This is a genomic window from Paenibacillus sp. DCT19 (genome assembly GCF_003268635.1).
GTDB lineage: Bacteria > Bacillota > Bacilli > Paenibacillales > Paenibacillaceae > Paenibacillus.
Map to the genome: position 1 here is coordinate 2,374,626 of NZ_CP029639.1, position 57,671 is coordinate 2,432,296.

Below are 57,671 nucleotides of genomic sequence, written 5' to 3' on the forward strand. Positions count from 1 at the left end.
AGATGCATCCGCATCAATCGCGAAATAGGAGAAGATTTTGCCGTTGCTATCCTTGATTGGATAAGCGATGGTTGTCCATGTTCCAAAGTCATCTTTATAAAATGTAGTAAAGGTTGGACGATCTGTATTTAACATTTCTTTCAATGCATTTGCTACAACAACCGGTTGCTCATACATATCGCCAATGTTTACGTTATCGCTTTGAAAGGCTTCTCTAAGATTGGTGGGCATTGCGACTAGGGATGTATTGCGCTGATTCTCCCATCGAGTTCAACACCGAAAATATAGGCTTGGGCAATGTTAGGATAATACTCTTGCATTTCATCAAAGTAAGCTCGTAATTTAGCTTGTACGGTTCCGTCATAGCTGCCTTCCGCAATGGCTGCCTCAACATCGGATGCATTGATTCCCTCAGCCCATTTTTGCGTGATTACTGCAACTTGCCCATGCAATTGATCAACGAGCACTGTCTTTTGGAAATAATAGCTACTGGCAATTAATGCCACTCCAATAATGACGATGTTGGTGAATGAAAGTAATAGATTTTTCGAGAAAAAAGACATGCTTTTCCAACTTAATGATTTCACAAAACTCCACTCCTGATCTCTGTTTAGTTAACAACGCTTGGTTTCTTGCATGATTCCAGCCGCCTAGGCCATTTGTCGATCCCCTCCAAAGTTATGTATGCGACCATGGTCTTGGGTTTTTGGTCGTAAAGACGAATTTTTGGTACCCATGATCCATAGTGTCTAATTATTAAAACACATCCACCTATAATATGTCGTATAAAATGTCGTTAAATTGAATAGTTTTGTTAAAACTTTTTTAATATTCTACATATTTATGGACATGACAATAAATACATAGGTATAAAGAACTAAAACTTCGGAAAAATTCCCATTTTTTAGTTTCATTATGTATTCTATAACAATAAGAGATAAAAAACATCATGTAAGTGTGAAAAACATACTAAAAAATCAAGGATGGAGTTAGTCCGTTCTGCATGGATCAGACGAATGGACGTGCTTCGTGCATTTTTGCATTGCTTACAAGGATGGATATACATCGGAAGCGGTTTTATCTATAATAAATACAGTATGCATTTCTCAAATTCATAAACAGGCGGGGTTTATTCTAGATGAATCTGAAACAAATTGCAGCAGAGCGGGCGGCTGAATACATCCAAGATGGAATGAAGGTGGGGCTAGGGACAGGCTCTACAGCTTACTTTGCGATTTGCAAGTTAGGTGAGCGTGTACGTGATGGCCTGCAAATTAAAGCTGTAGCTACGTCTGAAGCATCGGACAAGCTTGCTAGAGAATGGGGCATTCCGATCATTCCATTCGATCAAATTGGACGACTGGATATTACGATTGATGGAGCTGATGAGGTTGATCCGGAATTTAATCTCATTAAAGGGGGCGGCGGTGCTCTCTTGCGTGAGAAAATCGTTGCAGCGAATAGTGATCAACTTATTATTGTTGCCGATGGAAGTAAAGCCGTAGACAAGCTAGGTCGATTCCCATTGCCGGTAGAGGTTGTTCCTTTTGCTTCCGAGTGGACGTTCAAGGCGTTGGAAAGTATGGGCTGTTCTCCAGAGTGGCGCATGAATGGTGACGAGCGTTATCTGACAGACAATGGGAATCTGATTGCTGATTGTCGTATGGAAGCGATTGAGCGGGCTCCCGAATTAAACATTCAATTAAATATGCTTCCAGGTGTAGTGGACAACGGCTTATTTATTGATATGGCGAATATCGTCATATTGGCGAAGGAAGATGGAAGCATTGATGAACTCCATCGTTCCAAATAAGGAATGAGGGGGGAGTTCATATGAAGGAAAATGCGATCGTTGAAGGTGACCTAGCACTTCGGTGCATAGAAGAGGCGGATCTACTAGAGCTATATCAACTTATATATAGTGAAGAGGTTCCAGAATGGAAGCAATGGGATGCTCCGTATTTTCCACTTGAGCATGAGAGATATACTCAGTACAGTCAGAATATGATGAAGTGGATGGAGACATCAAAGTCAAGTTCTGAACCAATCTCGATGAGAATTGTTGAGGTCAATGGTCAGATTATTGGCACGATAACTTATTACTGGGAGCATCAACAATCGTTATGGCTTGAAATGGGGATTGTTCTTTATTGTTCTACAACGTGGAGTAAGGGTGTTGGCACCCGTGCACTTAAGCTTTGGTCAAGCCATTTGTTTAACCACTTGCCGATTGCAAGAGTTGGATTAACGACGTGGTCAGGTAATGAACGAATGATGCGAGCAGCGGCCAAAGCTGGACTTCAGATCGAAGGTAGAATGCGCAAATGCCGTATTGTGGAGGGGAAGCACTACGATTCCATCCGTATGGGAATGCTGCGTGAGGAATGGGAACAGCTATCTTCTCCAGATGTATAGCAATAGAACGAAATGTAATGTAAACAATTGATGGAGGATTATAGAAATGCCGAACATAGAGGACAATCGGGAACTTTCTTTACAATTATTTGTAGTTCTCGTCCGAGCATACAATTCCGTTACATCTAAATCCAATCGTGATATTCAGAGTCATGGGCTAAATACAACCGAATTCGGTGTACTTGATCTGTTATATCACAAAGGTCCTCAGGCTCTGCAGAAGATTGGGGAGAAGGTTCTGATGTCTAGCGGAAATATCACATACGTTGTCGATAAATTGCAGAATAAAAACCTTCTGGTTCGTAGAGCATCCAAGGAGGATCGACGTGTAATTTATGCGGAATTGACAGAAGAGGGACGACAACTCTTCACACAAATTTTTCCTCAGCATCACCAGGTCATTATTGATACAGTTGACGGATTGGAACCTTCCGAGAAAGCGGAAGCGATTCGACTGTTGAAGAAGCTGGGGCTTGCTGCAGAAGGTAAAACCGACTTGCGTTCATAAACGCAAGTCGGTTTTTTTATGAGCGATATAACGGGCACTCACTAGCTAAATGACTTGCAGTATGATTCATAATATAGGAAAATTGTCACCAAGTGACGATCTAAAACTAATTATTATCTATTGAATTCATGTACAATAGAGAACGTTCCCAATCAAGGGCTGATCGATATCAAACCAATCATAGAGTTGTGTTCTAGCTTCATATGTTCTTAGTATGAATAACCCGATGTTTGGAACACATCCTCTTAGGCTGTTGTTTTAGCAAGTAGATTGGGATGAAATCGCAGCAAGAAGGGGGATTAAGCCATATGACACATCAAGAGGCTGGTGAACGACTGTTACAGGCAGCGGGAGAACTAGCTGATAAAATTACAGAAAAGCAATACTTGCTGCAGCCGGATCTGATTCAACGTTTTGGTGAAAATGGGCGTATACGCACAAAACAGGATTCACAATATAGCTTAAATTATCTGGCAGAGAGTGTGCTCGTTAAAAGCCCCAATCTGTTTACCCATTACATCTCGTGGTTAAAAACGCTGTTAGCAGGATATAACGTCTCCACCGAGGATTTGGCTGTGAATCTGAGGCTGATTCGAGAAACGTTGGAGGAAGAGTTCGACAATTCGTCCAAGAATGTTGTCCTTGAATATTTGGAAATGGGTGTGCATCAGATTCATCAGCGCGAATCAGTACAGGGGTACGTTTACGATTCTCTCCCGTACGGTAAGGCTGCGCAGACCTATTTAAGTGCTTTACTTAATGGCAAGCGCAAAGAAGCTTTCCACATTGTTGAAACGGAGCTTGCGAACGGAGCAAGCATACGTGATATATATCAATATATTTTTCAACCAGTCCAGTATGAGATCGGACGATTGTGGCAATTAAGCCAGATCACTGTGGCTCAAGAACATTTCTGTACGGCTGCAACCCAAGCATGTATATCGTTACTCTATCCACGTTGGTTAGTTGAGGCAGCTGGTGGGAAGAAGTTAGTAGCTGCATGTGTAGGTAGTGAGCAGCACGAGATTGGCTTACGCATGCTTACTGATGTTTTTGAAATGGAAGGCTGGGATACGTATTATCTCGGAGCGAATGTTCCGAATGGTAGTTTAGTAGAGGCGATTCAGCGACACCAGGGTGACGTGGTTGCTATTTCAGTTACAATGACGTTTCATCTCCATCTTGCTAAAGAGTTAATTCAAATGATTCGTAGGAACCCTGCTACTGCACATGTGAAGATTTTGGTAGGAGGATATCCATTCAATATCGATCAAGAGCTGTGGAGAACGATTGGAGCCGACGGATATGCTCAAGGAGCAGATGAGGCTGTTGCGGTTGCAGAGACTCTACTAAAGAACGGGACGATTACGGATCATATAGAAATCATGAATGATTAAGAGAGGGGTGATGTGATGTCCCATGAAAATGATACGAATGAAAAGCTGCGGAGAACGATTGAACAATTATCGGATCAGATCATTCGTAGCAAGGAAGATGAAGAGCGTGTACTGGGCGAATTCTCACAAATGAACAATGAACTGGTTACGTTGCAGCGCAAGCTTGCGAAGAATAACGTCAGTTTGGAAGCAGCACGCGAAGAGGCTGTTGCAGCGGGAGAATCCAAGAGTTCATTTATTGCCGTAATAAGTCACGATTTCCGAACCCCCTTAAATGGAATACTTGGCATGGCTGAGTTATTGCAACTATCCTCTTTGTCCGAAGAACAGCGCAACTCGGTGGATGTCATTCAGGAGGCCGCCAAACTTCTGCTTAAGCTAATTCAAGACCTGCTGGATATGTCCAAGTTAGAAGCCAAACAATTGAAGCTTGAAATCGGAGAAGTAGAGCTGCAATCCATTCTTAAATATATCGTTCGTTTACTCGAACCGAAGATTCAGAAAAATGGAAACGAGTTAATCATTGATTGTGATCCAAGGATTTCTTCCAGTCTGCAAGGTGATTCGACGCGAATTACGCAGGTGCTTATCAATTTAATTCAGAATGCTAACAAGTTCACAATGCAGGGTTCAGTACGTATCCGAGTGAAGCTGGTAAATGACAGTGAGCATACTCAGCAGATTCGATTCGAGGTGGAGGACACAGGGATCGGTATCGCCAAGGAAGATTTGCAGAAACTGTTTAAACCCTACGCTCAGACAGAACGAGGACGTGCAAAGGAATACGAAGGCACAGGTCTGGGGCTATCTATCTGTAAGTCTTTAGTGTTGCTGATGGATGGTGATATCGGTGTGCAAAGTATAGAAGGGAAGGGGTCTACCTTTTGGTTTGAACTATTGTTGGACAAGTCAGCTTCCAATCAAGCAGACACCTCCTCCGATATTGCACCATCCGATAATCAATCTCTAGAAGCTGTCCCTGAGCCTTCGCTCCCTATTCTGTTAGCAGATGATAATGCCATTAACCGGCAAGTCGTGTTGATGCAGCTCAAAAAGCTGGGGATCACAGAGGTTGATTCTGCCACCAATGGCGAAGAAGCTGTTGCTGCCTATCTTAGCAAGAAATATAGTTTAATTCTGATGGATAATATGATGCCGATCATGGATGGCCTTGAAGCAACGCGCAAAATCCGAGCTATGGAACAGGATGAAATGCGACATGCAGTTCCGATCATTGCAATGACAGGCAATGTGATGGACGGAGAAAAGGATAAATGCCTTGCTGCTGGAATGAATGACTTTATTGGTAAACCATTTACCCTTGAAGCATTAAGCAATATAATTCAGAAATGGCAGAACACATCGGAGCATCGTGAAATACTAAATATGAGTATTGTTAATGAAATCGCAGAATTAAACAGTGAAGGCGATCAGACGTTGCTGGAGATGTTACTTGAGATGTATCGTTCGGAGACACCGGGCAAAATTGAGGTGCTGCGGAGACATATTGTTTCGGGTGATCATCTTGCTGCGGCGGAGGTGGCTCATGATCTCAAATCTGGAAGTTTGAGCTTAGGGATTGAATATTGTTCAGCCCTCTTTGCACGAATTGAGCAATTAGCGAAGCAAGGCGAGACGATCAAGGCAGAACCATTGCTTGATCAATTAATGCCAGCATATAAAGAGGCGTGTTCTGCATTAGAAAAAGTCATCTAGAGGGTTTGTAGTCTTGACGAAAGTCGGGACTGCAAACCTGTTTTTGCGCCTAGCTTCGTGTATGTAAGGTAAGGTGTAGATTGTTACGATGAAGAGAAGGAGAGACCATGTTAACTCTATATTTTGGAATCGCTATTTTTATTCTAATTCTGCTCGTGCTCATTGCAACCTGGATAGGAGGACTATACTTCTTCAAAACAGCAATTCGGCGTACACCCAAATCATTTCTGGTGGATAACCCGAATTTAATGCCTGAACCTGACAATGAACTGATCAGTAGTGCGTCTGATCTAACGTGGTTGGATCAACAGCATGGGGTGAAGGTACGTATCCAGTCTCATGATGGACTTCAATTACATGGGATGTGGCTACCTTCAGCTACCGGATCACACCAAACGGTAATATTGGCTCATGGGTATTCAGGTAGAGGGAGAGAGATGGCAGGCTTTGCTCGTTTTTACGCGGAGCAGCGAGGGTATAACATACTTATGCCTGATGATCGAGCACATGGTGAGAGTGAAGGGAATATGATTGGTTTTGGCTGGTTGGATCGGTTGGATTACATACAATGGATTGATTGGGTTATCACGAAGATTGGAAGCGAAGCAGAAATTATACTTCATGGCATCTCGATGGGTGGAGCCACTGTGCTCATGACGGGGGAGAGAAGCTCCCAGCACAAGTGAAAGCCATTGTATCGGACTGTGCCTACACTTCGGTTCAAGAAGAGCTTACCTTTCAGCTTAAGCAACTTTACAAACTGCCCCATTCCCCTTTATTCCCGTGACCAGTCTCATATCGAAGTGGAAGGCAGGTTATTCCTTCTCTGAAGCGTCTGCTCTGAAACAACTTGCTCAAGTAAAGGTGCCGGTGTTATTTATTCATGGAGAAGCAGATACGTTTGTGCCTACAGAGATGGTGTATAGACTTCATGCTGCATGTCCAACGGAGAAGCAACTCCTGACGATTCCGGGTGCAGGACACGGAACAGCCTTTCAGGTGGATCGTTCCAGCTATGTAACAGCTCTTCATGCTTTCCTAGATCAAACGACTACAGGCTCCGTTCCAGAAGGCAAGTAAACACATTGAAAGGAGGTGCGCTACATGGCACGTACCAGTAGAGTTTGTTCCTATTGTGAGAAACCAATGGGGCAGATGAATTCAAGTGTAAATCCTGCGGTAATCTGGTTACTACCAAAACAACACAGCCTGAGCGATCACATATGACGGAGGATTACAACCCGATACTGGATCGATATTCTATCGTGCTGCTTGTCATCATTACGATTTTCTTTCCTCCAATCGCTATAATTATAGGTGGGGTTATGTTGTTCAGTGATCATCCATATAAGAAGGACACAGGCAAACTACTCGTTACGAGTGCAATTGTTTTTATGATCGTTTTTATATTTATTTTTATTGGAACCGGAACACTGACCATCAGCTTATAACTTGAACTTTGCCTGGGTAACGACTACAATACGATAACGGAACAAGCAAGATACAGGAGGAATGAACGTTGTTAATTAATCTGAAATCACGAATTCAGGAGCCTGAGGTACAAGAATTGTTGGCCTATTCGGTCTTTCCTGAACCTGAGCATCTGAACCAAGCCATTCAACAATATACGGAGAGCGATGAATTGCAGCTTGAAGGGTACGAAGGTGAGGGCCAACTCATCGGCTTACTCGGTTATATTCACACAGGAGCAGATGAAATAACGATTAAACATATTGCTGTGCTGCCCGAAAATCGCTTCAAAAATTATGGTCGTGGCATGATTGCACAGCTTCTGGAGAAGCATAATCCGGATCGTTTGATTGCAGAAACGGATCAGGAGGCTGTTGAATTCTATCGGAATTGCGGATTTATCGTGTATAGCTTGGGTGAGTTATATCCTGGTGTTGAGCGATTCCGCTGTGTGTTGGAGAAGGATGAAGACGCGGAAGAGTAATCGCTCAAGAATGTAGCCGTATGAAATAGAATAATGAGTCGTGAAGCAGGACGCTTGGATTTAGTGAGAACTAAGTCGGACGTCCTGCTTTTTTTATTTATTTTGTAGAGGGTAGGAAAAAAGTATTGCTTTGTCATATAGTTTCATTATAGAATAGTTTCGTAAATGAATAGTTTCATAAGTGAACTACTTTTCGAGAGAGGTGAATAATACAATATGAAATCACTAGACGCTAAAAGTTTGGTTAACCGATATTTGGATGCCTCATTTTTGGTGACCAAACGTTTCGATAATCAAATTCGTGAACGTGTGGGTCAGACGATGACGACGGATCAATTTATTGCACTACGTCTGATTAATGAGAAGGAGAAATGCACCCCTTCAGACCTGGCAGAGCTGCTATGTGTGGGCAAGAGCAGTATTACCGCTCTGGTCAATAAGCTGGTAGATCGAGATCTGGTAGATCGTGCTGGGGATGAGCGTGATCGTAGAGTTGTCTACCTGACGTTAACGGATCACGGGCGGAAGGCGTACCGGGAGACGGAGCAAGAGATACAACAACTTCTTGAGCCTTATTTGGTTCATTTCAAGCCAGAGGATGTTCATAATTTTATTGAATCGTTTGAGAAGCTTGCAGCTTTGTTAACACATGAGGGAGGACCCGATCAGAAATGAGAACGATTTTGAAAGCAAGATGGTGGTTGATGGGGCTGTGGATCGTAATTGCTGCAGTATTAATGCTAACCGCTCCGAATATGGGGGAATTAATCCGAGAAAAGGGTCAATTTTCCGTACCAGAAGGATATTCTTCAACGAATGCTGCCGCCATCCTAGATGAAGCTGCTGCGCAAAAAGGCGAGCAGCAGGGTAGTCAGATTGCTCTTGTGTTTTATAATCCTGATGGTCTGGGCGACTCGGGAAAGCAAGAGGCAGAGAAGGCTATCGAGCAATTGAAGACCAAGAAGGAGCAACTGGGGATTCTGTCTATCCTGGAGCCTTTCTCAGAGCCTGAATTAGCTGAACAAATGATCTCGGAAGATGGCAAGACGATTTTGACGTCTCTTTCCATTGACCAGGGAGAACGTACCACGAAAGAGATGCGTGACGATCTGAATGCAGCCTTAGATTCGGTCAACGTAGAGCACTACATAACCGGTAAAGGTTTGATTGATGAAGATACGATTGAAAGCTCACAGGAGGGACTTAAGAAATCGGAATACATCACGGTTGTATTTATATTGCTAATTTTGTTCCTTGTATTCCGTTCATTTGTAGCACCCTTCGTTCCACTGCTTACCGTAGGTGTTAGTTATATTGTATCGCAGCAAATCGTTGCCTTCCTCGTGGACGCCGTGGATTTCCCAATCTCTACGTTTACACAGATCTTTATGGTGGCAGTGATGTTCGGTATTGGTACAGATTATTGTATCCTGCTGATTAGCCGCTTCAAGGAAGAGCTGGCACATCATGAAAATACATGGGATGCAATTATCGCAACGTATCGCACAGCAGGAAAAACGGTATTTTTCTCAGCTTTAGCCGTATTGGTTGGTTTCATTGCCATTGGTTTTGCGCAGTTTATGCTGTATCGCTCCGCTGTAGCAGTCGCAGTTGGTATCGCTGTGATGATGCTCGCCCTGGTAACGATTGTTCCATTCTTCATGGCTGTACTTGGCAAAAAGCTATTCTGGCCTTCTAAAGGTTCATTAGAGCATGCTGAGAGCAAAATCTATGGGGTGGCAGGTCGTTTCTCTCTGAAACGTCCGTGGGCAGCGCTGTTAATTGTAGCAGCCGTTTGTGTACCGTTACTAAGCACGTACGATGGCAAATTATCGTTTAATAGTTTAGATGAGATTGGTGACAAATACGATTCAGTCAAAGCGTTCAATATTATATCCGACAGCTTTGGTCCAGGAGAATCTTTACCAGGGCAGGTCGTTATTCAGAACGATGAGCCTATGGACAATGCCAAATATATGGCTGTTGCCGAGAAAATTAGCCGTGAGGTAGAGAAGGTTCCGGGCATCTCAGGCGTCCGAAGCATGACACGGCCAACAGGTGAAGAGATCAAAGACTTTGAAGTGACCCAGCAAGTAGGAACTCTCTCCGATGGATTGGGTGAAGGCAAGACAGGCTTGGACAAAATCCGGGATGGCTTGAGTGAAGCCAGCAGCCAGTTAAGTCAAAACGAACCACAGTTAAAAGAAGCGGCTGATGGTGCGGGAGAACTGACCAAAGGTACTACCCAGCTACAGTCGGGAATTACGCAATTAACCGAAGGACTTCGTCAAATTGAAAAGGGAATTCGCGATGGATCGGCAGGAGCAGGAGATCTGAAGGCAGGGCTTCAGCAAGCGAAGTCAAGTGCTGATCAACTCGCACAGGCGAATAATCAGTTACTACAGGCATACCGCCAAGCAGGAGCAGGAGTCTCGGCGCTTGGTGAAGGTGTTGGTGAAATTGCACAGCAGCTCACTGGCGTTTCAACTGCACTGACCCAATTGAATGAATCCTTCGCCGCATTGGAAGAGCGCTACCCTGAACTGCAAACCGATGCAGATTATCAACGGGTGAAGGGAACCCTTGGGGAAACTGGAACAGGTACTGCACAATTAGCACAGGGTCTGGGACAAATTCAGACGAATCTGGGTGAAGCGGCCGCAGGTATTAACCAGGCGAATGAAGGTTTTGCAGCGGCGGCATCCGGACAAAAAGCACTTGCAGATGGACTTAGTCAGATTATAACGGGCATTGGTCAACTGGAAACTGGTTTGACGCAGGCTGCTAACGGGCAAGGCAAAGTCATTAGTGAAATTCCGGCTATACAAAATGGTCTTGGACAGCTTCAGGGTGGACAGGAAAAAATCCAAAAGGGATTTACCGATCTTAGCGGTCAGTTGACGCAATTAACCGATGGACTTAATCAGAGTGTGGATGGTATCAATCAAGTATCCGGTGGTCTGGATTCAGCACAGGACTATCTGACACAGTTGCAAAATTCACCTGATTCGGATCTTGCCGGGTGGTATGTACCTGATGAAGCATTGAACAGTAAGGAATTCAAGCAGGTATTTGATACGTATCTGTCCACGGATCGGAAAACGATGACCATCGATGTCATTTTCGCTGAAAATCCATATGGAACGGAAGCGATTGATCGTGTACCAGATATTGAAGCAGCGGTGCATCGTGCCGTGCAGGGAAGTGCGCTTGAAAAGGCAGATATTGCTGTAGGTGGGGTAACAAGCACCTTTGCTGACTTGCAGGAAATATCCAATAACGATTATAAACGCACCGTTACGCTGATGCTTGTAGGTACTTTTATTATTCTTGTTCTGTTACTACGTTCTGTCATTATGCCATTATATTTGATCGTATCATTACTTCTGGCTTACTTCACGTCGATGGCGATCACAGAAACTGTATTTGTTAACATCCTTGGATTCTCAGGCATTAGCTGGGTAACGCCGTTCTTTGGCTTTGTAATGCTCATTGCCCTCGGCGTGGATTACAGCATATTCCTGATGGATCGCTTCAATGAGAATAAGGGTATGAAGGTTCAGGATGCGATGCTCTATGCGATGAAAAACATGGGAACCGTTATTCTGTCTGCCGCGGTCATTCTGAGCGGAACCTTTGCTGCAATGTACCCATCAGGAGTACTGTCCATGATGCAGATTGCTACTGTAGTACTCAGTGGACTTGTGTTGTACTCCTTGTTATTCTTACCATTCTTTGTACCGGTAATGGTGAAGATGTTTGGTCGTGCCAATTGGTGGCCATTCCCGAACAAAGAGCAGGCGAAATCCGTTGATTCGGATCGTACCCTTGGCATGTAAGTGAGGAAAAATATGCCGAGTAAATAACGAGTAAGTAACGAGTAAATAGCGAATAAGCATTGCAATAACGCTGCCAGAGATTTCTGACGGCGTTTTTTGCGTCTTAGGACAATATTTTCTTCTATAATAAATGCAAAAAAATAGGGATAACAGTGAGCAGGAAATTGTTCTGTCCTCGGATTAGCAGTGTAAATATTTGGTCGTTCAATTGATATACAAAAAATAAAGGTTAATGCCCAAGGACACTGTCCCGCGCTATGTGTGTCGATTCCTCATACATTATAGCAATGAGTGAATTATGAGCATGTAGAGAGGAGCGATGGTGATGGTTTATCGATATGCAGCGGTCGGGGATTCGTTAACAGTAGGTACAGGAGCTCTACTCGGCACGGGATTTGTTCCTTTGTATCGCAGAATGGCAGAGATTAACGTCCGAACGTTTGTATCGATGGATAACATGGGGTGAACGGGCTAACCTCAGGAGAATTATTGCAGATGGTATCCTCGCATAGCAGGGTGCGTCAATCCCTTCGAGAAGCAGACATCATCACGATATCCATTGGAGGCAATGATCTTATTCGAACGTTCAGAGCAAGTAATGGAGTGCCAGGTACAAGCAAGATGACCCAGGTGCTGGGAGAGACACGCAATCATGTTTCACAGATTATGAAGCAGATCCGGCAGTTGAAGGGCAATAGTGTCTATATGGTGCGAACGATCGGATTGTACAACCCGTTCCCACAAGCGCCTGAGGCAGCCTATTGGGTGCAGCAGTACAATTCCTTCTTGGACGGTGCGGGATCAAGGTACTATGCCTGCGCTCAGGTGTATGACAGGTTCCTGGGACATGAACGTGAACTATTATTCTGGGATCGGGTACATCCGAATGCCAGAGGTTATCGTGTCATTGCCGATCAGTTAAACCGAACGGGTTATACTCCATTTTCCTAAGAAGGGTTCACGACTGGGATGATGGCGAAGTCTTTCAATCACTAGACCTGCTTACCTGCTTCCGTTAAGATGACAATATGGAAGTAAGTGTTCTCTGCCTTGTGAGAAGTAGCTTGAGCTTGAACAGGTCAGTTGATAATGAAAGAAAAAGGAGTTTTTTTGGTGCATAGTATTCATTTACGTCCTTCACATGATCCAGAACAACAGCTAATTCAGCGTGTGCTGTCCACATATGCAACGGAGCCAAGTTGGGAAGCAGAGCGTGGAAGTGGGGAATGAACAATTCAACGTATATCGTAAAAATGAATGGCGAGTCTTATGTACTTCGGCAATATGAAACGCATAACGATGAGACCAAAATTAGGTTTGAGCATGAGGTGCTGCTAGCCTTGGGACGTTCCAATTTTGCCATCAAGGTGCCATCTCCTGTAGAAATAACTGTTGATGGGGGCACAAAAACCTATTTGCCTATTCAGGACTCGACTGGCAAGCTCAAGATCGCAGCTTTATTTCGATATTGTACTGGAAGTAACCCGGTGTGGAATACCCCTGAGCAACTATTCGAACTGGGTAGTGCTGCTGGGGCATTATCTTCGGCGATGTCGAAACTGGATATCGTACTCCAGCCTGCTTATCCGCCGTATTACCAGATTCAAGATGCCTACCCACTGTGCACTCCGAATAAATTGCTGCAACTATGTCAGACACCGCCGCCTGAACTTTTTGCTTGTGAGCAAGACATGCGAGATTTAGCCAAGGTACTACCGGGTCTATTTGAAGCGTTGAATGGAATGGAGCAATTGCCGCATCAACTGGTTCATGGTGATCTGAATGCATCCAATGTACTTACTAATGAGCAGGGACGGATCTGTGCCATACTTGATTTTGAGTTTGCTACATGGGATTTGCGGGTGATGGAGCTCGCTGTTCCAATGTCAGACCTTTTGACACAGGATCAGGATGAGAAATGGATGTGGCTTGCACTGGAGGCGATGATCCAAGGTTTCCGTGATAACGTTACTATACAGTCTAATGAACGTGAAGCTATACCGCAGCTTATATTACTACGAAGTCTTGATGTTGTGATGCATTTTCTAAGTCGAATGTTCGAAGGTACGGATGAACCTGCTGTAGCCGTGCAACAGATTCAGAAGTTTAAAGAACGTGTAGATTGGATGGCTCTCCATGAAGGACGTCTACGTGAACTGTTAGTGCAGGCGATATAATGTCCTGGTGGTGAGATATGTCTGTTTTTTTGTATGAATTTGGGTTGGAATAGAAAGAAGTGCACGGTACGATGCCACTGGCAAAGCTCCGTGCACTTCTTTCTATAGACATTTATTCGCTGTAGACACTACATCAGGCTTAGATCAAGGTAGACTACAGTCCGCGTTTGCGGAACCAGCTTCGCACAGCCCAGCGGCGTTCCTGACGTTTCTTATACTTAGGGAGCGAACGGTATACATTCAAGGATTGTTCATAAGCTTGCTTTGCATCGGCATTTCTTCCAAGGGAGCGATATACAGAGCCAAGCAAGTAATAAGCTTCGCTTGATGATGAATGGATCTCTTGGAACTGATTCACGTAATGCAAAGATTTGCTCTGATCTTGATCCTTGAAGCTGCTTGCGAGCGTAAGATAGGGACGACCATACTTCACCCTTGGATTAATATCCAATGCCTTCAATATGTGTTGTTCTCCTTCTTCGATCTTCCCAAGATGCAGTTCGGTTGTGCCTAGTGCTTCCCAGTATTCAGCTGAATGTTCATAAGGTCGCTCAATCTCCAGTAATATGGCATGGGCTTCCTCATAACGTTTGCGTTCAATTAATAGGCGAGCCAGATCCAGCTTGGAGGAAACCTCATTAGGATTCATGGCGATCTGCTGGCGTAACCGTGAAATACTACGCAGCCGCTTGAGTGGCTTCATGAAGCTAGGAAATAACCCGACGTAACGACGATCCAAGAAATACAGAATAAGAAGAAGGATGAGGATCGCTACGATGGGATTACCTACAATCTGCCAGAGTAAGCCAAAAATTAAAAATTTGATCAACACGATAAGGTCAACTCCGTTTGTCATGTAATGGCGTATATACGCATAAGGCTGAGTTCCAAACGTCTGGCGAACGCAATGGAGTACCTTTCTAAGCAATCTTTGAATAGATCCAAAGATTGACGTCTACCCCTTATCATACCATACGAAGTGTATGGAAGAATATGTTACACTCCAAAAAAGTGAGTCGCTCCTAAAAGGATGCAGAAACAGGTTTTGGAACCATCTGCTAACTACTCATAGTTCTTCGATAGGCTGCCGGAGTGGTTCCCGTCAGCTTCTTAAACTGACGATAAAAATGGGGCAGGCTCTCGAAGCCGCAGGCATCAGCAATAGAGGCCATTGTTGCATCACTTTTGAGTAGATGCTCCTTGGCCATAATTACCCGACGTGCGAGTGCATAGTCGGTTAGTGTCATGCCCGTGTATCTTTTGAAAGCTCGACTGAAATGAGCAGGTGAAACGGCAGCTTGCTGGGCGAGCTCTGGTAGAGATAAGCCGTTGCGAAGTTTGTCGTCGATACTGCTTAGGATCGTAGATAACCAGCTTGGGCCAGGTACAGGGCGAGGGGAATTCTCTGGATCCGTGGCATCAAGCCTTTCTAGAAAGATCAATAATAGTTGTAATCTGAGCAGTGCGGCGTGTGCACTAAGGTGATTGTTTAGCTGAAACTCATGTTGGATATCTTCAATTAATACAGCGACTGTGGAACGTTCGGCTGGGGGAGCTGACGTTTATACACTCGGCGTTTACGACAACGTTCAAATAGAGCCAATAGTGCGGATGAGCTGACACCAGCCGCAGACGCTAATAAACCTGGGCTGAAGAATAGTGCAGAAGAGGTGACGGGTTCTTTTCATCAGGTAAGGCTCGATGCACCGTGTTCCCCGGAATAATGAAGAGATCCCCTTCAGTCATATCCTCAAGACCCATGTCGATAAAAATAGTTCCTTGACCACGATATACATAGATCAGCTCATGCCAATCGTGAAGATGGTCGGGCAATTCGTTCTGGGGTGATTTCGTATCTGCATACACCAATCGAAACGGGATGCCTGATTCTGCCTGAATGGTCGTACGAACAGGTGAGCGATTCATGCGGTCTCCTTTCCATTCCTTAGTCAGCAATACAGAGGAAGAATATGATCATGAAAGAGTATATTTACGGCATTATAAGCAATTTAATTTCCTTTTATTGATGATACAATGAATTTAAAGCGTTTTCAACGGATGTTATAGAACGTGATCAGCATCCGCTGAAGATAAATAAATAATGAGGTGAGTGCTCATGTCGGCTAGCACCAAACGTCCAAGATTAAAGTTGAATTTGCTAGGTAATGATGGACAACGGAAATGCAAGGAGATCATTGAACGCCCTGTCAAAGTCCTGCAAATTGGTGAAGGTAACTTCCTTAGAGGGTTCGCTGACTGGATGCTTCACGAGAGTGCGAGACAAGGTAAATTCCATGGCAGTGTTGTAGTGACCCAGCCTCGCCCGGGAGGGAAAGCGAAGTTAGAACAGATCAGAGAACAGGATGGATTATACACGATGATTACTCGGGGGCTGTCCGATGGTAAACCTGTGGAGCGTACAGAGATGATCTCGATCTTTTCGCGTTGTATGAATCCTTATGAAGAGTGGCAGGATTTTTTAGAGCTAGCGGAGCTTCCATCGCTTGAGTTTGTTATCTCCAATACGACCGAGTCAGGTCTGAAATATATATCTTCGGAATATGTAGAAGGGGAGCCGGTTCAATCTTTCCCAGGCAAACTGACAGTGTTTCTTCACAGACGATTTGAACGTTTTGCAGGAGATCCAACGAGAGGTTTAATCCATCTTCCTTGTGAACTTCTTGAAGGCAATGGAGATGTGTTACGTAGCTGCGTCCTCCGTCACAGTGAGGATTTTGGTTATTCAGATGCTTTCCGCACTTGGATTACAGAGCATAACTTGTTCCTAAATAACCTGGTAGACCGGATTGTTACAGGTTCTCCAACACAGGACGAAGCTGATGCATTGACGAATCGGTGGGGATATGAAGATCAGCTGATCAATACAGCAGAGCCTTATCATTTTTGGGCGATCCAGGGTGATGAAGCGTTGGACAAGAAGCTGCCTTTGAAGCAGGCTGGATTAAATGTACATTGGGTGAAGGATCTGAAGCCGTTTCAGCTTCGTAAAGTACGTATTCTAAACGGTGCACATACGCTTATGTCTTCCCTCGGTATTCTTCATGGCAAGCAACATGTGCGGGAAACGATGGAAGATCCACAATTCGGAGCATTTATAAGGGAAGCTGTGCATAAGGAGATTATACCTGCATTGAACATGCCAGATCTCAATTTAGGATTGTATGCAGAAGAAATATTTGAACGATTCCTCAATCCATACATTGATCATAAATTGCAGGATATTGCGTTAAACACCGTTGGTAAGTTCAAGGTTCGTGTTCTGCCAACGCTCCTCTCTTACGAACAACATGAAGGCAACTGGCCGTCCCGCTTGTTGCGTGGATTTGCTGGGCTGTTATATTTGTACCGTCCAGTGAGTACGCCGGATGGATATCAGACACAACGCTTGAACGGAGAGTCACTTATCTTACGAGATGACCCTCAGGTGCTATCCCTCTTAGCTGGGTACTGGGAAGACTACGATACGTTGAATAGCAATGAGCAACAATTAGATCGTATTATTGGTTCCGTATTATCCGATGTATCCATCTGGGGCGAAAACTTGGATGAACGTGAAGGGCTGCGAGAAGCGCTTGTACACGAAATTTCGCTGCTGAAAGGAGAGAGTCTATGAATACAACAAGTACAGTTCAGGACTGGATTGCAATCCATCCTCAGGATGATGTTATTATAACGCTACGCGAATACACAAAAGGCGAAACGATTGTATTGCCTGATGATGTTTCTTTTGCTCTGCTAGATGATGTGCCTAAAGGTCATAAGATTGCGGTACATCATATCGAAGCTGGCGAAGATGTAATGAAATATGGATTCTCTATTGGTGTAGCAAAGGAACAGATTGCGCAGGGGAGCTGGATTCACAGCCATAACCTAAAAACAGGTTTGCACGGATTGCTCGAATATGAATATAATCCAGGACTTGCATCCAAGACAGAGATGCCTCCAGAACATCTACGTTCGTTCGATGGTTATCTTCGTCCTAATGGCGAAGCGGGCATACGTAATGAAATCTGGATCGTTAATACAGTTGGCTGCATTAATAAAGTGTGCGAGGCATTGGCACGGATGGGTCAGTCCCAGTTCGGCAATCGTGTGGATGGTGTATTTCATTTTCCTCATCCGTTTGGTTGCTCTCAACTCGGCGATGACTTGAAATATACACAGCAGTTGCTCGCTTCATTGGTAGAACATCCGAATGCAGGCGGAGTGCTGGTCATTGGTCTTGGCTGTGAGAACAATCAGGTAGACCAGTTCCGTGAATGTATTGCACCCGAGTATCAGGGTAAGGTTCGTTTTCTCAAAGCGCAAGAAACAGATGACGAGTTAGAGGAAGGTTTACGCTTAATGGAGGAACTGGTAGAGGTCGCTGAACAGGAAAAGCGCCAGCCGCTTCCACTTAGCAAGCTCAAGATTGGTTTGAAGTGCGGTGGCTCTGACGGCTTATCGGGCATCACTGCTAATCCACTTGTCGGCTCAGTAGCGGATATGCTTGTCGCGGCAGGGGGGACAGCGATCCTGACAGAGGTGCCAGAAATGTTTGGTGCGGAGACGATATTAATGAACCGTGCTGCCAATGAGCAAGTATTTGAGGATTTGGTCGATCTAGTCAATGGTTTCAAGCAATACTTTGTTAATCATGGTCAGAACATATATGAGAATCCTTCGCCAGGTAATAAGGCTGGCGGCATCACGACATTGGAAGAGAAGTCACTCGGATGTACACAGAAGGGCGGACGCTCTGAGGTTGTTGATGTGTTGCGTTATGGTAAACGTGTAACCAAAACCGGACTAAACATTGTAGAGGCACCGGGCAATGATCTCGTATCGGTAACAGCCCTTTCTGCAGCGGGTGCCCACATTGTCCTGTTCACGACTGGACGAGGAACACCGTTTGGTGGCCCTGTACCCACCGTCAAAATTGCGACTCAATCCGATCTAGCGAACCGTAAAAAGCATTGGATTGACTTTAACGCAGGCCAACTGCTCGAAGGTCAGACGATGGATGATGTGAAGGTTCAGCTGTTCAGTCAATTAATCGACATCGCTTCTGGACGGAGTCAGACGCTGAGTGAACAACATGGTTTTCGGGAGATTGCCATATTCAAGGACGGCGTAATTTTGTAGCTGAATGAGCAATATTCATTAAAGTAGGGCCTCTCTACTCGCTTCAAACGTTCTATGTATCTTGAGTAATCCCAGTTACATCTCGAGCGGTAACTGGGATTTATTTGTCTTCATTTTATTGAATACCCAATGCCTTTTTAATTTTAGTTAAAGCGATTGGGGGAGTGTGCTCTTCAAGCTTGCTTACAAGTGATGCTTGAGCTTCGGCAATGCTGCCTTCAAATGGCTTCACGCCGTGACGTTTCATCCAGTGCTCTGTAGTTTCATAGGCGGAGCTGTTCCAAGCGACTTGACCTTCTTCAAGTCCTTCTTTTTCCTTGGTGCCACTGATTAAAATCAGCGTTTTGGACTGAAGCTCCAGCAGTCCTTGATCAAACGACTTTTTGTCTTCTTTGGCCGCAAAGCCTGACTGCGCACGCAAGGCTCGCCCATCAATACCTTCTTGCTCGCTGATCTTTTCATATAGTTTAAGCGCTTCGCGTGATAGCAGGCCCGCATCATACTGCTCGTGTATACTTCTCTGATTTGCAATCATTCGATGAACCAATGGGAAATAATCGCGTGAGATCAATACGGCCTTCTTTTTGATGCATTTCCCGTAAGCCGCAATTCCTTCTTCGGCGAAGCGTGTGCGCCATAGCCAAGGGTCAAGTGAGGTATCCTTATGCCAGTTCTCTTCAGGGGTAAGTGAAGAGAGTGAAGGATACTCGGGGAATAGAGGTGCGAGAGGGAGTATGCCTATGGATTGGATGCGCTGAACTGCTTCTTCATACGTTATGATCGGGTCGTTAATCATGGCGGAAGGCCTCCTTTTTTATAATTTGTCTAAGTATAATTCAACAGCGGCTGAAGGACGATGCATATAATTGAAATACATCTGCGGCATGCTGACTTATTTCGTTACGAAGCTCTTCAGGCTCTATGACCTCCGCTCCCTTACCTAGACGGTAAAAGAAACGGACGACCCAGGACCAATCTTCGGATGGACAGAGAAAAGACAGTTCCCACAGCCCAGGGGTGACCTCGGTCATCGTTTCTCCAATATGGTCGTCCTGCTGCGCCTCAATCATTGCGGAATAGTTCAAAAGCGCTTTTACTCGGATTAGAGAGGACTCACACCCTTCTTCTTTTGCCGCTGTAGGTATAGAAGTCTCAAAATGCTTGATATGCTCATTACGTTCAAGGACTCGATGGTTTAGCTGGTTCAGCATAAGGTCTATTCTAGTCATAATATCCTCTGGAATAATACCTCTAATCTTGTCCATGACGACCCAACGTGATTCCTGAAATGGGGTATCGACATGATGACTAATCCCCTCTAGCGCGAAAATAAGCGTTGCAGCTTCAACTGGATCTAATTGCAGCGGAGGTAACACATAACCCTCCATGAGCTGAAAGCCACCACCAGGGCCGGATATGGCGATGATCGGAACATTCATTTCTGACAGGGACTGGATGTCTCGTAAAATGGTACGCCGTGACACTTCGAATTTGTCAGCCAATGAGCGTGCCGTTTCGTGACCGAGCTGTAAAGCCATAACAATGGCGGCTAGCCGGTTTATTTTATTCATGTCAGTCACTCCGTTTCAAAGATAGAGCTTCATAGAATGTATGTATCGTCCAATTCGAGCTATAATACACGATTTCCTTCTATACAATGATATGAAAAAACCGTACCCGGCATAGCCGGATACGGGAAGTAGCAGTTTCTGAACTCTGCAGAGAACAAGAAGATTATTACGGATAAACTTATTTGTTTTACAATAAAAAATGGAATTTCAGTTCGAGAGGTGACAGTTTGTATCGAGTAAATCTTTCGAAAAGTTCTTTGGATTATTCTTTCAATAGGATTGTTCGATACGTTCTTAAGAATTGCTTTTGAGCAATTGTACACCACGACCCTCAATTTCAACATGTCCTGTCAGCTCGCGATCTGTCAGCAACTCACGAACCTTGGTTGCACCCAGATCATAGGATTGAGCCCAGGCATTGTGGTTCATAACAAATAGGTATTGCTTACCGTCTTTGGTACGTGCGCTAACCTCAACACCTTCGGGAGTCTCCAGTAAGGCATGAATGTTTTTGTCAGCTGCCAGTTGCCCGAGCAGACCGTCAAGGAAGCGTTCTTCCGGATCAGAAGCAACATACCACGCTTCCCCTTTACCGAATTTGTTACGGGTAACAACAGGCATACCTTGATAGAAGTCTTCTCCATACTCAGCGATGACCTCCGCACCCTCACTGTGTAAGAGATCACATAACATGCCACACTGATAGTCACCTTGCAGATCACCGTAGGTTTCTTTGAGCACAATGCTGTTTTTTTGCTCAGGCAATAAAGCATCGATCTCTTCAACCCAAATGCCAAGTAACTTGCGAAGCTCTCCAGGATAACCACCTGTGGTTACCAGATCACTTTCATTAACGATACCGCTGAAGAAAGTTGTCAGGAAGGTACCGCCTGCTTCAACGAATTTCTCCAGCTTGTCAGCGAAGCCTGGCTTCACCATGTATAGGACTGGGGCAAGAACGATGTTATATTTGCTTAGATCGGTATCCACACTAACGATATCTACCTGAATATTGCGACGGAAGAACGCAGCATAGTATTTGTGGATTTGATCTACATAGTTGAGAGCAACCGTAGGGCCACTTGATTTTTCAATCGCCCACCAGTTGTCCCAGTCGAACACAATGGCTACTTTGGATTCAACGGTAGCGTCCAGTGTTTGGTCGCCAAGAATTTGCAATTCCTTACCTAGCTCAGCAACTTCACGGAATACACGTGTATGCTCGTGTCCTACGTGCTCAATGACCGCACCATGATACTTCTCACAGGCGCCAATGGAGCGACGAAGCTGGAAGAACATGATGGTGTCTGCACCATGTGCAACGGACTGATAACTCCAAAGGCGCATTACGCCAGGGCGTTTCAGTGAGTTGTAGGGTTGCCAGTTCTGCTGGCTTGGTGTTTGTTCCATTAGCATGAACGGTTGACCATCTTTCAGTCCTCGCATAAGGTCATGTGCCATTGCGGTGAAACTAAATGGAGTCGCAAGACCAGGGTAACTGTCCCAGGATACGATATCCATATATTTTGCCCATTTGAAATAGTCCAGTTGCTTGAAGAATCCCATTAGATTGGTGGTTACAACAGAATCCGGGATGTGTTTTTTGATTGCATCGTACTCTAGGCGATAACAATCCAGCATGCTGTCTGAGTTGAAACGGGAGTAATCCAGAGAGATTCCTTGGAATGTGGAATTGTTGTTGCCCCAGTGCTCACTCAGATTACTTGGAAGTACAATCTCATCCCAATCATAGAAGGTATGTCCCCAGAAGTTGGTATTCCAAGCTTTGTTTACTTGATCTAGTGTCTTATAACGCTCTTTCAGATACACACGGAACGCTTTCTCACAGTTGTCACAGTAGCAATCTCCGCCATATTCGTTGGAAATGTGCCACACCAGAACAGCAGGATGATCCTTGTAACGCTCGGCCAGCTTATCAGCAATCTTTTCCGAATATTTGCGATAGGTTGGGCTGTTTGGACAAGAGTTATGACGACCACCGAACTTGCGTTTACGCCCGTCAGCATCGACACGAAGTACATCCGGATATTTTTTGGCCATCCAAGCAGGATGGGCTGCTGTACTTGTAGCGAGACATACATAGACACCGCTTTCATACAGACTATTAATTAATTGGTCAAGTCCTTCAAAATTATAAGTAACTTCATCAGGCTGAATTAATGCCCAAGAGAATACGTTAATGGTTGCCATATCAATTCCGGCCAATTTGAACATTCGCAGGTCTTCAAGATGGGTTTCGTGATCCCACTGTTCCGGGTTGTAATCGCCACCATAGAATATTTTGGGTAATTTGTGACTAATCAATATGTTCACCTCTTGTATAAGAATAATTGTATAATATATGATCTATATGACATTTAAAATATAAGAAAAGTATTGGAGCATATAAGAATATGGAAATGATATTCTCGCAAATGATGAGGAGAGAAGCCTGTGATCATATCAGCTCAGCATGAACGGTACTTTATGACATCAAGGGATCAGACCCTTCCACTTTACATTGAAAGTATTGGTTATAATGGGAACCAAGAGAGTGTGAAGAGACCAGCGGGTTACCCATGTTATCACTGGTTACAGACGGTTAAGGGAGCCGGTGAGTTCAGATTTGAAGGTTCAACCATAATTCTGGGAGAGGCATCCGGCATATTAATGCCGCCAAACGTACCTCATGAATACTTGCGTTCCCAAGGCGATTGGGAGACGTTGTATGTTACATTTGCTGGTTCACAATGCTCTGCGATTACCGAGGGTCTTGACTTGGGAGAGGCGGCATACTATCAATGGGAAGTGGATAGCCCGCCTGAGCATTATGGTAAACAGGTGCTTGGTTCCATTGGTAGCGATCAGGATTTATCCGGACTGGAAGCTTCAGCGGACATGTATCGATTTTTGATTCTCCTGAAAAAGCACGGGATGAAAGGCAGTCGCTCATCGATCTCACATGCGGTTGAGAGACTCACCCCGTTAATAGCTTATATGGAGCAGCACTACGCTGATCCAGAGATTGGTCTCGAAGAGATGGCAGCAATCCTGGGAATCACCCCCAGACATCTGAATACACTGTTTAAGCAATCCTTCGGTATGACAGCATACAGCTACTTTATACTTTTACGGATTCGCAAATCGAAAGAATTAATGACTAGCGATCGTATGTTAACGATCAAAGAAACGGCCTATCGGGTTGGTTTCCGTGACGCGAGCCATTTTGTCGCTACGTTTCGCCGTATTGAACACGTAACGCCAGAACAGTTTCGGACATTATATTAATATTTTTGTATCTATAAATGTGCCAAATCTCACTATGAATGTAGACATAATTCATGTAACCTGTAACCAAACAACTAAATTATAATGCTGTTCAGATATTGATGCCCGAAGCTTGTTGCCGTTATGATAGTATCAATTCCAAAAGCAGTCAGCCTGTGCAATGGAATGAAACCGTTGTACGAAGAGAGAGGATGAGTTGAATTGACATCAATTATTCCATTGTGGGATCACGCTGCACCTTATGCAGCGTTTGGGCATGAGGATGAAATGCCTCATTTGATTCCGTTTATTCACCCCGGTTCCGAGAGCGCTGTCATTATTTGTCCCGGAGGCGGATATAGCTTTCTTGCTGACCATGAAGGTGCTCCTATCGCTGAATTGTTGAACCGTGCAGGTATTAGCGCATTTGTGCTCAAATACCGCGTGGCACCACATCAGCAACCAGCACCCCTAACAGACGGTCAGCGGGCAATTCGATACATTCGTGCTCACGCAGAAGAATATGGAATTCAACCTTCCAAAATTGCTGTGCTGGGTTTCTCGGCAGGGGGTCATCTGACAGCAATGCTGGGAACAGTGTACGATGAAGGACAACCGGAGCATGCTGATCCAATTGAACGTGTTAGCTCACGCCCGGATCGGATCATTCTGTGTTACCCGGTCATTACGATGGAATCTTATGGACATGCTGGTTCTCGGGAAAATCTATTAGGCCCTGAGGCTTCAGATGAATTAGTTATAGCGTATAGCGCCGAAAAGCAAGTGAAGGCCGATGCACCTGAAGCGTTCATCTGGCATACAAGTGATGATGGAGCGGTGCCTGTCCAAAATAGTTTGCGTTATGCTCTTGCGTTAGGCGAACATGGTATTCCGTATGACTTGCATGTGTTCGAGAAAGGCTCTCATGGATTAGGACTTGCTGAGGACAATGTAGCTGTAAGTGCCTGGTCTGGGTTATGTCTTACCTGGTTGAAAAATCAAGGCTGGTAATCGGTGAGAGCTGGATCTTATCAGCACCATTCAACATGCTTCATCATGCCTGAATGCAGAGGAGAAAATGATCATGAAATTTCAAAAAAATGATAAAGTCCTTTTTATCGGGGATTCCATTACCGATTGCGGACGTGAACATCCTGTCGGTGAAGGAAGTAATGGTCTAGGACATGGTTACGTTGCCCAAGTGTATGCTTTGCTTCGTTCCATATATCCTGAATTGATGTTACGAGTACAAAATGTGGGTAATGGTGGGAATACGATTCGTGATCTGAAGCAGCGCTGGGATCGGGATGTTCTTGATCTTAAGCCAGACTGGCTGACCATCATGATCGGAATCAACGATGTGTGGCGTCAATTTGACAATCCATTAGCTACAGACTCACATGTGTTCCTAGAGGAATATGAGTCCACATTGCGAGAGCTGGTTGCATCGGTTCGCCCAAACTTAAAAGGTCTTGTACTGATGACGCCTTATTATTTGGAAGCGAATCCAGAAGATCCAATGCGCGCTACGATGGATATATATGGTGAAGCTGTGCGTAGAGTCGCTTCCGAATTCGATGCGATCTATGTAGACACACAGGCTGCTTTTGCACCATTCTGGGATCATTACTACACTTCGGTTTTGACTTATGACCGGGTACATCCTGATGCGACAGGTCACATGGTGTTAACGAAGGCGTTTCTAGATGCAGTTGGATTCGAATGGTCGGGCGGTACCAAATAACGCATAGCGATGTTTGAAGGTTGGCTTTACTTCTTATTTCCATCTTCTTGGCACTGAGAACCTGAATTTGAACATGCTCTTATAGAAAGGATGCGATGAAATGAGTAGCTTGAACATTGCGGTACATAGTCACGCGTTGTTGGGAGAGGGACCAAGCTGGGACGCAGAACAAGGTCGCTTGTTATGGGTTGATATTGAAGGCTTCAAGGTACATGTCTTCGATCCGTCTACAGGCACTAATCAGGCTTACGATGTGGGTGAACATGTAGGAGCCGTTGTTCCTTATCGCGGAGATGAAGTCATAGTGGCTTTGCGAACTGGGTTTCATATCTTTCATCTGGCCACAGGTCAACTTCAACGTATAGAAGATCCGGAAGAAGGCATCGAAACGAACCGCTTTAACGATGGTAAGTGTGATGCGTATGGACGATTCTGGGCTGGGACGATGGGCATGGGCAATGGGGATCGAGAGACAGGAGCGTTATATTGTTTAGAGGAAGGTAAGCCAGTAAGAAAAATGGTCGATCATATCTCTACCTCAAATGGTCTCGGCTGGAGTCCGGATCATCAATCAATGTATTATATCGATACACCTACAAGATCTATTGATCGTTTCGCCTATAATTTGGAGGATGGCACTATCACCAATCGTACTCCAATCATCTCTATTCCAGAGGATATGGGTTATCCTGATGGTATGTCAGTAGATGCAGAGGGCATGCTATGGGTTGCGCATTGGGGCGGAGGACGCATTACCCGTTGGAACCCAGATACGGCTGAACTGTTAGAGCAGATCGTGGTGCCTGCTGATCAAGTGACCTCATGTTGTTTTGGCGGTTCAGACTTAGAAGAGCTATACATTACAACTGCGCGCAATGGCATCTCCGAGGAGCGATTATTAGAAACACCGGATGCAGGCTCTGTATTTGTCATTAGACCTGGTGTGAAGGGTCAGAAAACCAATGCATACGGTAGCTCCAATCGTTCTAACTAACGAGTAGTGGAGTTGAGTTAAATAGAGTTCTCATAGGTTAGCCAGTGATTACTGGTTAGCCTTTTTATCGTACTTTGTATTACGACAATGGCTTCATTAAAAAATATTGGTTCATGGTGAGAATTGGTGCAGGAATTTGATTTTTGCCAACGAATGTTATTTATTGATAATATTTTACATAATTTGAATCGGTAAAACTATGGAAAGGGATGTGTGAGTCGGTAGCAATCGATTTTATTGTAAGCGCTTAATTAAGAGCGACCGAGAGGAGGTGGGGCTTGTTCCGGTAAGAGGGCACTGGGGTAGAAATACGATATGCTTACGCATTAAGTCATCCTGAGACTGCAGGATTGAACCGGATGTAATGAACATATTGAAGAGGAGGCGAAGTAAAATGAAAACGTTTTTGGGAAAATTGCGAGTGGTAGGTTTGACGCTTGTTGTGGCTACGGCATCACTAGGAATACTTGCAGGTACAACAGAAGCTGCACCATCGGAACCCTATCAGTGGAAAAGTGTAGTGACTGGCGGTGGTGGTGGCTTTGTTCCCGGTATTATTTTCAATGAGTCTGAAAAGGATCTGATCTACGCTCGTACCGATATTGGAGGAGCCTACCGGTGGAACCCATCTAGTGAGAGCTGGATTCCGCTGACTGATTTTGTCGGCTGGGACGATTGGAACAAAAACGGGGTAGATGCGCTTGCAACAGATCCAATTGACCCTGATCGGGTATATATGGCTGTTGGGACGTACACTAATTCATGGGATCAGAATAACGGTTCCATTCTTCGATCAACGGATCGAGGGGATACTTGGCAGACAACCACTCTTCCGTTCAAGGTTGGCGGCAATATGCCAGGACGTTCGATGGGAGAACGGCTAGTCATCGATCCGAATGACAATCGTATTTTGTACTTAGGTGCGCGAAGCGGTAACGGGCTCTGGAAAAGCACGGATTATGGAGCAACCTGGAGCAAAGTGACGAGCTTTCCGAATCCAGGAACCTATGTACAAGATCCTACTAACGATTATACCAGTGATATTGTCGGTCTAGCATGGATCACCTTTGATAAAACGACGGGTTCAGCGGGACAAGCTACTCAAACGATCTACGTGGGTGTGGCTGACCAGAATCAAAGTATCTATCGTAGCACGGATGCAGGCACGACCTGGACGGCGGTTCCCGGACAACCTACTGGCTTTTTGCCACACCATGGTGTGCTAGATTCGGATGGCAGTCTGTATATCTCATACAGTGATGGAGTAGGCCCGTATGATGGCGAGAAGGGCGACTTGTGGAAGTTTAACACATCAACAGGAGCATGGACTAACATCAGCCCGGTGCCAAGCAGCAGTGCAGATAATTATTTTGGGTATGGTGGACTTACAGTTGATGCGCAAAAACCGGGCACGTTAATGGTTGCTACCCTGAATTCATGGTGGCCAGATGCCAATCTATTCCGCAGTAAGGATGGGGGAACACCTGGACACGAATCTGGGAATTCGACGGTTATCCTAATCGTAAAATGCGTTATACACAAGACATATCAGCAGCTCCATGGCTAACATTTGGTGTCAATCCGGCTCCACCGGAAGTGTCTCCGAAGCTTGGATGGATGATCGGCGATCTGGAGATTGATCCATTTGATTCGGATCGTATGATGTATGGAACAGGTGCGACAATATATGGAAGTGATAATCTAACGAATTGGGATAGAGATACGAAAATAGATATTTCCGTGAAGGCCAAAGGTTTGGAGGAAATAGCGGTACTAGATCTGATTAGTCCACCTAGTGGGGCACATCTAATCAGCGGCGTGGGGGATGTTGCAGGTTTCCGTCATAATGATCTGGATCAAGCTCCCGCAACAATTTTCACGAATCCCAATTATGCTTCAACAGAAAGTCTTGATTTTGCGGAGTTAAGTCCAGGAACTATGGTACGTGTAGGTAAGGCTGATTACAGTGCTGATCCAAATGCGAAATCGATCGGTTTATCCAGCGATGGTGGAACGACATGGTACAAAGCCAATGCTGAGCCTGCTGGCACAGCAGGGGGTGGCACAGTAGCAATTTCCGCAAATGGAAATCGTCTGGTCTGGAGCACATCAGATAAAGGTGTGTATTATTCTGCGACAAGTGGTAACTCATGGATCGCAAGTTCTGGTATACCTGCACAGGCCAAAGTCATATCCGATCGTGTCAATCCAAATAAGTTCTATGCATTCGCAGCAGGCAAAATCTATGTAAGTGTTAACGGTGGAGCTTCGTTCACAGCTTCGGCAGCAACAGGTCTTCCTGTAGATGGCAATTCAGATCTAGATGCAGTTCCGGGCATTGAGGGAGAAGTTTGGTTTGCTGGTGGTAATGAGGAAAGTGGTCCTTATGGACTATGGCGTTCAACAGATTCGGGAGCTACCTTTAGCAAATTGTCCAACGTGGAAGAAGCCGATAGTATCGGTTTCGGTAAAGCAGCTCCTGGACAGGATGTCGTTGCTTTATACACGATCGCCCAAATCGATGGGACACGCGGTTTCTTCCGCTCCGATGACGGAGGTGCAAGCTGGGTACGCATTAATGATGATCAGCACCAATATGCTCGTGTTACCACCATTACGGGAGATCCTCGAATTTATGGAAGGGTGTATCTGGGAACGAATGGACGTGGCATCCTTTATGCTGATCCAGTTGGTGGCAACAATGGTGGAGGGGAGAATCCTCCGATCTTGAATTCAGCGATTAATCCGTTGACTGCTGAATTTGATCTGGCTACAGACCATCAGGCTGACATTGCCATTAACATGACACTAAACGGTAATACGTTAAGTTCGATTCGTTCAGGCAACAGCACGCTTAACCAAGATACAGATTATACCCTTTCAGGCAGCCAAGTCATTTTAAGTAAAACGTATCTAGCCACATTGCCTGTGGGCAAGACTGCACTCCGTTTCGTGTTTAGTGCAGGTAACGATGCCAATTTGAATCTGAATGTTAAAAATACAACCACACCTCATCCAGAGCCGACAGGTACTGTGCGAATTGAAATGTACAATGCGTCAACAGCAGCAACCGGCAGTTCGATTAATCCTAAGTTTAAGTTGACCAATACAGGTACTACAGCGCTCAATCTGGCAGACGTAAAGATCCGTTATTATTACACCATTAATGGGAATGAACCTCAGAACTTTTTCTGTGATTGGGCAACCGTTGGCAGCGCGAATGTGACGGGTAACTTCAGTGCTCTTGCAACACCAGTAACTGGGGCAGATCATGTTCTTGAGATCGGATTTACGAGCGCCGCAGGTACACTTGCCGCGGGGCAAAGTACGGAAATCCAAACACGCTTCTCCAAAAACAATTGGACTAACTATACGCAGACCGATGACTATTCCTTTGCTAGCAGCCACTCCACGTATGCGGATTGGTCTAAAGTAACTGGTCATGTTTCTGGGAATTTGCAATGGGGGATTGAACCTTAGTAGGTAATCAAGGTAATATAAGAAGTCCTGAGATGCCAAAATGCTTCAACTTGGCCGGGGCTTCTTTTTTTGTCGAAAAATAGTGTAATATAGGTATATACTATAAGGATGTATGGTACTTTTGACCTCAGAACCGACGGAATGACCCTGGATGAATGAATCGTCGCAGGATATAAAAATAGAGATACAACTGCCTTAATTTTTGTGTAACCGCTAACACATTACTGCGGCGTACGCGATATTTATAAGGTATAATCTGTAGAGATATAGAGGGAACACTAGATAAGGGGGTCGCGATCATGAACCGGTTGTGCAAGGTATTGATTGTTGACGATGAATTTCTTGTAAGACAAGGAATTAAGCATCATATGAATTGGGAGGCAGAAGGTTTTCAGATCGTGGGCGAAGCCTCCAATGGTGAAGAAGGACTTGAGCAGGTTCGCATGCTGAATCCGGATATTGTAATTACCGACATTGTGATGCCTGTTATGGATGGCGAAATGTTTGTTCGTACATTAAAAGCACATCATCCGCAGATCGAAGTGATCGTACTTAGCAGCTTTAGTGAATTTGAATATGTTCACTCAACCCTTCAGCATGGAGCGGCAGATTATATTTTGAAACCAAAATTGGATACAAATGAATTGTTAGAGGTGCTGCAACGCACGGCGGGCAAAATCCCCGAATTGCAGTTTGAACCATCACATGATGGGTGGCGTCTTGGACAATTAATGGAGAAAATGTTGTCAGGCTTTACCCTGAGTGAAGATGAAGAGATGGATGTTGTCCAAGAGACGTTCCCGCACACTTGCTTCCGTCTGCTTGTGTTCCGGCTCAAGGATTCCAATACGAAGCAGCATACCCTTATAGACAAAGAACAGATGACGCTAGCCCTTAAGAGACATTTGCCAGATGTAGAGTATGCGCTTGTACCGGCCGAAGGTGAGCTACCAGTTGTATTGCTTAATGTTGATCCTGTGAAGGATGAATGGATGGTTGACCGGATCAAACATCTAGCTGTCGATCATGAAGCTGGGGAACCCGGTTCTTCGTGGGTACTAAGTGACAGCTTTACTTCTTTTGAAGCGATGGGTGAGGTGTACCGGAATCATCTGATCAAACTGATGGAGTATCGTTTCTATTTTGAAGATCGTCCTCTCTTGGTGTACAGTGAACTGCCTCCTTTGCATCCAGCGGGTTATCAGTTTAACGTCAATATGTTCTTGCAGCACATTAAACGAAATCGCACGGAGGCAGCGAGAGAATATTTGCAGGATCATGCCAAGACACTTGGAAGAGACTATATTGCAGATGTGTTTGGTATTAAGTCTTTCCTTGGTAATCTCATCTTCAACGTGACGATTACCCTCTCAGATATGGATGTTCAGTCCGGCGCTCTAGAAGAGAGCAAGTATACGTATTTCAAAAATGTAGACGGGTCAACCACGCTTCGTGAAGCGATTGATGTACTGGATACATTTATGGGAGAAGTGCATGCGTGCACATCTGGTGAAGGTAGCCGTAGAAGCGACCCTAACATGAAGATGCTGCTGGAATATATGCATGAGCATTTTGATCAGCCCTTGGGGCTCGCTGACGTAGCGAAGCATTTTCATTTTAATCCGTCGTACTTATCCAGTTATTTCTCATCTCACAAAAAAGAAGGCTTTAACGAATATCTGAACAAAATTCGCATTGAGAAGGCAGAGGAACTCCTTCGGTCAGACGATGTGACGATCTCTGAGATCAGTAGCAGGGTAGGCTATTCGGATCATAGTTACTTTTGCAAAGTGTTCAAGAAATTCACTGGGTTATCACCAAGCCGGTATCGGCGCAAATTCTGGGCTTAAAGTCAGAAGGATTAGATCATGAAGAAATGGATGAACCGCTTATCGAGCCTTGGATTATTTCCTAAATTATTTCTAGTTATGGTCGTCAGCATCGTTCTAGTTTCTGTGCTCATTCTGTGGACGACCATTCATATGTCAACGAACTTATTTACAGATACGTTTAGCATTACGAACTCGAAGGTGCTTAGTCAGATTAAAACGAATTTTGAATCCTTTAATGATGCAGTGGCTGCTGTTACCAATAATGTTGCTCAGAGTGGAGCCATTCGCGGTTTCCTGTCGGAAGGCGACTCAGATTCCATCTCCATGGCCAAATCCTTCTATAATATGAGGGGAACGATGAATCGCGTTCAGACCATAACCGAATCATACGAGGTAGGGATTACCATCGTGGGGATTAATGGGCGGAGCTATTCCACCAATCGCGCTCATCTTGAGATGTCAGTGGATGAATTGAAGCAGCTACCGATTACGATTCAAGCGGCCGAGTCGCCGAGTCGTCTTATCATTGACGATTTTTATAATGAGACTGACACGGGGAAGCTGCAGATGATCTCCGCGACTAAAGCGCTGACAGATCGAATGCGCAGCCGAATATACGGAACATTGTATGTCACCATGAGAGAAGATGCGTTCCGGCAGTTCTATGCCAGCTTTACAAGTCGAGGTAATGACGTCGTCATTATGAATGAGAAAGGCAGAATTGTGTCTTCTAATCGGGAAGACTGGATTGGAACAACGCAGCCCGAACTGCTGTCCTACGCTCAGGAAATGAACGGAAGTCCTTCGAGAAACATTAATGCGCGTGTAATGGGACAGGATAGCATTATTTTGTCGGAGTATCTGCCTTTTTACCGATTCTACCTAGTCAATGTCGTGGATAAAGAGCTCGCTATGGGTCAACTCATCGATATGAAGACCGTTGCTTTAATTTGCGCCGCTATCGTAGTAGGTGCTTTAATCTTAGTATTCCTGATAACAAGTCAGATTACCAAGTCACTGCGCAGACTGGTGAAACAGATGTCCAACATTACGAAGAGTGATCTCGACAACTATATCCCGGTAAGTGGCAGTTACGAGAGTAGACAACTAGGTCATGCGTATAACTACATGCTTGATGAATTGCATGATTATGTAGATCAGTTAGTACAGACACAACGGGATCAGCGTAATGCGGAACTTGCGGCTCTGCAGAGCCAGATTAACCCACACTTCTTATATAACACACTTGCATCTGTTAAAGTCCTAGTTCAGCAGGGCAACAAGGATCGTGCAGCGGAGACGATCAATGCACTGATTGGATTGTTGCAGAATACGATTAGCGATGTCAGTGAGACGGTCACAGTAGAGCAAGAAGTGGAGAATCTGAAAAATTACGTCTTCATTAATCATGTCAGATATGGAGGGCGGATCAAAGCAGCCTTCTATGTGGCTCCAGACTGTACGCACTACCACGTACCTAAACTTGTCATTCAGCCATTTATCGAGAATGCCTTCTTCCACGGATTTATCAAGAAGGAAACAGGGACGATTCATGTTCTGGTCTCTAGAGCAGGCGAATCACTCATCTGCGAAATTATGGATAATGGTGACGGGATTGAAGGGCTTAATATTGGAGAGACATTACCTAATCCGAAAAATAACCGCCAACTCTTCAGCGGTATAGGCATACGTAATGTACACGACCGAATTGAGCTATTATACGGGGCACCCTACGGTGTCACAATTATGAGTAATGTGGGGGAAGGAACAAGAGTAACTGTTACCCTGCCTTTGATTACGAAATAATAGATGAGTGTGTACCCCCTACTTTATTACTATATATCCGTGTTGTCTGAAGTCCCTCGTTCTCTGCAAGTGTCGGAGAAGAGGGGCTTTTTCATGCTTTATTCAAAATGAAAATGCACATTTGTAATATATCTAGATTGAGAAATTACAAAATCAAAAGAAATTACAAAAAACTAAATTTAGTGCAAGCGGTTTCTGTAAAGGTTTTCATTGTGGCAATAAGATGACAAATCCGTACAAAATTATTACTAACGAATGAGTATTTGGGAATGATAAGATGAATACATCGGAAGCAACCGCTTTCAGAAAACGCAAACAAACTTACACACAAAGAGGTCGAAGGGGAGTTGAATGATTTGAAAAAAATGTGGGTATTGATGCTCGCTACAGTATTGTTATTGTCCGCATGTTCATCCGGCGGTGGCGGAGGTTCAACAGCTAGTGGCGGTGACGAGAAAGCAAATGAAATCACAATTTGGGCTTGGGACAAAGCATTTAACGTTGCTGCAATGGAAACAGCAAAAGAAGCATATGCAAAAGTAAATCCTGATCTGAAAGTTAACATCATTGAGTACGCGCAAGCGGACATCATTCAAAAGCTGAACACTGGACTTAACTCCGGAACAAGCAGCGGTCTTCCAAACATCGTTCTGATTGAAGATTACCGTGCACAAAGCTTCCTGAATGCATATCCTGATGCATTTAAAGATTTGTCTTCTTCCATCACGGCTTCCGATTTTGCAGATTACAAACTCGGACCAACAGCATTTGATGGTAAACAATACGGCGTACCATTTGACTCCGGCGTTGCAGGTCTCTACTACAGAACAGACTTGCTGGAGCAAGCAGGTTACAAAGCTGCTGACTTGCAAGACATCACTTGGGATGACTACATCGAAATCGGTAAAGCTGTAAAAGAGAAAACAGGTAAAGAACTTCTTTCTCTTGATCCAAATGACCTCGGAATCATTCGTATGATGATTCAAACAGCAGGTAAATGGTATTCAGCTGAAGATGGTAAAACACCTGACTTGGCAAACAACGCTGCTCTGAAAGAAGCTTTCACAACTTACAAAGCGATGATGGATGCAAACATTGTTAAATTGCACTCTGACTGGAGCCAATTCATTGCAAACATGAACAACGGTAGCGTAGCTTCAGTTCCAACTGGTAACTGGATCTCACCTTCTATTCGTCAAGAAGCTTCCCAGTCCGGCCAATGGGCTGTAGCTCCTATGCCAAAAATGGCTGGTCAACCAAACTCTGTACACGCAACAAACTTGGGTGGTAGCTCATGGTATGTAATGGATGTTCCTGGTGCAGATCAAGCTGCTGACTTCATGGCAAAAACATTTGGTTCTGACAAACAATTGTATCAAGATTTGTTGAACAACATCGGTGCAATCGGTACGTACAAACCAGCAGTTGATGGTGAAGCTTATGCTAAAGCAGATGAATTCTTCAGCGGACAAAAAATCTTCACTGATTTCGCTAACTGGACTACAGAAATTCCAAGCGTAAACTACGGTATCAACACTTATGCAATCGAAGATATCCTGGTTGTTGAAATGCAAAACTTCCTGAACGGCAAAGCAATTGACGACGTTCTGGCTGATGCACAAAAACAAGCTGAAGCACAATTTAACTAAGATATCCAAGGTAACTTATAGAACCCTATGAAACTCGGAGCCATCTCTCATGTCCGGTAGAAGTCGACTGGAAATGACGAGAGGCTCTGTGGGTTCTACCCATGTTCCATGGAGAGAGAGGAGCCATACTGTGAAAGCCATGAATACAGGAGACAGTCTCCAAAAGAAAAATAATTTGACTGGATGGGCTTTTGTTTTGCTGGCTGTTGTCGGAATCGTTGCATTTTACTTCTATCCGATGATCCAAGCGCTGCTCTTATCTTTCAAGTCTGGTGTAGGAGCCAATCTTGAATTTACGGGCCTTTCTAACTACAAAAGGTTGTTCATTGATACAACGTTCCGTACAGCATTATTCAATACGTTTATTTACTTGATCATTCAAGTTCCTGTAATGATTATTCTCGGTTTGTTTATTTCCGTATTGCTGAATGACAGCACACTGCGCTTCCGGAGCTTCTTCCGTACAGCGATTTTCTTGCCTTGTGTAACTTCACTTGTAGCTTACTCTGTTGTATTCAAATATTTGTTTGCTCCAGATGGTATGGTTAACCAAGCATTAATGGGCTTGCACATTATTGGCGATCCTATTCAATGGATTACAGACCCATTCTGGGCTAAAATTACGATCATAATCGCCGTTACTTGGCGTTGGACCGGATATAATATGATTTTCTATCTGTCATCTTTGCAAAACATCGATCAATCGATCTATGAAGCAGCAAGAATTGACGGAGCCAATGCATTCACTCAATTTTTCAAAATCACAGTACCTTTGCTTAAACCGATCATCCTCTTCACATCGATCACATCAACAATTGGTACATTGCAGATCTTCGATGAGATTATGAATATTACTAAAGGTGGTCCGGGTAACGCGACCATGTCGATTTCACAATACATCTACAACCTTTCGTTCAAATATTCACCGGACTTCGGTTATGCAGCAACGGTTTCATATTCCATCGTAATTTTGATCATTATATTGTCCATTATCCAGTTTAAAGTGGCAGGTGATAATAAAAATGGCTAAAGCTAAAGCAAAACGGATTTTCACATATGTGTTCTTATCCATCGTCGCGTTTATATCCATTTTCCCATTTTTCTGGATGCTGGTCAGTGCAACAAATGCATCAGTTGATGTAACGAAGGGCAGATTGCTGCCAGGTTCAGCTTTCCTTGATAACTTCAGCAAATTGCTTGATTCAACAAATCTAGTGCAGGCTCTGGGGAACTCAGCTCTGATTTCAATTATCTCCACTGTATTGGCATTGTTAATTGGTTCCATGGCTGGTTATGGTTTCGAAGTATACCGTACGAAGTCCCGTGATATCGTGTTTAATATTCTATTGTTGTCCATGATGATTCCATTTGCAGCGATCATGGTACCACTATATCGTATGTTTGCAACGATCTCTGGAGTTACTCCAGTTATCGGTATTAACACGATGGCAGCTGTTATTCTGCCAACCATCGCAACAGCGTTCCTGATCTTCTTCTTCCGTCAGAACACCAAAATGTTCCCGAAAGATTTGCTGGAAGCTGGTCGTATTGATGGTCTGAGTGAGCTTGGGATCTTCCTGAAGATCTACATGCCAACGATGAAAACAACATATGCAGCGGCAGCAATCATCACGTTCATGAGCAGCTGGAATAACTATCTGTGGCCACTCATTGTATTGCAAACGCCTGACCAACAGACCATTCCATTGCTGATCTCGAACCTCGGTGCAGGTTACGCTCCGGATTACGGAGTAATCATGACAGCGATTGTTATTGCAACACTGCCTACAGCAATCGTATTCTTCATCATGCAGAAACACTTTGTTGCAGGTATGGTTGGTTCCGTTAAATAATGAAAACAGCATAAACGTCCAGTATGGACAGAGTGCAAGAGGAGAGAAGAGGACGCCAGAGATGGCGTGCCTCTGTCTTTCTGTTTGTTTATGAAAATCCGTTGTGGAGAATGTATTTTAGAGATAAGTAAATTTTCGTTCAAGGGAGAGAGAGCCGATGAAAGCAACACAAGCAGATATTAATTGGTTGGGCGACGTTAGTGTATTTGAGGTAAATCGTCTTCATGCTTACTCTGATCACAGATATTATAGAACGATGGAAGAGGCCATTACTTCAGGTCAAATGAACATGCGTTATGATCTGAACGGAACATGGAAATTTAACTATGCGGTTCGTCCAGACAGCCGCCCAGAGTTTTTCTACAAGTCCGACTTCTCCAGTGAGGGTTGGGATGATATCGAGGTTCCAGGACATATTCAGCTTCAAGGATACGGTCAGATGCAATATGTAAATACTCAGTATCCATGGGATGGATTGAATGAACTGCGTCCACCAGCATTACCACAGGACAAAAATCCAGTTGGAAGTTATATTCGTTCGTTCCACCTGCCAACAGGTTGGCAGAACAACCCTGTATATATTTCGTTCCAAGGCGTAGAGTCTGCATTCTATGTATGGCTTAACGGACAATTCGTAGGATATGGTGAGGATAGCTTCACACCATCAGACTTCGATCTTACACCATTCCTTCAGGACGGTGAGAACAAGCTAGCGGTTGAAGTTTACCAACGTAGCACAGGTAGCTGGCTGGAGGATCAAGACTTCTGGCGTTTCTCCGGTATTTTCAGAGATGTGTATCTGTACACCGTACCTGCTGCTCATGTTCGCGATGTACATGTTCGTACAGATCTGGACAAATCGTATACGAATGGTACGTTGCAGGTTAATCTGAAGCTTGAAGGTCAAGCTGCTGCAGGAGCTAAGATTGAAGCTGAACTTCGTGACGCGGAAGGAAACACAGTTAACACGTTCGCATCCGACGTTAAGGACGGGCTTGTAAGCCTTCGTGAAGAGATCGGTAAAGTAAACCTGTGGAGTGCAGAGATTCCATACCTGTATCGTCTCTACATTCGTGTATATGATGCCAACGGAGCATTAGTTGAAGTCGTTCCTCAGGCTGTTGGATTTCGTACATTTGAAATGATCGACAAAGTCATGCACATCAACGGTAAACGCATCGTATTCAAAGGTGTGAACCGCCATGAGTTCAACCCACGTCGTGGACGTGCTGTGACGAAGGAAGATATGTTATGGGATGTTCGTACGATCAAACAGAACAATATGAATGCAGTACGTACATCACACTATCCGAACCAAAGTCTATGGTATGAGCTGTGTGATGAATATGGACTGTATGTGATCGACGAAATGAATCTGGAGACACACGGATCTTGGCAGAAGCTGGGTGTAGTTGAGCCTTCTTGGGTTATTCCAGGCGACAAACCAGAGTGGCATGATATCGTTATGGATCGCGCAATTTCCATGGTTGAACGGGATAAAAACCATCCGTCGATTCTCATCTGGTCATGTGGTAACGAATCCCATGGTGGTGAGGTCATTTATAAAGTATCTCAATACTTTAAGTCTGCTGATCCTACACGTCTGGTACATTATGAAGGTGTATTCCATGATCGTCGTTTCAACGATACAAGTGATATGGAATCCCGTATGTACGCGAAACCGGCTGACATTGAAGAGTTCCTGAACGCTAATCCTGAGAAGCCATATATTAGCTGTGAATACATGCATGCTATGGGTAACTCCATCGGTGGTATGCATAAATACACCGAGCTTGAAGACAAATATCCAATGTATCAAGGTGGCTTCATCTGGGATTACATTGACCAATCGGTATATAAAAAAGATCGTTACGGTAAAGAATTCCTTGCCTACGGTGGAGACTTCGGAGATCGGCCTTCGGACTATTCCTTCTGTGGTAACGGAATTGTACACGCAGACCGTAAAGTGACTGCGAAAATGCAGGAGGTTAAATTCCTGTATCAAAACATTAAGCTTTTCCCAGATCGTAATGCAGTTAAAATTGTGAATGATAATCTGTTCGCAGATACGTCTGCACTTGAACTGGTTTACAGCTTGGAGCGCGAAGGTCATGAAGTCGTTCGTGGCACACTTGAAGTGAACGTTCAGCCGCAAAGCGAACTGGTTGTAAACCTTCCAATTGATGTAGAAGGACTATCCGCTGCTGAATATGCTGTGAATACAGCATTCGTTCTGAAATCTGCTACATTGTGGGCAGACCAAGGAGAAGAGGTTGCATTCGGGCAATTCATTTTCAAACAAGAGAATAGCTCTAATGAGACTACTTCTGTTGATGCAAATCAAGTTCATGAGATTCGTGTGGTAGAAGGCGATGTTCACATCGGGGTACGTGTTGGACAGACACATGCCTTGTTCTCCAAAGCATTTGGAACACTGGTATCACTTCAATTCTCAGGACGTGAAACGATTGCTCAGCCTCCACTGCCATTGTTCTGGCGTGCAACAACAGACAATGACAAAGGAACTGCAATGGGCTTCGAGCTTGGCGCATGGTATGCAGCAAGTTTGATGCCAAGATGTGTGGAATGGAAAGCAGAACAGCAATCCAATGCGTATCGTATTGAATTCACTTATAAGCTGAACATCTCCGCTGATGTGCAAGTGAAGGTTGCTTATACCGTACGTAATGATGGAAGTGTACATGTGCATAACGCATACAAAGGAACCGCAGGATTGCCTGAGCTTCCAATCCATGCACTTTCCTTCAAAACATCGCCAGAATTCAGCAATGTCGAGTGGCTCGCACTTGGACCAGAAGAGAACTATGCTGACCGTGCTTTCGGCGCGCGTTTGGGTATCCATGCAAGTACGGTTGCTGATACAGTTGCTCCGTACCTTGTTCCACAGGAGTCTGGTAACCGTACAGGCGTACGCTGGGCAAAAGTAACGGATAATGCTGGACGCGGATTCAAGATCGAAGCGGCCTCTGCTCCGGTTGAACTCAATGTTTCTCCATATACAGCATTTGAATTGGAAAATGCACAACACGCGTATGAATTGCCTCCTGTGCACTATACTGTCGTGACTGTTGCTGGTAAACAAATGGGTGTCGGCGGTGATGATAGCTGGGGTGCTCCAGTTCATCCAGAATACCGAATTGCTTCTAATGGTGAATTGGAATTTGAATTCGTAATTCGCTCACTGTAATAGTAATAAGTAAATAAAAGAGGTCTCCATCAGATGGAGGCCTCTTCTATTTGTATACGCTAAGGCGGACGAACATTTTTCCAATGAAACCGTATCTATACAAACTCGTATTAAATTAGATAGTAGACATCGTATGATGGAGGGGATTACTTGATGAGTAGAAAAGCGAAAACGGGTGTGTGGGTTACCTCTTTAGCTGTACTTGGTATTATTGTGGGGTGCTTCATATGGTATTTCAATACCGCTTCCGGAGAACGTGCACTCAAAACGATGAGATCAAATAATGCGGGCGGGCTTGAACGAGTAGTTAAGGTATACAGTGATTCGGGTGAGTTGATTCATACGTACGAGGGCAAAATTGACCTACAGGATACGGAGTATGGTAATAAAGTATTGTTTGATCTGGATGGTAAACGTATCGTTATCTATAATGCGACGGTAATTAGTGAGGAGAAGTGAGGTAATTATTAATGTAACGGACGTAATACCTTCTTCTGAAAAGGAGGCATTGTTGTGAACACGGGAATAGTGCTGCTTACGATACTTGGCATGATTGCCTTTTACGGATTAATTGGTTATTTCCTGATTGGATATGTGGCTAGGAAAATATGGAGGCACTCTTTAGATCGTTATCGAATTATACAGATCCTCCTTGTTCTATCCATCGTCTTTGTCATCGTGCAAGCCATTCGATATCAAAGCTGGACTTTGGCATTACCTATAACAGGTATTCTGGTGCCTATGATTAGTATGATGACAACGTATAGGAGAAAACAAGCAAAAAAGAATATGGGATAAACATAAACGACAAAGCAGATGGTAGAACTTTTATTTTATTGGTAAGATAGGGAAAATAGATACGGAGTAAGGCGGGGAACTAAGAATGTATTTTTTATCTGGATTCATCGTATTATTAGGTGGAATAGCGATGTTGGTCTTGTGTTGTTTGCTAGTATACTTCTTAATAGCTCTTGTTTCACGCAAAGGGTTCAAGCGGGTGCTGCAAAAACATGAGGTTATCGAGATCATGGTGTGGACGGGGTTAGTTCTCCTGTCGTTGCTGTTGATTGTACAACAATCATGGTTAGTACTTTTACCAATCGTGTTGTTGATGACGACGATGATCAAATTACGACGTACCAATCGGAAACTAAGAGCGGTACTTGGCGAGGACAACTAATTATGAGTCCATATGCACAAAACACACAGCAGATTAACGAGTGAGGTTGACTAAATGAGCTATATTAGTCGGCCTTTTTTAGTATTGAATTAATGTAGATACATTCCTTATATGGAAGAAAAAAGGTTTTTATAATCTACGAAGTACTAATCTGGGAGGATATTATGCAATTTGAACCAATCTACACGCATGGGAAATTAACGATACCAAAGATCGAGCTCAATCTGGATAACAATCCATTGGTTGGCATTATAACAGACTTGAAGCGAAAGCAGCTTTTGATGGATCAATTGGCCGATCATGCGCAATACCATTTGTTTCGAGTGCAACTAGGCGAATATATGAATCTGCGAGTAGAAGAGCTAATTATGTTTTTGATCCGAGTAACGGAAAGAAATGATCATGTTGCTACGTTAATTGATTATTTTGCTCTAAAAGAAGAACGGAAAGTAAAAATGAAGCATCTAAGCTCATCGAGAAGAATGTTTGTGACATTGCTACGCGTATTTTTTGCACATCAGCCTACGCTTGTGTTGGAGGAACCATATTTTTATCTGGAAGAAGAAGATCGTCGTTCTTTCAAACGAATTTTAGATGACCTTTCGAAAGACAAACAGATCTTGATTTTAACTTCGAATTTAGAGGATGCCATGATATCTTGTGATGCGATTTATCGCCTGAACGAAGAGGGATTTCATCCATTAGATATTCGAGATACAGAAGTGGAGGAACAGGAGGTACATGAACAAGATCAACCGAATATAACGCTGCAGAAGATTTATACGAAAAAGAATGACAAAGTCATCTTATTTAACCCGCCTGAAATTGATTATATCGAAAGTCTGAATGGTTCGATTCTTGTGCATGTTGGTGGAGAAAGTTTTGCCTGTGCTCTGACGTTAACCGAGCTTGAGCAGCGATTGTTGAACTTCGGATTTTTTAGATGTCATCGTTCCTATATTGTGAACCTACAAAAAGTTAGAGAGATTATTACTTGGACGAAGAATAGCTATAGCCTAAGATTAAATACAGGTGAAGATGCGGTTGTCCCATTATCTCGTTCCAAATTACAAGAATTAAAAGCACATCTGAATATTTGATTTCCGGGGAAATATTGTATTGAATCCATTCAGCCCATATGGGTACCATTCAGGCGCGAACAGCTACATTTCAGCGAGTTTTGATGGTTGATGGCATGCTATCTCTATATGCTGAGAACATCAACAATAAGGAAGTGATCTGAATGGCCATGATTCAAGTGGAGCATATTCGAAAGAGATTTGGTGAAAAAGATGCGTTATCAGAAGTCTCTTTTTCGATTCCCCGAGGTGAAATTTTTGGTTTTCTTGGCCCGAGTGGTTCGGGAAAAACAACATTAATTAAGATATTAACTGCGCAGTTAGCCCCGACCAGCGGAAAGGCTAAGGTGTTTAACCAGTCGGCATCGATGATGTATCAATCGGCTCAGAAAATGCGCTTCGGTATGTTGTCTGATAACAGTGGTCTATATGAGAGGTTAACCGTAGAAGAAAATTTGGAGTTATATTGTCAGTTATATGATCTCTCTGCATCTTCGATTGAAAAAGTATTACAATTTGTGAACTTAAGTGGAGAACGCAAAAAGAAAATTCATCTCTTGTCAAAAGGAATGCGTCAGCGTGTTCTTTTGGCATGCGCGGTGATTCATGAGCCCGAATTATTATTTTTGGATGAACCTACCTCGGCTTTAGATCCAGTGAATTCTTTACATATCTATAAAGGGCTGCGTTACTTAAACGAGAAAGGAACAACGATCTTCTTAACAACACACGACATGGCTGAAGCTGAATTGTTATGCGATCGTATAGCAATTTTGTATGAAGGAAAGATTCAAACCATTGGAATGCCCAAAGAGCTAAAAAAACAACATCGTGAAAACGTCATATCTGTGGACCTATTAAATGGAGAATCGCATGAGCTTCCAATTAGTGCAGAAACAGCTAACCTCATTGCAGATTGGATGAAACAAGGACTAATCGATCGAATAGAAACAAAAGAGCCGAGTCTTGGCGAGATCTTTATCAAACTGACAGGAAGTGAGTTACTATGAGTATCTCATTAAAACGGATTCAAGCAATATTTATTAAGGATTACAAAGAATTCTCACGTAATTACGGCATTTCCGTTACTCTAATTATTCCAATTGTTTTTGCCTTTCTATTTCGTGGTGCTGGTTCGTCTTCGCAAGCGATTGCTTTTCTTCTCAATTGCTCATTTGTAATTCTGACTTGTCTAGCACAAGCTTGTTTAATAGCTGAAGAAAAGGAACGTAATACGTTGCGTTCTTTAATGATGACCCCTGCGACAACCACAGATGTTTTAATCGGAAAAAGTGCTTTGGTCTTTGTCATGTCTGGTGTTGTTCTCGCAGTCGTTACATACATATTGGGTTACGTACCAGCTAGTATGTGGGCGTATGTAACAGCACTTTTCATATCCACTATTCTGTATACTGCAATCGGAACCATATGTGGTTTGTTCTCTAAGACGTTACTTGAGGCATCGTTAACTATACTTCCTGTAGCGACCATATTTGCTGGGGCGCCTTGGGGAGCGCAACTTGTGAATGACTATTCGATCTTTAAAGTGCTGGATTACATGCCAAGCAGTCAGCTTGTACATTTATTAAGTATCTCTCCTGCGGGCTATACGATGGGAGAGCTATTGAAACCACTGATCATTATTTTGGTATGGACGATTGTACTAACAATTGTATCTGTATTTCTATATGAACGACGGTTAAAGGATGAGTAGATAAATAAACACGTATGAAGCAATCTAATTTACTGTAGTCATCATCGAATCGTGTAGTTTTTCTAAGGAGGGCTGAATGTGTTAAATACCGTCGTCAAGTTGGTACGAGATTTCAAAGAGCGTGATTCTAGACATAGGCTGGAAGGCTATCGAAGCATCGTTAACCTGATTAGGAAAAAGGATTTGGCAGCATGGGACGATGGACAGCTACAAGCTGAATTTCTTCAATTGCAAAGAAAGGCTAACTCGGGCACAGCCTTAGAGGAACTACTTGTTGATCTCTACGCAATAGTCTGTGAGGTATCGAAGAGACAGCTTGGTTTACAGCCATATGATGTGCAGATTACAGCTGCTATCGCTTTACATGAGAGAGTACTAATTGAGCAGCAGACGGGGGAAGGGAAAACCTTATCTGCTGTGATGACCGCTTGTTTGAATGCATTGACTGGTCAGGGAGTGCATGTGCTGACGTTTAACGATTATTTAGCACATCGCGATGCGGAGTGGATGGGACCCATTTATCGTTTTCTAGGCTTAACAGTAAGTTCAGTACAAACGGGCATGAGTCTGAGTGAGAAACAGGAAGCTTATGCCAAGGATATAACGTATGTGACCGCCAAAGAAGCCGGATTTGACTATTTGCGGGATACGATTGCATTACACCAAGACGATCTGGTGCACCGCCCTTTTCACTTTGTTATTATCGATGAAGCAGATTCATTGCTGCTTGATGAAGCACGGGTTCCATTGGTCATTAGTGGAGAGTCTGGCGCTTCTAGCGGTGATTATATTCGTTTCGCTGAAGTGGCTAGACAGCTCGTGCCATTGGAGCATTATCATTTCGACGAATTTCAACGTAACGTATATTTGAATGAAACAGGCTCAGCGAAGGTGGAGTCCTTGCTAGAGTGTGGCAATTTATACGATCACCATAACAGTCACTTGTTAACGTCATTAAATTGTGCATTACATGCCGAAACGTTGTTAAGAAGAGACGTCGACTACATCGTTAGGAATGGTGAAATAGAACTGATTGAAGAATTTACGGGGCGTGTGGCAGAGAATCGATACTTACCAGAAGGTTTGCAAACAGCGCTTGTGGCCAAAGAGGGATTGCAATATAAAGTTGGCGGAAAGATTCTTGGAACGATTACCGTTCAACACTTTATTAGTCTGTATCCAAGAATTAGCGGGATGACGGCTACGGCTCTAGCTTCCAGCATGGAATTCAAAAGGATGTATGAACTTGAGGTTGTACAGATCCTGCCGAACCAGCCAATCAAACGAACCGACCATGCACATAGGATATACACACACCAAGAAGCCAAACTTAGAGCGCTGGTACAAGAAATTGTGACTGTTCATGCAACGGGGCGTCCAATGCTCATAGGTACGTCAAGTGTTCAAGAGTCTCACAAACTGGCGGAAGCCCTAGCTGGTGCGGGGGTGAAATGCCATATTTTGAATGCGAAGAATGATGCAAAAGAGGCAGAAATTATAGCTAAAGCTGGAGAAATTGGCGCTGTAACGGTATCAACCAATATGGCAGGGCGTGGTGTCGATATTCGGCTTGGGGGAGGTGATCCTACTCAAGTAGACCGGGTTGTGAAACTGGGTGGATTGTATGTGATTGGGACACATATGAATGAAAGTGTACGGATAGATAACCAGTTACGCGGACGTTCGGGTCGCCAAGGAGACCCTGGAGATTCTGTCTTTTATGTAAGTTTAGAGGATGATTTGCTGCTTCAGTTCGGCATTCGTGATGCAATTCGCGTACCAAAACAGGATGGGCGTCTCAATGAGCCGATATATCATAGCAAACTGGAGCATATTCAGCGTGTTATAATGGGGCAAAACTTCGATCTTCAGCAGGAACTGAACGGTTATTCGGATATGATAGAAGATCAGAGACGAATTCTACATGAGGAGCGGTTCCGAATACTGAATGGGTACCTACCTATGAGTCCTTCGGAGCAACGAGTTCGCCTTTTTTATATGGACGAGTTCTGGGCAGACCATCTAGCATACGCATCTTATATACGGGAGAGCATCCATCTGGAAAGCCTTACTAACCAGAATCCAATGGATGAATTCCACAGATATATCACCGAAGCATTTGAACAAATTCCGGCTAAAATAGCTAAAGAGTCCGCCAATATGCTAGCAATGCTCGAAGGTTCCAATGATCCAGCCCAATGGGAACAGTTCGGTTTGAAGAGTCCTGCCTCCACGAATACCTACATGATCAGCGATCAGTACATGGATTACTTACAGAATCGCAGTTCATGGACTGCGGGCACGGTCATCGCTTTTTGGCTTCATAGGTTGTTAAGACCTGTATTCGGGTGGTCCAAATTTGGATCAAGATAACACAACATCAGGGTAATGGTTCTGACGAAATATGGGTACGAGTGCAATGCAAAAATAAAAGCCTACCAGAGCTCGCTCTGATAGGCTTTTATTCGGAGACCTCTTTCGAGGTCTCCTTTCATGGGAGAGGAGAAACCGGACGAAGAGCTTATGGGGAAACGTAAGTCTTCTCCGCGGTTGTCTACGACACTTGTGATGTCGATAATTATAGAATAGCCAGAAGGTTTCCTTTTTATACATAATCATCAATTCATATTTTGATTTTATGGGTATACCATGAAGCCATTATTTTTCAAACTGATCCCGATTGTGGTACGATAGCTGTATCAATAAACTTACATAGAGAGAATAGGTGACTCATTCGTGAGAGTGGTATCTGGAAGTGCAAAAGGTAGACCGTTGAAGGCGGTTCCTGGCACAGGAACGCGGCCGACCACCGACAAGGTGAAGGAAGCGTTATTTAGTATGATTGGCCCGTATTTTGAGGGTGGAACGGCATTGGATCTGTTTGCGGGCAGTGGTGGTCTCGGAATTGAGGCGCTGAGCCGTGGCATGGACAAGGCTGTTTTTGTTGATTTGGAACCAAAGAGCATTGAAGTCATCCGCATGAATCTGACAGCAACGAAGCTGGAAAATCAGGCGGCTATATATCGAAATGATGCAGGGCGGGCGTTAAAGGCTCTCGCCAAGCGGAGTACCACATTTGATCTCGTGTTCCTCGACCCCCTTATCGGATGAAGAACGGGGATGAACTTATGCTTACGATGCATGAACTGGAGCTGCTTAAACCTGAAGCGACTATCGTGCTTGAATATGAATCTAAACATCTGTACCCTGAGCAATTCGGCCCGTTTGAACAAACGCGCAAAGCATTGTACGGGGAAACTGCGGTTTCCATTTATCATTATGCACCTCATGCATCCGAAGATGGAGAATCCAGCACAGCGGAAGAGGAGGATCTCCATGAGTGAAATGATACATCGTCAAGAACGGATTGCCGTTTATCCAGGTAGTTTTGATCCTGTAACGATGGGACATCTGGACATTATTGCTAGAGCATCGAAGCAATTTGACCGTGTGATTGTTGCGGTACTGAATAATATGAGCAAAAACCCACTGTTTACGGTGGAGGAGCGCAAGCAATTAATTACGGAAGTGACGCGTCATCTGCCTAATGTTGAGGTGGATAGCTTCCGCGATCTAACGGCCAATTATGTACGCCAAAAAGAAGCGCAAGTTATCGTGCGAGGTATTCGCTCGGTCACTGATTTTGAATACGAACTGCAACTCGCTTCCACCAATAGTAAATTGAATCCAGATGCGGAGACCATTTTCATGATGACAAATCCGAAGTATTCGTATCTCAGCTCCAGTATTGTAAAAGAAATTGCGCATTACAATGGAGATGTAACGGATCTGGTATCCCCTGAAGTGGAAGCTGCGCTACGTCAGAAGATTAGCGAGAAGAACGCTCGTTAAACCAACGCGTCAGCCCTGAAAGACTGATCATAATTACAAGTAGCAGAGCAAGACTGACCATTGCTACCGGAATGGCGTACCCAAGTAACGCTAGGCTAGAACTGCTACTGAACAGGGAAAACCATTGCGGTGCAGCTGGCAATCCAATGTTTGTGGTCGTTTGAAACGTAGTCCAGATCTCTGTACTGTATCGACTAAAAGGTGTCCATAGAACAAGACTCATGGCGAAAGCGATCAGTGCGTGTAAGAGTCGTATGGCTATAAAGTCAATCATATTCCTTGTCGCAAGCCCGACTGATTTTAGAACGGCAGAGACTTGTAAATGGGAGCAAAGGCCGCCCCAGCCTAATACGGCTGCAACGAGAGCGATCATAACTACAGGAGCCAGAGAGGTTTGACTTAGATGGTAGATTCCGAGATGGATTTCCAGCAGCGATGACCATAAGGAAACGGAAGCACCTGGCGTAAGATATAGGCTCAGCAGTCGAATAAACACCGCAAATACAATCATAAATCCTCCGGTCATCATCAAGGTCTGAACGGCTTGGGAGACCGTATCACCAAGAAGCTTACCGAATCCCCGTCCATCACGGCTACGAGCCTCGCGAGCGGCAAGGTTCATACGCTGCCAAAGTGTATGGCGGGGAACGACAGGCTTTTTGGAAGAGGAAATGGGATGTGCTTGTGTATGTGCTGGTTCTGAAAGATTTGGTGATACATCTGAGGACGAGCTTGTGCCAATGCTTGCTGCCCGACCTACAGGCAATAGGCGAATACCGATCATGGCGGCAATCCATCCGCTAATCCAATGTATACCGAGAAGAAAGTATCCAGCAGCAGGCTGATGAAGAAAAGCTGCACCCAAGACGATGATAATCATCATTGGATTGGAGAAATGAGCAACGGCTGCCAAGACACCCGCCTGTTTGGCGGTTATTTGTCGATCTTGTACAAGCCGTGCAGCTGTATCAGCTCCTGCAGGAAAGCCACCACACATGCCCACAGCTATAGCCAGTCCAGCCTGACCGGGTAACCGAAACAAACGCTGCATGAGTGGCCCGAGCAGAACGCCGAGTGCATCGGTAAACCCAAATGCGGTTAACATCTGGGCAAGCATGAGGAAAGGCAGCATGGCGGGGAAAATAATTTTCCACCAAATATCGAGCCCTTGAATGGAAGCATCGAAGGCTTCTTTGGGAGATAATACAACGGCGACAACTAGCAACATTGCACCACTACTTAGAAAAATGGTTCGTAACAGGCCCGAACGGGTAACCTCGGTCTGCATATTCATCAATTCACCTCATAGGATATAGCGCCGCGTTTACACTCGGGCTGTTGGATGGATGTGGACGGCCGAATGGCGTCCGTAGACGGTTCGGCCTTGACCGGACAAGCGGCTGCTCACAGCGGCCTATCCGGCCTGTACCATTGTATGCAAGTTGACGAGAGTGTTAGACTTATAAATATTTAAGAAACGTAAAGAACGGGGGCTCATGCGATGAATCGGATTCGGAAATCTGGGGGTTTCAAAGCGTCGATCTTTGTGATCGTGGTAGCTCTGATTCTCTATGTTGCAGTATACATGCCAACGCCGTATATCATTTATCTGCCTGGCAGTGCAGATGAAATTAAACCGATGGTAACGGTCAAGGGTGGGGATAAGGAAGAAAACGGAGTGTTTATGATGACGACGGTGTCGGCTACATATGCCAACGTATTTCTACTCGGAACGTCCTTGTTTAATCGAAATGCACAAATCGATAAAAAAGAAGATCGATTACGTGGCAAAAGTGAAGCAGAATACTCTGCAGAACAAGTGTGGTTCATGAGTGATTCTCAATCCTCCGCGATGGAAGCGGCTTATGAAAAGGCTGGAATCAAATACTCTATCGTTCCTGAGCACATCTTTGTATTTGGACTGTCACAGGATCCTAAACCGCAAGGGGATATTTTACCTGGCGATACTATTTTGGGTGTGGATGGAACAGCAACACCTGATAATACGATTTTATCTGCCCAACTAAAGGGAAGAAAACCAGGAGATACGGTTGAAATGCAATTGGAGCGTGGCGGAGAAACGATTAGCCGTGAGATTCAACTTGTAGAAGTGACCGACAACAAAACAGGGGAAAAGCGTCCAGGCTTAGGTGTGATGATTGGTACGGTTCAGAAAGTGAAGCCGGAGGACCCCGATAAACAGATCACATTTACAAGCACGCAAGTAGGAGGGCCGTCTGCAGGGTTAATGTTCACACTGGAGATCTATAACCAATTGACGGCTGGTGACCTGACCAAAGGTCATCGTATCGCAGGTACGGGTACGATCACAAAGGATGGTACGGTTGGTCCAATCGGGGGCGTGATTCACAAAATTGTGGCTGCGGATCGGAAGGACGCGGAGATTTTCTTCGTACCCAAAGATAATTATAAGGAAGCCGAAGCGAAGGCAAAACAAATTGATACACAAATGAAGCTGGTTCCGGTCAGTAGCGTTGACGATGCACTGGCTTACCTAAAAACGTTATCTGTGAAGTCTTAATTAGGGATAGCGAGTTGTTTACATGAGAGGTTATGGATAGCCTCTTTTCGTATTATCAGGTTAGCCAGTCATTACTGGTTGGCCTTTTTTTTATAGTCGTTTTACGATGGTGGGACCGGGAGAACGTAGCTCTTTTAGGATGATCAACCCCGTACAAAAAACTGTTCTCCCACTACCTCCAAAAGACCATGTTTTTTTGTGCCTTGATTGGGCGGAATATCGTACCAATGCTCAAGTTTGTAAGTAGATCTGATGGTACGAATGAGCATCTGGACGCGCCAAGAAAGGCAAGATGTGCTGTAATTCAGATGGTGTGAATAGAAACTGATTAGGGTGTATTGAGGATGGGGATCATTGAAGAAAGCGGTGTCTGATGAATATAATTCCAAGCAAGGATATTCTGCGTAGGCATGCAGAGGGACGTCAAGGAAAAGTAGTAGGGTAGGGGCGGGGGAAATAGGCGGTGCTCGTGCTCTTAAGTGAGTGTGAGCTTTGAAGTCACGACTCTCAATGATGTACTAGTTCTAACGAACTCAGTCGGCGTTATTCACGGAAAAATGGCATTCAGGAGATGCTAACAAATCGTAGACACGCTAATGAGCCTTTTGGACGCGAGAATTAGGTTCATTCCGTGGTATTTTGCAATATAACGTTTCTCAGGTTCGTTACCATTTCCATTCGTTGTGAAATGACGGAATAAGGTCTCTCAGATTCGTTTACAGCGACGAGACGGTGTAGGGAGAGAGGCTCGTTCATGAATAGGCTTTGCCTGATCAAAAAAACCTTCCATTGAGCAGAATTCGCCTGCTACAGTGGAAGGTTTTTTGGCTGTTGAGCACAGTATAACTCTGATTTTGACCAAGGGCTTTCAGACATGATTATCGAACCGTTAGTTCCTGTAACAACAAGGGGTTAACCGAAGTATAACGGTATTTAGGAACTGAATGTCTTTGGTAAGCTCAATCGGTTGTAGTTACATATCCTCAATGATAGAATATCCCGCAGATTGAGTATGCTTATATTCCTATTTAGTATCTTATTGGTGGATCAAAATAGTCGCTGTACATCGTTCTTGTGTCTTTGTCAGCGTAAGCGAGGGCATATGCTGCCTGAGCCTGTATATCCAGTTCAAGCTGGCTGTGACTAAAGGTAGATGGCTTAATCACGACGGGTAGAGATGCGGAACGTTTCATTTGTTTGAGCAGGCTCTGACCTTTCGAGCTGAAGCCAAGGATTCGAAGGTAGCCTGGCCCTTCAGCCAAGATGCTGGGGATAACTCAGCCTTAGTATGATTTAACAGCACATGTGTTAACATCCGTTGCAGCTTCGTCCGCGTATACCGCTTGGTCTTCAATGCACTAAGCAAGGCATCAACTGAAGGCTCCGCCAGCTGAGACAGGGTACGGATCAGCCGATGCTCTAGTCCTTCCGTGACCTCGGCGATGCTGGCTAGCTCGGAGGCACGGCGGGTCGCCGCGATGTGCAACAGCGGCTGGACAAAGCGCTCCCAGTCCACGGGAGCGCGCCGGGTTTGCCATTCCCGCTGGAGAATGGCAAGAGTTGCCGCCGGCACGTACTGCGCGGCGGCTTCGGGCTCGTCCGCCATTAACAGGCGGCGGACGGCTGTTGCACTGGCGATCGCCCCAGGCCCGGGCGTCGCCTCGTGATACGCGGCACCGGTACGCGCCGCGGTAAAGGGCTGGATCGCGCTGCCTAACCGTTCCAGCGCGATCAGGTAGTGCAGCCCAAGCGAATTGTTGGGCTGCTCCAGCAGTGCAGCGGCGTCGCGAGCATCGACGCCGCCAGGCGCCAGTGCCGTCGCCGCGCCTGCGTACGCGGCGGGGTAGCTGGCGCCCTCCCGCAGGCGGCGCGCGATATCCTCGCGCAGCCCTGCGGGCTCTACAGCCAGCACGCGCGCAATGCGCTGCAGGCTGTCCAGGTCCCCCGACTCGCTGCCGAAGCAGAGCGAGTCGACAACCCCGGTATGGTGCAGCAATGCCACCGCACCATACGCAAACCACTCCGCCGGTTGTACGGCATAGGCAACCGGCAGTTCAACCACGAGATCGGCGCCAGCATGAAGCGCCATCTCGGTGCGTGCCCTTTTACCTACGATGGCGGGTTCGCCGCGTTGGAGGAAAGGGCCGCTCATCACAGCAACGACGGCATCTGCACCGCTAAGTCGCCGGGCCTCGCTTAAATGATAGACATGCCCGTTATGCAGCGGATTATATTCAACAATGACACCAACGGCCTTCATATGTAAGGTACACTCCTTTTCCAGAAACTAAGAAACTCTTTTCAACATGCGCATCTAACGTTTGGTTCAATTCACATTAGGGGGCATTCATCTTTTACCATAATAGGCTAGGTGGGTCGGATGATCAAATCAAAGGCCGCCACAAACATTGCAAAAAAAGGCATCACTCTCGCATCGTAAGATGCTTAAGCATGCCTTTTGAAGGGTTAGCCCGTCATTTTATTGTGAAATCGCAAGTTTATACGTTATACACCTTCTACAGAAGGGACGAGCTGTACCTTTGGACCAAAAAATTCATAATGGATCTGGTCAGGTGATACGCCAATTTCATCTAGTGCTGCATAGACGCTCTGCATGAATGGGACAGATCCACACATGTAAAATGTTGCATCCAAGTTGTCTATGATCTGACGAAGCCAGTCGGCATCCATGTAACCTTCCTTGTGATAACATGAGATATCGCGATCTGAGCTGCTCGGTTGGGTGTAACAATAATAAGCACGAACATTATCATTGTTCTCAGCTAGTAGGTTTACGTGTTCTCGGAACGCGTGGTTGGCGCTATCTACATTGGCATGTATAAATGTGATTGGACGTTTATCTCCCTTTTGCATAAGGGTATTCAGCATACTAATCATTGGCGTAATACCCACTCCGCCACTAAGGAGTACAATAGGGCTTGAGTCTTCTGCATGAAGCGTAAAATCGCCAGCCGGAGCTGATAACTCGACAATAGAGCCTTCTACAATGTGTTCATGAAGATATGTGGAGATCACCCCATCTGGACGATCCATGGAACCCTGTTCTCTTTTGACAGAAATACGGTAATAAGGTTTATCAGGAGCATCAGAAAGGCTATACTGACGTATCTGGGTGAATTGTTGTCCCTCTGGATGGATTCTGATACTGATATATTGTCCCGGTTCATGGCTGGCGATGGGCAGACCATCCTCTGGATACAGGTAGAAGGAAGTAATGATGTCGCTCTCTTGCACCTTCTTCGCCACTTTGAACGAACGGAAGCCTTCCCAGCCGCCCGTTTGTTTCTCTGCTGTAGCATACATATCCTGTTCAATTCCGATAAAGGCATCTGCAATGACTTGGTAGGCTTCACCCCATGCCGTTATGATTTCATCGGTTGCTGCATCCCCGAGCACGTCTTTGATCGCTTGAAGCAGATACGTACCAACGATGGCATACTGCTCGGGAACGATGCCAAGGCTACGGTGTTTATGAGCGACTTGGCGTACCGCAGGTAAGATGGCAGCGAGATTGTCGATATGCAAGGCAGCGGTATATACCATGTTTGCAAGGGCTGCCTGTTGCCGTCCCTGTTTCTGGTTAGCGTGGTTGAATATATTCAACAGTTCTGGATGCGCGGTGAACATCGTTTGATAAAAATTTCGGGTAATGGCTTCACCGTGCACTTCGAGCACAGGGACTGTGGATTGGATGACCTTAATCGTGTTTTCACTTAACATGAAATTCCCTCCCGATAATAAGATGAACGTATTAGAGGTTGTTCAAAAAGTCCGCTTTTGATTACGAAGGATGCCTTGAGGCATCTCAGCGCCCTATATGGGATTCAGCCGAAATGTCCGTTGCTCACGTAGTTTTGCCTACGCTCCGCTACTCCATTTCTATCTTCATCCCATCTTCTTGGTACTGAAAACCGCTCTTTTTGAACACGCACTATTAGAATCTAATTAGCAAAAAAAAGCAGGTTGTCACGTAGTCTGCTAAGCGGCTTCACTAGCGTCGTCGTAAGTATTTAGTTTGGAAAAAACAGAAGCGGATGTGGTCGAAGAAGATTTTCTTCATCTCCATTACACCACGTTCGTTCTCTATAATAGTTGCACAATATCCGTAAGCTCCATGTTTAGCTGCATTCCGTTTTCTTATTGCACGATCACTACATTCACTTAAAATAGTAGAATAAATCCGTCATGCATGCTTAATGTGCCTCGGTTTACAACAAGTATAGATACGGAGCATGGAGGGTCGTGTGATATAGATCACACTAATTATCAACGAATTGTGACCGGTTATTCATGCAATAGATGCTTGTAGTTCGCGTGAAGTAAGCCTATAATGTTTCAATGTGTGTGTTCGGTTGGAGAACATCGGTTATAAAAAAGGGTGTAAAGTTAAAAGTGTTGACAAACCTCTTGGAAAATCGGTATAATGATTTTTGTTTGTTAAGTCAATTTCATAATAGTTTTAATGATATAGCGTCAGAATACATACAGTCAGGAAATGAAGTGCTTATACCTCAGCTTGATCTGTATACATGTCGTAATGCGTTTGACAACAATTATGAGATTGGTTTCGTTTGGAGTGATGGAAATGTTAATGCCATTTCGCAAAGTGGCAACCAGTGATCGTCCCCTACAGTTCAATGAACAGTGGGATGTTATGGAACTGGTTTCTAACCGACAAGATATCACAGCCGTTACCCCGCTGACTGCGGATTTATCTGCAGAACAGAAAGAGGGAAACGTTGTGGATGTTCATGGCAAGCTGACAGCAGGAGCGGACATGTTATGCTCCAGATGTCTTAAGCCGATTAATGAACATTTTCATATTGATTTTCATGAGCAATTCAAGCAGGGAAAACAACCAGAGGAATTGCACGAAGACGACGATACTTTCTATGTGGATGAAGATAGCGTTGATCTGAAGGTTTATGCCGAGGGAACTTTTCTGCTACATCTTCCGTTTGTACCGCTCTGTAGCGATACATGCAAAGGGTTATGCCCTAAGTGTGGCCACGAGTTGAACGAAGGTGACTGCGGTTGTGATAACGAAGTTATCGACCCGCGGCTTGCAGGGCTCAAGGATTTTTTTAAATGAGCATGATTGAAAATCGAACGTAACAACTACCTGCAAAGGTTGATTTTGATAAGGAGGTGGGAATAATGGCAGTACCTCAACGGAGAACGTCCAAGACGCGTCGCGACAAACGTCGCACTCACTTTAAATTGGCTGTACCGGGCATGGTGAAATGTGAGCAATGTGGCGAACTGAAACTTAGTCACCACGTTTGCAAAGTGTGCGGAACGTACAAAGCAAGAGAGATCATCTCTCAATAATAGCTAGCTAATAAGTAGTACTTCATTTCGGTGGAGTGCTACTTTTTCTTTTTCATTTTTTTGTAGGGATGGAGCTTAGACGCTTTGTTGCTTCACATTACTTCTATCCGCGTTGCTTCTGTCAAATGTCTAGTTCAAGCTATATAGATATTTTTTCGGTATAGGACAAGGGTTTCGTATAATACGGGCGGGTGGAGCGAAGCTTCAGAATAACGGATTGTTTTTGATGGATCAGCCTTTCTTTTTGACACAGGATGAGATATACTATAGTTTAGTACCAGGTTCTAAGATTTGACGTTACATAGATATGAGTTATAACTTGTACGAAGAAAGGCCCTGAAGTTCGGGCGTAATTATAGAGTAATAAGCATCAAGGATAGAACTGACCGGATGGGCGGTTCCGTAAACGATATAGCTGGGGGTGTCAGGCATCGAACGTGTACCGAAAAGACAGAGGCAGCAACAGTTGACCAAAATGATCGAAGACAACCCGTTTGTGACGGATCAGGAGCTTACACGACAGTTAAAAGTGAGTATTCAGACGATTCGTCTCGACAGGCTGGAGCTTGGCATACCTGAGCTTCGGGAACGGATGAAACTAATGGCAGAGCGCTCATACGATCAGGTTCGCTCTTTGCCTCTGCATGAGATTATCGGTGATATTGTAGACTTGCAGTTGGACAAGAGTGGAATCTCCTTGTTTGAGATTAAGGAAGAGCATGTCTTTTCCAGAACGGGTATTGCTCGTGGTCACTATGTTTTTGCCCAGGCGAACTCCCTTGCTGTAGCGGTGATTAATGATGAGATCGCATTGACTGCATCGGCAGACATTCGTTTTGTGCGTTCTGTTCATCTGGCTGAGAAATGTATTGCCAAGGCCTATGTCAGATCAATCTCAGGTCAAAAGGGAAAAGCCAAAGTGGAAGTGTTCACTTATGTGGGGGAAGAAATGGTGTTCCAAGGCAACTTTGTTATCTACCGTTCGGGTGGAGAAGACAGCGTAGAGGGAGGTCAACTGGTATGAAGATTGTCATTGATGCTATGGGAGGCGATAATGCCCCTGCGGCAACGGTCGAAGGGGCGATTGCAGCCGCCACAGAATGGACGGATACACAGATCGTTCTGGTTGGCGACGAAGCCCAAATTGAACCGCTTCTGAGTCAAGCTGCGGTTAAGCCTGCGAATCTGTCCATTCGTCATGCTTCTGAAGTTATCGGTTCGGATGATGAACCTGTGAGAGCTGTCCGCCGTAAAAAGGATGCTTCCATGGTCGTAGCCGGAAGGATGCTGAAGGAAGGTGAAGCAGATGCCATGATCTCTGCGGGCAATACCGGAGCACTCATGACAACCGGATTACTAGTTGTAGGTCGCATGGATGGCATCGAGCGTCCAGCACT

Annotated in this window: 47 protein-coding genes and 4 pseudogenes (2 of these 51 cut by a window edge); 41 read left to right on the forward strand and 10 right to left on the reverse strand. The window is 44.7% G+C overall.

Annotated features, from left to right (window positions below):
• Positions 1 to 563, reverse strand: a pseudogene (locus DMB88_RS10660) (methyl-accepting chemotaxis protein); it reaches 1,179 nt to the left of the window's first position.
• 575 nt (positions 564 to 1,138) lie between these two features.
• Between DMB88_RS10660 and rpiA the strand changes: the two are divergent.
• From rpiA to DMB88_RS10720, 14 genes are all read left to right on the forward strand, one after another.
• Complete coding sequence (gene rpiA / locus DMB88_RS10665; RefSeq protein WP_128101333.1) at positions 1,139 to 1,813, forward strand: ribose-5-phosphate isomerase RpiA; 675 nt, start codon at positions 1,139 to 1,141, stop codon at positions 1,811 to 1,813.
• A 20-nt stretch (positions 1,814 to 1,833) separates the two neighbouring features.
• Positions 1,834 to 2,415, forward strand: a complete 582-nt coding sequence (locus tag DMB88_RS10670; protein ID WP_128101334.1) for a GNAT family N-acetyltransferase — start codon at positions 1,834 to 1,836, stop codon at positions 2,413 to 2,415.
• A gap of 46 nt (positions 2,416 to 2,461) precedes the next feature.
• Entirely contained in the window at positions 2,462 to 2,923 is a 462-nt protein-coding gene (locus DMB88_RS10675; protein ID WP_128101335.1) for a MarR family winged helix-turn-helix transcriptional regulator, read from the forward strand.
• A 308-nt stretch (positions 2,924 to 3,231) separates the two neighbouring features.
• On the forward strand, positions 3,232 to 4,320 hold the full coding sequence (locus tag DMB88_RS10680) for a cobalamin B12-binding domain-containing protein (protein WP_128101336.1): 1,089 nt from the start codon (positions 3,232 to 3,234) through the stop codon (positions 4,318 to 4,320).
• Positions 4,321 to 4,335: 15 nt separating this feature from the next.
• Positions 4,336 to 6,036 carry an ATP-binding protein gene (locus tag DMB88_RS10685; RefSeq protein ID WP_128101337.1) on the forward strand — a complete coding sequence of 567 codons (1,701 nt, stop codon included), beginning with the start codon at positions 4,336 to 4,338 and terminating at the stop codon, positions 6,034 to 6,036.
• A 107-nt stretch (positions 6,037 to 6,143) separates the two neighbouring features.
• Positions 6,144 to 6,722: an alpha/beta hydrolase gene (locus DMB88_RS31010; protein ID WP_254438526.1), complete on the forward strand. Its 579-nt coding sequence runs from the start codon at positions 6,144 to 6,146 to the stop codon at positions 6,720 to 6,722.
• Positions 6,723 to 6,819: 97 nt separating this feature from the next.
• The gene (locus tag DMB88_RS31015; RefSeq protein WP_254438527.1) at positions 6,820 to 7,116 is read left to right on the forward strand and encodes an alpha/beta hydrolase; all 297 of its coding nucleotides are present in this window, start codon (positions 6,820 to 6,822) and stop codon (positions 7,114 to 7,116) included.
• 143 nt (positions 7,117 to 7,259) lie between these two features.
• Positions 7,260 to 7,487: a hypothetical protein gene (locus DMB88_RS10695; RefSeq protein WP_128101338.1), complete on the forward strand. Its 228-nt coding sequence runs from the start codon at positions 7,260 to 7,262 to the stop codon at positions 7,485 to 7,487.
• 68 nt (positions 7,488 to 7,555) lie between these two features.
• Positions 7,556 to 7,990: a GNAT family N-acetyltransferase gene (locus DMB88_RS10700; protein ID WP_128101339.1), complete on the forward strand. Its 435-nt coding sequence runs from the start codon at positions 7,556 to 7,558 to the stop codon at positions 7,988 to 7,990.
• Between the two features lie 216 nt (positions 7,991 to 8,206).
• Positions 8,207 to 8,665: a MarR family winged helix-turn-helix transcriptional regulator gene (locus DMB88_RS10705; RefSeq protein ID WP_128101340.1), complete on the forward strand. Its 459-nt coding sequence runs from the start codon at positions 8,207 to 8,209 to the stop codon at positions 8,663 to 8,665.
• A complete protein-coding gene (locus DMB88_RS10710) occupies positions 8,662 to 11,829 on the forward strand; it encodes an MMPL family transporter (protein WP_128101341.1) in 3,168 nt (1,055 codons plus the stop codon). Before DMB88_RS10705 ends, DMB88_RS10710 begins: the two co-directional genes overlap by 4 nt.
• A gap of 325 nt (positions 11,830 to 12,154) precedes the next feature.
• Positions 12,155 to 12,295, forward strand: a complete 141-nt coding sequence (locus DMB88_RS31020) for a hypothetical protein (RefSeq protein WP_254438528.1) — start codon at positions 12,155 to 12,157, stop codon at positions 12,293 to 12,295.
• 29 nt (positions 12,296 to 12,324) lie between these two features.
• On the forward strand, positions 12,325 to 12,780 hold the full coding sequence (locus tag DMB88_RS10715; RefSeq protein ID WP_254438529.1) for a GDSL-type esterase/lipase family protein: 456 nt from the start codon (positions 12,325 to 12,327) through the stop codon (positions 12,778 to 12,780).
• A gap of 275 nt (positions 12,781 to 13,055) precedes the next feature.
• Positions 13,056 to 14,006 carry a phosphotransferase gene (locus tag DMB88_RS10720; protein WP_128101342.1) on the forward strand — a complete coding sequence of 317 codons (951 nt, stop codon included), beginning with the start codon at positions 13,056 to 13,058 and terminating at the stop codon, positions 14,004 to 14,006.
• A 154-nt stretch (positions 14,007 to 14,160) separates the two neighbouring features.
• Here the strand turns inward: DMB88_RS10720 and DMB88_RS10725 are convergent, their stop codons facing one another.
• The 3 genes from DMB88_RS10725 to DMB88_RS10735 form a co-directional block, all read right to left on the reverse strand.
• Positions 14,161 to 14,838: a tetratricopeptide repeat protein gene (locus tag DMB88_RS10725; protein ID WP_174715281.1), complete on the reverse strand. Its 678-nt coding sequence runs from the start codon at positions 14,836 to 14,838 to the stop codon at positions 14,161 to 14,163.
• Between the two features lie 226 nt (positions 14,839 to 15,064).
• The gene (locus DMB88_RS10730) at positions 15,065 to 15,448 is read right to left on the reverse strand and encodes a helix-turn-helix domain-containing protein (RefSeq protein ID WP_164848668.1); all 384 of its coding nucleotides are present in this window, start codon (positions 15,446 to 15,448) and stop codon (positions 15,065 to 15,067) included.
• A 193-nt stretch (positions 15,449 to 15,641) separates the two neighbouring features.
• The gene (locus DMB88_RS10735; RefSeq protein ID WP_128101344.1) at positions 15,642 to 15,932 is read right to left on the reverse strand and encodes a cupin domain-containing protein; all 291 of its coding nucleotides are present in this window, start codon (positions 15,930 to 15,932) and stop codon (positions 15,642 to 15,644) included.
• A 190-nt stretch (positions 15,933 to 16,122) separates the two neighbouring features.
• Here DMB88_RS10735 and DMB88_RS10740 point away from each other — a divergent pair, with 190 nt between their 5' ends.
• Positions 16,123 to 17,640, forward strand: a complete 1,518-nt coding sequence (locus DMB88_RS10740) for a tagaturonate reductase (RefSeq protein ID WP_128101345.1) — start codon at positions 16,123 to 16,125, stop codon at positions 17,638 to 17,640.
• A complete protein-coding gene (locus DMB88_RS10745) occupies positions 17,637 to 19,151 on the forward strand; it encodes a UxaA family hydrolase (RefSeq protein ID WP_128101346.1) in 1,515 nt (504 codons plus the stop codon). The genes DMB88_RS10740 and DMB88_RS10745 overlap by 4 nt, the downstream gene beginning before the upstream one ends.
• A 115-nt stretch (positions 19,152 to 19,266) precedes the next feature.
• Here the strand turns inward: DMB88_RS10745 and DMB88_RS10750 are convergent, their stop codons facing one another.
• The 3 genes from DMB88_RS10750 to DMB88_RS10760 form a co-directional block, all read right to left on the reverse strand.
• Positions 19,267 to 19,947, reverse strand: a complete 681-nt coding sequence (locus tag DMB88_RS10750) for an AlkZ-related protein (protein ID WP_128101347.1) — start codon at positions 19,945 to 19,947, stop codon at positions 19,267 to 19,269.
• 40 nt (positions 19,948 to 19,987) lie between these two features.
• Positions 19,988 to 20,722, reverse strand: coding sequence for a helix-turn-helix transcriptional regulator (locus DMB88_RS10755; RefSeq protein ID WP_128101348.1), 735 nt, complete (start codon positions 20,720 to 20,722; stop codon positions 19,988 to 19,990).
• A gap of 294 nt (positions 20,723 to 21,016) precedes the next feature.
• Entirely contained in the window at positions 21,017 to 23,047 is a 2,031-nt protein-coding gene (locus DMB88_RS10760; RefSeq protein WP_128101349.1) for a beta-galactosidase, read from the reverse strand.
• A gap of 129 nt (positions 23,048 to 23,176) precedes the next feature.
• On the opposite strand from DMB88_RS10760, the gene DMB88_RS10765 reads away from it, so the two are divergent.
• The 20 genes and pseudogenes from DMB88_RS10765 (at position 23,177) to coaD (ending at position 48,380) form a co-directional block, all read left to right on the forward strand.
• Positions 23,177 to 24,010, forward strand: coding sequence for an AraC family transcriptional regulator (locus DMB88_RS10765; RefSeq protein ID WP_128101350.1), 834 nt, complete (start codon positions 23,177 to 23,179; stop codon positions 24,008 to 24,010).
• 201 nt (positions 24,011 to 24,211) lie between these two features.
• Positions 24,212 to 25,000: an alpha/beta hydrolase gene (locus tag DMB88_RS10770; protein ID WP_174715282.1), complete on the forward strand. Its 789-nt coding sequence runs from the start codon at positions 24,212 to 24,214 to the stop codon at positions 24,998 to 25,000.
• A 73-nt stretch (positions 25,001 to 25,073) separates the two neighbouring features.
• A complete protein-coding gene (locus tag DMB88_RS10775) occupies positions 25,074 to 25,733 on the forward strand; it encodes an SGNH/GDSL hydrolase family protein (RefSeq protein WP_128101351.1) in 660 nt (219 codons plus the stop codon).
• Positions 25,734 to 25,833: 100 nt separating this feature from the next.
• Positions 25,834 to 26,727, forward strand: a complete 894-nt coding sequence (locus DMB88_RS10780) for an SMP-30/gluconolactonase/LRE family protein (protein WP_128101352.1) — start codon at positions 25,834 to 25,836, stop codon at positions 26,725 to 26,727.
• 394 nt (positions 26,728 to 27,121) lie between these two features.
• A pseudogene (locus DMB88_RS10785) lies at positions 27,122 to 30,207 on the forward strand (X2-like carbohydrate binding domain-containing protein).
• A 299-nt stretch (positions 30,208 to 30,506) separates the two neighbouring features.
• Positions 30,507 to 32,057 carry a response regulator transcription factor gene (locus DMB88_RS10790; protein WP_128101353.1) on the forward strand — a complete coding sequence of 517 codons (1,551 nt, stop codon included), beginning with the start codon at positions 30,507 to 30,509 and terminating at the stop codon, positions 32,055 to 32,057.
• 18 nt (positions 32,058 to 32,075) lie between these two features.
• Positions 32,076 to 33,845, forward strand: a complete 1,770-nt coding sequence (locus DMB88_RS10795) for a sensor histidine kinase (RefSeq protein WP_128101354.1) — start codon at positions 32,076 to 32,078, stop codon at positions 33,843 to 33,845.
• Positions 33,846 to 34,201: 356 nt separating this feature from the next.
• Complete coding sequence (locus tag DMB88_RS10800; protein ID WP_128101355.1) at positions 34,202 to 35,494, forward strand: ABC transporter substrate-binding protein; 1,293 nt, start codon at positions 34,202 to 34,204, stop codon at positions 35,492 to 35,494.
• Positions 35,495 to 35,633: 139 nt separating this feature from the next.
• Positions 35,634 to 36,524 (forward strand): carbohydrate ABC transporter permease, encoded by an 891-nt coding sequence (locus tag DMB88_RS10805; RefSeq protein ID WP_128104407.1) that lies wholly within the window; start codon positions 35,634 to 35,636, stop codon positions 36,522 to 36,524.
• Positions 36,517 to 37,347 carry a carbohydrate ABC transporter permease gene (locus DMB88_RS10810; RefSeq protein WP_128101356.1) on the forward strand — a complete coding sequence of 277 codons (831 nt, stop codon included), beginning with the start codon at positions 36,517 to 36,519 and terminating at the stop codon, positions 37,345 to 37,347. The genes DMB88_RS10805 and DMB88_RS10810 overlap by 8 nt, the downstream gene beginning before the upstream one ends.
• Positions 37,348 to 37,504: 157 nt before the next feature.
• On the forward strand, positions 37,505 to 40,555 hold the full coding sequence (locus tag DMB88_RS10815) for a beta-galactosidase, LacZ type (protein WP_128101357.1): 3,051 nt from the start codon (positions 37,505 to 37,507) through the stop codon (positions 40,553 to 40,555).
• A gap of 153 nt (positions 40,556 to 40,708) precedes the next feature.
• Entirely contained in the window at positions 40,709 to 41,014 is a 306-nt protein-coding gene (locus DMB88_RS10820; RefSeq protein ID WP_128101358.1) for a hypothetical protein, read from the forward strand.
• A 54-nt stretch (positions 41,015 to 41,068) separates the two neighbouring features.
• On the forward strand, positions 41,069 to 41,353 hold the full coding sequence (locus tag DMB88_RS10825; protein ID WP_128101359.1) for a hypothetical protein: 285 nt from the start codon (positions 41,069 to 41,071) through the stop codon (positions 41,351 to 41,353).
• An 85-nt stretch (positions 41,354 to 41,438) separates the two neighbouring features.
• Positions 41,439 to 41,735: a hypothetical protein gene (locus DMB88_RS10830; protein ID WP_128101360.1), complete on the forward strand. Its 297-nt coding sequence runs from the start codon at positions 41,439 to 41,441 to the stop codon at positions 41,733 to 41,735.
• 164 nt (positions 41,736 to 41,899) lie between these two features.
• Positions 41,900 to 42,835, forward strand: a complete 936-nt coding sequence (locus DMB88_RS10835; RefSeq protein ID WP_128101361.1) for a LytTR family transcriptional regulator DNA-binding domain-containing protein — start codon at positions 41,900 to 41,902, stop codon at positions 42,833 to 42,835.
• 143 nt (positions 42,836 to 42,978) lie between these two features.
• Positions 42,979 to 43,824, forward strand: a complete 846-nt coding sequence (locus tag DMB88_RS10840) for an ABC transporter ATP-binding protein (RefSeq protein ID WP_128101362.1) — start codon at positions 42,979 to 42,981, stop codon at positions 43,822 to 43,824.
• Positions 43,821 to 44,528: an ABC transporter permease gene (locus tag DMB88_RS10845; protein WP_128101363.1), complete on the forward strand. Its 708-nt coding sequence runs from the start codon at positions 43,821 to 43,823 to the stop codon at positions 44,526 to 44,528. The genes DMB88_RS10840 and DMB88_RS10845 overlap by 4 nt, the downstream gene beginning before the upstream one ends.
• A 78-nt stretch (positions 44,529 to 44,606) precedes the next feature.
• Positions 44,607 to 46,901: a preprotein translocase subunit SecA gene (locus DMB88_RS10850; RefSeq protein ID WP_128101364.1), complete on the forward strand. Its 2,295-nt coding sequence runs from the start codon at positions 44,607 to 44,609 to the stop codon at positions 46,899 to 46,901.
• Between the two features lie 363 nt (positions 46,902 to 47,264).
• A pseudogene (rsmD, locus tag DMB88_RS10855) lies at positions 47,265 to 47,872 on the forward strand (16S rRNA (guanine(966)-N(2))-methyltransferase RsmD).
• 1 nt (position 47,873) lies between these two features.
• Positions 47,874 to 48,380, forward strand: coding sequence for a pantetheine-phosphate adenylyltransferase (gene coaD, locus DMB88_RS10860; protein ID WP_056701152.1), 507 nt, complete (start codon positions 47,874 to 47,876; stop codon positions 48,378 to 48,380).
• Here the strand turns inward: coaD and DMB88_RS10865 are convergent.
• Entirely contained in the window at positions 48,358 to 49,674 is a 1,317-nt protein-coding gene (locus DMB88_RS10865; protein ID WP_128101365.1) for a nucleoside recognition domain-containing protein, read from the reverse strand. The genes coaD and DMB88_RS10865 overlap by 23 nt on opposite strands.
• A 207-nt stretch (positions 49,675 to 49,881) precedes the next feature.
• Here DMB88_RS10865 and DMB88_RS10870 point away from each other — a divergent pair, with 207 nt between their 5' ends.
• Positions 49,882 to 50,922, forward strand: a complete 1,041-nt coding sequence (locus tag DMB88_RS10870; protein ID WP_128101366.1) for a SepM family pheromone-processing serine protease — start codon at positions 49,882 to 49,884, stop codon at positions 50,920 to 50,922.
• A gap of 1,028 nt (positions 50,923 to 51,950) precedes the next feature.
• On the opposite strand, the pseudogene DMB88_RS10875 reads toward DMB88_RS10870, so the two are convergent.
• Both DMB88_RS10875 and hmpA read right to left on the reverse strand, forming a co-directional pair.
• A pseudogene (locus DMB88_RS10875) lies at positions 51,951 to 53,182 on the reverse strand (nucleotidyltransferase).
• A gap of 245 nt (positions 53,183 to 53,427) precedes the next feature.
• Complete coding sequence (hmpA, locus tag DMB88_RS10880; protein WP_128101367.1) at positions 53,428 to 54,663, reverse strand: NO-inducible flavohemoprotein; 1,236 nt, start codon at positions 54,661 to 54,663, stop codon at positions 53,428 to 53,430.
• 865 nt (positions 54,664 to 55,528) lie between these two features.
• Between hmpA and DMB88_RS10885 the strand changes: the two genes are divergently transcribed.
• The 4 genes from DMB88_RS10885 to plsX form a co-directional block, all read left to right on the forward strand.
• Positions 55,529 to 56,035, forward strand: a complete 507-nt coding sequence (locus DMB88_RS10885) for a YceD family protein (RefSeq protein WP_128101368.1) — start codon at positions 55,529 to 55,531, stop codon at positions 56,033 to 56,035.
• Between the two features lie 65 nt (positions 56,036 to 56,100).
• Positions 56,101 to 56,274, forward strand: coding sequence for a 50S ribosomal protein L32 (rpmF, locus tag DMB88_RS10890; RefSeq protein WP_017689233.1), 174 nt, complete (start codon positions 56,101 to 56,103; stop codon positions 56,272 to 56,274).
• 430 nt (positions 56,275 to 56,704) lie between these two features.
• Positions 56,705 to 57,298, forward strand: coding sequence for a transcription factor FapR (gene fapR / locus DMB88_RS10895; protein ID WP_174715340.1), 594 nt, complete (start codon positions 56,705 to 56,707; stop codon positions 57,296 to 57,298).
• Positions 57,295 to 57,671, forward strand: the 5' portion of a protein-coding gene (gene plsX / locus DMB88_RS10900; protein WP_128101370.1) for a phosphate acyltransferase PlsX. Its footprint extends 619 nt past the window's final position; 377 of the gene's 996 nt are visible here — the first part of the coding sequence; its start codon is at positions 57,295 to 57,297; its stop codon lies beyond the right edge, outside the window. Before fapR ends, plsX begins: the two co-directional genes overlap by 4 nt.

Coding starts and splice junctions, on each gene's coding strand:
- DMB88_RS10695 (WP_128101338.1), top strand. CDS start 7,260: ATGACGGAGGATTACAACCCGATACTGGATCGATATTCTATCGTGCTG.
- DMB88_RS10710 (WP_128101341.1), top strand. CDS start 8,662: ATGAGAACGATTTTGAAAGCAAGATGGTGGTTGATGGGGCTGTGGATC.
- DMB88_RS10750 (WP_128101347.1), bottom strand. CDS start 19,947: ATGATTAACGACCCGATCATAACGTATGAAGAAGCAGTTCAGCGCATC.
- DMB88_RS10735 (WP_128101344.1), bottom strand. CDS start 15,932: ATGAATCGCTCACCTGTTCGTACGACCATTCAGGCAGAATCAGGCATC.
- DMB88_RS10870 (WP_128101366.1), top strand. CDS start 49,882: ATGAATCGGATTCGGAAATCTGGGGGTTTCAAAGCGTCGATCTTTGTG.
- DMB88_RS10675 (WP_128101335.1), top strand. CDS start 2,462: ATGCCGAACATAGAGGACAATCGGGAACTTTCTTTACAATTATTTGTA.
- rpmF (WP_017689233.1), top strand. CDS start 56,101: ATGGCAGTACCTCAACGGAGAACGTCCAAGACGCGTCGCGACAAACGT.
- DMB88_RS10840 (WP_128101362.1), top strand. CDS start 42,979: ATGGCCATGATTCAAGTGGAGCATATTCGAAAGAGATTTGGTGAAAAA.
- DMB88_RS10805 (WP_128104407.1), top strand. CDS start 35,634: ATGAATACAGGAGACAGTCTCCAAAAGAAAAATAATTTGACTGGATGG.
- DMB88_RS10835 (WP_128101361.1), top strand. CDS start 41,900: ATGCAATTTGAACCAATCTACACGCATGGGAAATTAACGATACCAAAG.
- DMB88_RS10745 (WP_128101346.1), top strand. CDS start 17,637: ATGAATACAACAAGTACAGTTCAGGACTGGATTGCAATCCATCCTCAG.
- rpiA (WP_128101333.1), top strand. CDS start 1,139: ATGAATCTGAAACAAATTGCAGCAGAGCGGGCGGCTGAATACATCCAA.
- DMB88_RS10715 (WP_254438529.1), top strand. CDS start 12,325: ATGGTATCCTCGCATAGCAGGGTGCGTCAATCCCTTCGAGAAGCAGAC.
- DMB88_RS31020 (WP_254438528.1), top strand. CDS start 12,155: ATGGTTTATCGATATGCAGCGGTCGGGGATTCGTTAACAGTAGGTACA.
- hmpA (WP_128101367.1), bottom strand. CDS start 54,663: ATGTTAAGTGAAAACACGATTAAGGTCATCCAATCCACAGTCCCTGTG.
- DMB88_RS10865 (WP_128101365.1), bottom strand. CDS start 49,674: ATGAATATGCAGACCGAGGTTACCCGTTCGGGCCTGTTACGAACCATT.
- DMB88_RS10740 (WP_128101345.1), top strand. CDS start 16,123: ATGTCGGCTAGCACCAAACGTCCAAGATTAAAGTTGAATTTGCTAGGT.
- DMB88_RS10680 (WP_128101336.1), top strand. CDS start 3,232: ATGACACATCAAGAGGCTGGTGAACGACTGTTACAGGCAGCGGGAGAA.
- DMB88_RS31010 (WP_254438526.1), top strand. CDS start 6,144: ATGTTAACTCTATATTTTGGAATCGCTATTTTTATTCTAATTCTGCTC.
- DMB88_RS10795 (WP_128101354.1), top strand. CDS start 32,076: ATGAAGAAATGGATGAACCGCTTATCGAGCCTTGGATTATTTCCTAAA.
- DMB88_RS10845 (WP_128101363.1), top strand. CDS start 43,821: ATGAGTATCTCATTAAAACGGATTCAAGCAATATTTATTAAGGATTAC.
- DMB88_RS10670 (WP_128101334.1), top strand. CDS start 1,834: ATGAAGGAAAATGCGATCGTTGAAGGTGACCTAGCACTTCGGTGCATA.
- DMB88_RS10820 (WP_128101358.1), top strand. CDS start 40,709: ATGAGTAGAAAAGCGAAAACGGGTGTGTGGGTTACCTCTTTAGCTGTA.
- DMB88_RS10815 (WP_128101357.1), top strand. CDS start 37,505: ATGAAAGCAACACAAGCAGATATTAATTGGTTGGGCGACGTTAGTGTA.
- DMB88_RS10790 (WP_128101353.1), top strand. CDS start 30,507: ATGAACCGGTTGTGCAAGGTATTGATTGTTGACGATGAATTTCTTGTA.
- DMB88_RS10705 (WP_128101340.1), top strand. CDS start 8,207: ATGAAATCACTAGACGCTAAAAGTTTGGTTAACCGATATTTGGATGCC.
- DMB88_RS10885 (WP_128101368.1), top strand. CDS start 55,529: ATGTTAATGCCATTTCGCAAAGTGGCAACCAGTGATCGTCCCCTACAG.
- DMB88_RS10810 (WP_128101356.1), top strand. CDS start 36,517: ATGGCTAAAGCTAAAGCAAAACGGATTTTCACATATGTGTTCTTATCC.
- coaD (WP_056701152.1), top strand. CDS start 47,874: ATGATACATCGTCAAGAACGGATTGCCGTTTATCCAGGTAGTTTTGAT.
- DMB88_RS10775 (WP_128101351.1), top strand. CDS start 25,074: ATGAAATTTCAAAAAAATGATAAAGTCCTTTTTATCGGGGATTCCATT.
- DMB88_RS10720 (WP_128101342.1), top strand. CDS start 13,056: ATGAACAATTCAACGTATATCGTAAAAATGAATGGCGAGTCTTATGTA.
- DMB88_RS10755 (WP_128101348.1), bottom strand. CDS start 20,722: ATGAATAAAATAAACCGGCTAGCCGCCATTGTTATGGCTTTACAGCTC.
- DMB88_RS10830 (WP_128101360.1), top strand. CDS start 41,439: ATGTATTTTTTATCTGGATTCATCGTATTATTAGGTGGAATAGCGATG.
- DMB88_RS10685 (WP_128101337.1), top strand. CDS start 4,336: ATGTCCCATGAAAATGATACGAATGAAAAGCTGCGGAGAACGATTGAA.
- DMB88_RS10780 (WP_128101352.1), top strand. CDS start 25,834: ATGAGTAGCTTGAACATTGCGGTACATAGTCACGCGTTGTTGGGAGAG.